The organism is Providencia huaxiensis (assembly GCF_002843235.3).
In the GTDB taxonomy this organism is placed as follows: Bacteria; Pseudomonadota; Gammaproteobacteria; order Enterobacterales; family Enterobacteriaceae; genus Providencia; species Providencia huaxiensis.
On record NZ_CP031123.2, the window covers coordinates 3402622 to 3460292 of the forward strand.

General features: G+C 42.4%; 56 protein-coding genes and 2 tRNA genes (2 of these 58 only partly in view). 18 read left to right on the forward strand and 40 right to left on the reverse strand.

Annotated features, from left to right (window positions below):
• From infB to rlmE, 10 genes are all read right to left on the reverse strand, one after another.
• Positions 1–2636, reverse strand: the 5' portion of a protein-coding gene (gene infB, locus CYG50_RS17335) for a translation initiation factor IF-2 (RefSeq protein ID WP_102138209.1). It extends 103 nt beyond the left edge of the window; only the first 2636 of its 2739 coding nucleotides appear in the window; its start codon is at positions 2634–2636; the stop codon falls past the left edge of the window.
• A 23-nt stretch (positions 2637–2659) separates the two neighbouring features.
• A complete protein-coding gene (gene nusA, locus CYG50_RS17340) occupies positions 2660–4168 on the reverse strand; it encodes a transcription termination factor NusA (RefSeq protein WP_004905898.1) in 1509 nt (502 codons plus the stop codon).
• Between the two features lie 23 nt (positions 4169–4191).
• Positions 4192–4644: a ribosome maturation factor RimP gene (gene rimP, locus CYG50_RS17345; RefSeq protein WP_036958775.1), complete on the reverse strand. Its 453-nt coding sequence runs from the start codon at positions 4642–4644 to the stop codon at positions 4192–4194.
• 252 nt (positions 4645–4896) lie between these two features.
• Positions 4897–4973: transfer RNA gene (locus tag CYG50_RS17350), tRNA-Met, on the reverse strand.
• Positions 4974–5032: 59 nt separating this feature from the next.
• Positions 5033–5122 (reverse strand) — tRNA-Leu (locus tag CYG50_RS17355).
• A 115-nt stretch (positions 5123–5237) separates the two neighbouring features.
• Entirely contained in the window at positions 5238–5582 is a 345-nt protein-coding gene (gene secG, locus CYG50_RS17360; protein WP_004905902.1) for a preprotein translocase subunit SecG, read from the reverse strand.
• Positions 5583–5802: 220 nt separating this feature from the next.
• A complete protein-coding gene (gene glmM, locus CYG50_RS17365; RefSeq protein WP_102138210.1) occupies positions 5803–7140 on the reverse strand; it encodes a phosphoglucosamine mutase in 1338 nt (445 codons plus the stop codon).
• A 4-nt stretch (positions 7141–7144) separates the two neighbouring features.
• Positions 7145–7981, reverse strand: a complete 837-nt coding sequence (folP, locus tag CYG50_RS17370) for a dihydropteroate synthase (RefSeq protein WP_102138211.1) — start codon at positions 7979–7981, stop codon at positions 7145–7147.
• A 66-nt stretch (positions 7982–8047) separates the two neighbouring features.
• Positions 8048–10054, reverse strand: a complete 2007-nt coding sequence (ftsH, locus tag CYG50_RS17375) for an ATP-dependent zinc metalloprotease FtsH (protein WP_102138212.1) — start codon at positions 10052–10054, stop codon at positions 8048–8050.
• A 57-nt stretch (positions 10055–10111) separates the two neighbouring features.
• Positions 10112–10741, reverse strand: a complete 630-nt coding sequence (gene rlmE / locus CYG50_RS17380) for a 23S rRNA (uridine(2552)-2'-O)-methyltransferase RlmE (RefSeq protein ID WP_102138213.1) — start codon at positions 10739–10741, stop codon at positions 10112–10114.
• Positions 10742–10876: 135 nt separating this feature from the next.
• Between rlmE and yhbY the strand changes: the two genes are divergently transcribed.
• Positions 10877–11170, forward strand: a complete 294-nt coding sequence (gene yhbY, locus CYG50_RS17385; RefSeq protein ID WP_004905914.1) for a ribosome assembly RNA-binding protein YhbY — start codon at positions 10877–10879, stop codon at positions 11168–11170.
• Between the two features lie 118 nt (positions 11171–11288).
• On the opposite strand, the gene greA is transcribed toward yhbY, so the two are convergent.
• Positions 11289–11765: a transcription elongation factor GreA gene (gene greA / locus CYG50_RS17390; RefSeq protein WP_004905916.1), complete on the reverse strand. Its 477-nt coding sequence runs from the start codon at positions 11763–11765 to the stop codon at positions 11289–11291.
• Between the two features lie 244 nt (positions 11766–12009).
• On the opposite strand from greA, the gene dacB reads away from it, so the two are divergent.
• A complete protein-coding gene (dacB, locus tag CYG50_RS17395) occupies positions 12010–13458 on the forward strand; it encodes a serine-type D-Ala-D-Ala carboxypeptidase (protein WP_102138214.1) in 1449 nt (482 codons plus the stop codon).
• Between the two features lie 76 nt (positions 13459–13534).
• On the opposite strand, the gene cgtA is transcribed toward dacB, so the two are convergent.
• The 3 genes from cgtA to rplU all read right to left on the reverse strand — a co-directional run bounded on the left by cgtA (position 13535) and on the right by rplU (position 15461).
• Positions 13535–14710 carry an Obg family GTPase CgtA gene (gene cgtA, locus CYG50_RS17400; protein ID WP_102138215.1) on the reverse strand — a complete coding sequence of 392 codons (1176 nt, stop codon included), beginning with the start codon at positions 14708–14710 and terminating at the stop codon, positions 13535–13537.
• Between the two features lie 165 nt (positions 14711–14875).
• Positions 14876–15133, reverse strand: coding sequence for a 50S ribosomal protein L27 (rpmA, locus tag CYG50_RS17405; RefSeq protein ID WP_004905922.1), 258 nt, complete (start codon positions 15131–15133; stop codon positions 14876–14878).
• A 19-nt stretch (positions 15134–15152) separates the two neighbouring features.
• A complete protein-coding gene (gene rplU, locus CYG50_RS17410) occupies positions 15153–15461 on the reverse strand; it encodes a 50S ribosomal protein L21 (protein WP_102138216.1) in 309 nt (102 codons plus the stop codon).
• A gap of 334 nt (positions 15462–15795) precedes the next feature.
• On the opposite strand from rplU, the gene ispB reads away from it, so the two are divergent.
• Complete coding sequence (gene ispB / locus CYG50_RS17415) at positions 15796–16767, forward strand: octaprenyl diphosphate synthase (RefSeq protein WP_102138217.1); 972 nt, start codon at positions 15796–15798, stop codon at positions 16765–16767.
• 40 nt (positions 16768–16807) lie between these two features.
• Here the strand turns inward: ispB and CYG50_RS17420 are convergent, their stop codons facing one another.
• Both CYG50_RS17420 and CYG50_RS17425 read right to left on the reverse strand, forming a co-directional pair.
• Positions 16808–17170 (reverse strand): DNA-binding protein, encoded by a 363-nt coding sequence (locus CYG50_RS17420; protein WP_102138218.1) that lies wholly within the window; start codon positions 17168–17170, stop codon positions 16808–16810.
• Positions 17171–17302: 132 nt separating this feature from the next.
• Entirely contained in the window at positions 17303–17650 is a 348-nt protein-coding gene (locus CYG50_RS17425) for a DNA-binding protein (RefSeq protein WP_102138219.1), read from the reverse strand.
• A 516-nt stretch (positions 17651–18166) separates the two neighbouring features.
• Between CYG50_RS17425 and CYG50_RS17430 the strand changes: the two genes are divergently transcribed.
• A complete protein-coding gene (locus tag CYG50_RS17430) occupies positions 18167–18439 on the forward strand; it encodes a helix-turn-helix domain-containing protein (protein WP_102138220.1) in 273 nt (90 codons plus the stop codon).
• A 138-nt stretch (positions 18440–18577) separates the two neighbouring features.
• On the opposite strand, the gene mdh is transcribed toward CYG50_RS17430, so the two are convergent.
• Positions 18578–19516: a malate dehydrogenase gene (gene mdh / locus CYG50_RS17435; RefSeq protein WP_004905937.1), complete on the reverse strand. Its 939-nt coding sequence runs from the start codon at positions 19514–19516 to the stop codon at positions 18578–18580.
• Between the two features lie 493 nt (positions 19517–20009).
• Between mdh and argR the strand changes: the two genes are divergently transcribed.
• Positions 20010–20480 (forward strand): transcriptional regulator ArgR, encoded by a 471-nt coding sequence (argR, locus tag CYG50_RS17440; protein WP_004907450.1) that lies wholly within the window; start codon positions 20010–20012, stop codon positions 20478–20480.
• 86 nt (positions 20481–20566) lie between these two features.
• Positions 20567–20989, forward strand: a complete 423-nt coding sequence (locus CYG50_RS17445) for a DUF6122 family protein (protein ID WP_102138221.1) — start codon at positions 20567–20569, stop codon at positions 20987–20989.
• 37 nt (positions 20990–21026) lie between these two features.
• Here CYG50_RS17445 and mpl read toward each other — a convergent pair whose 3' ends face one another.
• Positions 21027–22409 (reverse strand): UDP-N-acetylmuramate:L-alanyl-gamma-D-glutamyl-meso-diaminopimelate ligase, encoded by a 1383-nt coding sequence (gene mpl, locus CYG50_RS17450; RefSeq protein ID WP_102138222.1) that lies wholly within the window; start codon positions 22407–22409, stop codon positions 21027–21029.
• A gap of 163 nt (positions 22410–22572) precedes the next feature.
• On the opposite strand from mpl, the gene fbp reads away from it, so the two are divergent.
• Both fbp and ppa read left to right on the forward strand, forming a co-directional pair.
• Positions 22573–23580, forward strand: a complete 1008-nt coding sequence (gene fbp, locus CYG50_RS17455) for a class 1 fructose-bisphosphatase (protein WP_102138223.1) — start codon at positions 22573–22575, stop codon at positions 23578–23580.
• Between the two features lie 187 nt (positions 23581–23767).
• Positions 23768–24298: an inorganic diphosphatase gene (gene ppa, locus CYG50_RS17460; protein WP_102138224.1), complete on the forward strand. Its 531-nt coding sequence runs from the start codon at positions 23768–23770 to the stop codon at positions 24296–24298.
• 147 nt (positions 24299–24445) lie between these two features.
• On the opposite strand, the gene CYG50_RS17465 is transcribed toward ppa, so the two are convergent.
• From CYG50_RS17465 to tamA, 3 genes are read right to left on the reverse strand one after another with little or no spacing between them, the layout of a single operon-like run.
• Positions 24446–24793 carry a gamma-glutamylcyclotransferase family protein gene (locus tag CYG50_RS17465; RefSeq protein ID WP_102138225.1) on the reverse strand — a complete coding sequence of 116 codons (348 nt, stop codon included), beginning with the start codon at positions 24791–24793 and terminating at the stop codon, positions 24446–24448.
• Between the two features lie 3 nt (positions 24794–24796).
• The gene (gene tamB / locus CYG50_RS17470) at positions 24797–28573 is read right to left on the reverse strand and encodes an autotransporter assembly complex protein TamB (RefSeq protein WP_102138226.1); all 3777 of its coding nucleotides are present in this window, start codon (positions 28571–28573) and stop codon (positions 24797–24799) included.
• Positions 28570–30312 (reverse strand): autotransporter assembly complex protein TamA, encoded by a 1743-nt coding sequence (gene tamA / locus CYG50_RS17475; RefSeq protein WP_102138227.1) that lies wholly within the window; start codon positions 30310–30312, stop codon positions 28570–28572. The genes tamB and tamA overlap by 4 nt, the downstream gene beginning before the upstream one ends.
• 133 nt (positions 30313–30445) lie before the next feature.
• Here tamA and msrA point away from each other — a divergent pair, with 133 nt between their 5' ends.
• Positions 30446–31087 (forward strand): peptide-methionine (S)-S-oxide reductase MsrA, encoded by a 642-nt coding sequence (msrA, locus tag CYG50_RS17480; RefSeq protein WP_102138228.1) that lies wholly within the window; start codon positions 30446–30448, stop codon positions 31085–31087.
• Between the two features lie 253 nt (positions 31088–31340).
• Positions 31341–32708 (forward strand): polyamine export protein PaeA, encoded by a 1368-nt coding sequence (gene paeA / locus CYG50_RS17485; RefSeq protein WP_102138229.1) that lies wholly within the window; start codon positions 31341–31343, stop codon positions 32706–32708.
• Between the two features lie 75 nt (positions 32709–32783).
• Here paeA and CYG50_RS17490 read toward each other — a convergent pair whose 3' ends face one another.
• Positions 32784–32990: a stringent response modulator YtfK gene (locus CYG50_RS17490; RefSeq protein WP_004905964.1), complete on the reverse strand. Its 207-nt coding sequence runs from the start codon at positions 32988–32990 to the stop codon at positions 32784–32786.
• 290 nt (positions 32991–33280) lie between these two features.
• Between CYG50_RS17490 and CYG50_RS17495 the strand changes: the two genes are divergently transcribed.
• Entirely contained in the window at positions 33281–33838 is a 558-nt protein-coding gene (locus tag CYG50_RS17495) for a YtfJ family protein (protein ID WP_102138230.1), read from the forward strand.
• A gap of 204 nt (positions 33839–34042) precedes the next feature.
• Here the strand turns inward: CYG50_RS17495 and qseC are convergent, their stop codons facing one another.
• Together qseC and qseB are read right to left on the reverse strand one after the other, a co-directional pair.
• Positions 34043–35404, reverse strand: a complete 1362-nt coding sequence (qseC, locus tag CYG50_RS17500; RefSeq protein ID WP_102138267.1) for a quorum sensing histidine kinase QseC — start codon at positions 35402–35404, stop codon at positions 34043–34045.
• Positions 35404–36066 carry a quorum sensing response regulator transcription factor QseB gene (gene qseB / locus CYG50_RS17505; RefSeq protein WP_102138231.1) on the reverse strand — a complete coding sequence of 221 codons (663 nt, stop codon included), beginning with the start codon at positions 36064–36066 and terminating at the stop codon, positions 35404–35406. The genes qseC and qseB overlap by 1 nt, the downstream gene beginning before the upstream one ends.
• 177 nt (positions 36067–36243) lie before the next feature.
• Here qseB and CYG50_RS17510 point away from each other — a divergent pair, with 177 nt between their 5' ends.
• From CYG50_RS17510 to mqo, 4 genes are all read left to right on the forward strand, one after another.
• The gene (locus tag CYG50_RS17510) at positions 36244–36648 is read left to right on the forward strand and encodes a YgiW/YdeI family stress tolerance OB fold protein (protein ID WP_102138268.1); all 405 of its coding nucleotides are present in this window, start codon (positions 36244–36246) and stop codon (positions 36646–36648) included.
• Positions 36649–36763: 115 nt separating this feature from the next.
• A complete protein-coding gene (gene nudK, locus CYG50_RS17515; protein WP_102138232.1) occupies positions 36764–37354 on the forward strand; it encodes a GDP-mannose pyrophosphatase NudK in 591 nt (196 codons plus the stop codon).
• Positions 37355–37668: 314 nt separating this feature from the next.
• Positions 37669–38058: a cupin domain-containing protein gene (locus CYG50_RS17520; RefSeq protein WP_102138233.1), complete on the forward strand. Its 390-nt coding sequence runs from the start codon at positions 37669–37671 to the stop codon at positions 38056–38058.
• An 8-nt stretch (positions 38059–38066) separates the two neighbouring features.
• Positions 38067–39560, forward strand: coding sequence for a malate dehydrogenase (quinone) (mqo, locus tag CYG50_RS17525; protein ID WP_102138234.1), 1494 nt, complete (start codon positions 38067–38069; stop codon positions 39558–39560).
• 44 nt (positions 39561–39604) lie between these two features.
• On the opposite strand, the gene cysQ is transcribed toward mqo, so the two are convergent.
• Together cysQ and bamJ are read right to left on the reverse strand one after the other, a co-directional pair.
• Positions 39605–40345 carry a 3'(2'),5'-bisphosphate nucleotidase CysQ gene (cysQ, locus tag CYG50_RS17530; RefSeq protein WP_102138235.1) on the reverse strand — a complete coding sequence of 247 codons (741 nt, stop codon included), beginning with the start codon at positions 40343–40345 and terminating at the stop codon, positions 39605–39607.
• A 124-nt stretch (positions 40346–40469) separates the two neighbouring features.
• On the reverse strand, positions 40470–41090 hold the full coding sequence (bamJ, locus tag CYG50_RS17535; protein WP_102138269.1) for a BamJ family beta-barrel-assembly machinery protein: 621 nt from the start codon (positions 41088–41090) through the stop codon (positions 40470–40472).
• 218 nt (positions 41091–41308) lie between these two features.
• Between bamJ and CYG50_RS17540 the strand changes: the two genes are divergently transcribed.
• On the forward strand, positions 41309–41911 hold the full coding sequence (locus tag CYG50_RS17540; RefSeq protein ID WP_102138236.1) for a LysM-like peptidoglycan-binding domain-containing protein: 603 nt from the start codon (positions 41309–41311) through the stop codon (positions 41909–41911).
• Positions 41912–42043: 132 nt separating this feature from the next.
• Entirely contained in the window at positions 42044–42793 is a 750-nt protein-coding gene (locus tag CYG50_RS17545; protein WP_102138237.1) for a CDP-diacylglycerol diphosphatase, read from the forward strand.
• A gap of 90 nt (positions 42794–42883) precedes the next feature.
• Here the strand turns inward: CYG50_RS17545 and rplI are convergent, their stop codons facing one another.
• The 7 genes from rplI to nsrR all read right to left on the reverse strand — a co-directional run bounded on the left by rplI (position 42884) and on the right by nsrR (position 48245).
• Positions 42884–43333, reverse strand: a complete 450-nt coding sequence (gene rplI, locus CYG50_RS17550) for a 50S ribosomal protein L9 (RefSeq protein WP_102138238.1) — start codon at positions 43331–43333, stop codon at positions 42884–42886.
• 38 nt (positions 43334–43371) lie between these two features.
• Positions 43372–43599, reverse strand: coding sequence for a 30S ribosomal protein S18 (gene rpsR, locus CYG50_RS17555; protein WP_000135199.1), 228 nt, complete (start codon positions 43597–43599; stop codon positions 43372–43374).
• 4 nt (positions 43600–43603) lie between these two features.
• Positions 43604–43921 (reverse strand): primosomal replication protein N, encoded by a 318-nt coding sequence (gene priB / locus CYG50_RS17560; protein WP_102138239.1) that lies wholly within the window; start codon positions 43919–43921, stop codon positions 43604–43606.
• Positions 43922–43929: 8 nt separating this feature from the next.
• Positions 43930–44325, reverse strand: a complete 396-nt coding sequence (gene rpsF, locus CYG50_RS17565) for a 30S ribosomal protein S6 (protein WP_004905988.1) — start codon at positions 44323–44325, stop codon at positions 43930–43932.
• Between the two features lie 154 nt (positions 44326–44479).
• Entirely contained in the window at positions 44480–45229 is a 750-nt protein-coding gene (gene rlmB, locus CYG50_RS17570; RefSeq protein WP_102138240.1) for a 23S rRNA (guanosine(2251)-2'-O)-methyltransferase RlmB, read from the reverse strand.
• Between the two features lie 88 nt (positions 45230–45317).
• Positions 45318–47780, reverse strand: coding sequence for a ribonuclease R (gene rnr, locus CYG50_RS17575; protein ID WP_102138241.1), 2463 nt, complete (start codon positions 47778–47780; stop codon positions 45318–45320).
• A 42-nt stretch (positions 47781–47822) separates the two neighbouring features.
• Complete coding sequence (nsrR, locus tag CYG50_RS17580; protein WP_102138242.1) at positions 47823–48245, reverse strand: nitric oxide-sensing transcriptional repressor NsrR; 423 nt, start codon at positions 48243–48245, stop codon at positions 47823–47825.
• 501 nt (positions 48246–48746) lie between these two features.
• On the opposite strand from nsrR, the gene CYG50_RS17585 reads away from it, so the two are divergent.
• A complete protein-coding gene (locus tag CYG50_RS17585; RefSeq protein ID WP_102138243.1) occupies positions 48747–49949 on the forward strand; it encodes a mechanosensitive ion channel family protein in 1203 nt (400 codons plus the stop codon).
• Between the two features lie 103 nt (positions 49950–50052).
• Here the strand turns inward: CYG50_RS17585 and CYG50_RS17590 are convergent, their stop codons facing one another.
• From CYG50_RS17590 to mutL, 7 genes are all read right to left on the reverse strand, one after another.
• A complete protein-coding gene (locus tag CYG50_RS17590; RefSeq protein ID WP_102138244.1) occupies positions 50053–51351 on the reverse strand; it encodes an adenylosuccinate synthase in 1299 nt (432 codons plus the stop codon).
• A gap of 280 nt (positions 51352–51631) precedes the next feature.
• Positions 51632–52633 carry a protease modulator HflC gene (gene hflC / locus CYG50_RS17595; protein WP_102138245.1) on the reverse strand — a complete coding sequence of 334 codons (1002 nt, stop codon included), beginning with the start codon at positions 52631–52633 and terminating at the stop codon, positions 51632–51634.
• Positions 52634–52635: 2 nt separating this feature from the next.
• Positions 52636–53841 (reverse strand): FtsH protease activity modulator HflK, encoded by a 1206-nt coding sequence (gene hflK, locus CYG50_RS17600; RefSeq protein ID WP_102138246.1) that lies wholly within the window; start codon positions 53839–53841, stop codon positions 52636–52638.
• Positions 53842–53979: 138 nt separating this feature from the next.
• Positions 53980–55260 (reverse strand): ribosome rescue GTPase HflX, encoded by a 1281-nt coding sequence (hflX, locus tag CYG50_RS17605; protein WP_004906004.1) that lies wholly within the window; start codon positions 55258–55260, stop codon positions 53980–53982.
• A gap of 92 nt (positions 55261–55352) precedes the next feature.
• A complete protein-coding gene (gene hfq / locus CYG50_RS17610; RefSeq protein WP_102138247.1) occupies positions 55353–55646 on the reverse strand; it encodes an RNA chaperone Hfq in 294 nt (97 codons plus the stop codon).
• Between the two features lie 107 nt (positions 55647–55753).
• Positions 55754–56695, reverse strand: a complete 942-nt coding sequence (miaA, locus tag CYG50_RS17615) for a tRNA (adenosine(37)-N6)-dimethylallyltransferase MiaA (RefSeq protein WP_102138248.1) — start codon at positions 56693–56695, stop codon at positions 55754–55756.
• A protein-coding gene (gene mutL / locus CYG50_RS17620; protein ID WP_102138249.1) for a DNA mismatch repair endonuclease MutL crosses the window boundary here: on the reverse strand, positions 56688–57671 show its 3' end. It continues 1005 nt past the right edge of the window; 984 of the gene's 1989 nt are visible here — the last part of the coding sequence; its start codon lies off the right edge, out of view; the stop codon is at positions 56688–56690. Before mutL ends, miaA begins: the two co-directional genes overlap by 8 nt.

The following is a 57671-nucleotide window of genomic DNA, read 5'->3' on the forward strand; positions in this document are numbered from 1 at the left end:
CCGTTACGAACTTCGCTGACGTCATCTTTAAAGCGACGCAGTGATTCTAACTCACCTTCATAGATAACGACGTTATCACGCAGGACACGGATTGGGTTGTTACGTTTAATGGTACCTTCAGTAACCATACAACCAGCAACAGCGCCGAATTTCGGTGATTTAAACACATCACGAACTTCTGCAAGACCAATAATTTGCTGCTTGTATTCAGGCGCTAACATACCGCTCATCGCTTGTTTGATTTCATCAATTAAGCTATAGATAACAGAGTAGTAGCGTAAGTCAACGCTTTCACTTTCAATCACACGACGCGCAGAAGCATCTGCACGTACGTTGAAGCCTAAAATGATAGCATTCGATGCCGCTGCTAATGTTGCGTCAGTTTCAGTGATACCACCAACACCAGAACCGATGATTTTAATTTTAACTTCATCAGTCGACAGCTTCATTAGAGAGTCAGTAATCGCTTCACAAGTACCTTGAACATCGGTTTTCAGAACGATATTCAGCTCAGAAACTTTACCTTCTTCCATGTTAGCAAACATGTTTTCCAGTTTAGATTTCTGCTGACGAGCGAGTTTAACATCACGGAATTTACCTTGACGATACAGGGCAACTTCACGTGCTTTTTTCTCGTCACGTACAACTGTCGCTTCATCACCTGCAGAAGGTACGCTAGACAGACCTAAAATCTCGACTGGCATTGAAGGACCTGCAGACTGAACATCTTTACCTAATTCGTTACGCATTGCACGAATACGGCCATATTCGAAACCACACAGGACGATGTCGCCTTTGTTCAGTGTACCTTCTTGAACTAAGATTGTTGCAACTGGGCCACGACCTTTGTCCAGATAAGATTCAACGACCACACCACTCGCCATACCGGTATAAACAGCTTTAAGTTCTAATACTTCAGCTTGTAGCAACAGCGCATCAAGTAAATCGTCAATACCTGTACCCACTTTCGCAGATACACCGATAAATTGAGTGTCACCGCCCCACTCTTCAGAAATAACACCGTACTGAGACAGTTCATTTCTTACACGGTCAATGTCAGCTTCTGGCTTATCAATTTTGTTCACTGCAACTACGATTGGCACACCCGCCGCTTTTGCGTGCTGGATAGCTTCGATTGTTTGTGGCATTACACCATCGTCCGCAGCAACAACCAGTACAACGATATCTGTTGCCTGAGCACCACGAGCACGCATAGAAGTAAACGCGGCGTGACCTGGGGTATCTAAGAAGGTAATCATACCTTTGTCAGTTTGGACGTGGTATGCACCAATGTGCTGAGTAATACCACCCGCTTCGCCTGACGCCACTTTCGTTGAACGAATGTAGTCAAGTAAAGAAGTTTTACCGTGGTCAACGTGACCCATGATAGTAACAACTGGTGCACGTGGCTCTTGCATTGCAGAGCCTGTGTCACGGTCATTCATTACTGACTCTTCTAATTCGTTTTCACGACGCAGAATAACTTTGTGGCCCATTTCTTCTGCAACTAACTGTGCAGTTTCTTGGTCAATCACTTGGTTGATAGTCGCCATTGCGCCCATCTTCATCATCGTTTTGATGACTTGAGAACCTTTTACTGCCATTTTATTAGCAAGTTCACCAACAGTGATCGTTTCGCCAATCACAACATCACGGTTAACCGCAGCTGCTGGCTTAGTAAAGCTTTGTTGTAAAGAACTACCTTTACGTTGTTTACCTTTACTGCGACCTGAACGGCCTGCGGCTCGTTCTTCTTCGCGATCTGCTTTTTCAGAAAGTTTATTACCTTTCTTTTGGCGAGGTGCTTTTGCAGTACGATTACGTGAACGACGGCCTTCTTCTTTCTCATCACTTTCATCTTCAGCCGCACGAGCGTGCGTCGAAGTTGTCGTGTGATAATCGCTGTCTTCTTCAGTTTTCGTTTCAGCAGTCCACTTTTCACCGTTTTCTTCTGCCATTTTGCGAGCTTCTTCAGCTACACGGCGTGCTTCTGCTTCAACTTTGCGCTGAGTTTCTTCTTCAGCTTTACGTTTTAGCTCCGCAGCTTCAGCTTCACGGCGTTGTTTGTCGGCATTACTTTCTACAGCTTTGCCTGTCTTTTGTTGATTTTCGCTTGGTTTCACTTTTTCTCTTTCCGCTGCTTCGCGCGTAGCTTTATCTGCTGCTTCACGTTTTGCTTTCTCTTGGGCTTCACGTTTTGCCTTTTCTTCCGCTTCACGTTTAGCGGCTTCTTCTGCTAATCGTTTTGCTTCTGCTTGACGTTGTGCCAGTTCTTCAGCTTCGCGCTGTGCCTGCTCTTCCGCTTCACGCTGCGCCTGCTCTTCCGCTTTTGCTTCTTCAGCATCACGGTTCACATAAGTGCGTTTTTTGCGGACTTCGACATTTACCGATTTGCTTTTGCCACCGGTGACGGGGACACTCAGCGTACTACGAGTTTTGCGCTGTAGTGTCATTTTGCTTGGCTGACCCGTTGCCCCGCCTTGTTCACGGTTTAAATGGCTCAGTAAAGCTTCTTTTTCTGACTGGCTAACAGAGTCATTCTCACCTTTTTTGATCCCTGCTTCAGCAAATTGCTGTACCAGGCGATCAACTGTGGTTTGAATTTCCGTTGCCAATGTTTTTACAGTTTCTGTCATGCCGTTCCTTCCTGCTACAGTGTTTACGCATCGTTACCGAACCAGCAAATATTACGTGCGGCCATGATGAGCGTACCTGCTTTCTCATCATCCAGACCTTCAATATCAATCAGGTCGTCGATGCCCTGCTCAGCAAGATCTTCCAGTGTACAGATTCCACGAGTAGCCAAATTATAGGCAAGAGTACGATCCATACCTTCAAGATTCAATAAATCTTCTGCTGGCTGATTATCACCTAGGCTCTCTTTTTGAGCCAATTCTATTGTGGTGAGGGCCGCTTTCGCTCTTTCACGTAGAACTTCAACAGTCTCTTCGTCAAGACCATCAATTTCCAGAAGTTCATTAATAGGCACGTAAGCCAGTTCTTCTAACGTCGAGAAGCCTTCTTCAACAAGTGCAGTGGCAAACTCTTCATCAATATCAAGATGCTTGGTGAATGTATCAATAGAAGCATGTGCTTCTGCCTGATGTTTTGCATTGAGCTCTTCTGCGGTCATGACATTTAATTCCCATTTGTCATCACCACGGTGTTTTTTCAGTAATTGAGCTGCCAGACGCACGTTTTGACCGTTACGCCCAATGGCTTGTGCCAAATTACTACTTTCTACGGCAACATCCATCGTACATTTGTCTTCATCGACGACAATAGATGCAACATCAGCCGGAGCCATAGCATTAATAACGAACTGAGCTGGGTTATCATCCCATAACACAATATCAATTCTTTCGCCGCCTAGTTCACTAGAAACGGCTTGAACACGTGCACCACGCATACCAACACAAGCACCAACTGGGTCGATACGCTTGTCATTAGTTTTAACTGCGATTTTTGCACGAGAACCTGGATCACGGGCAGCGGCTTTGATTTCAATAATTTCTTCGCCGATTTCTGGCACTTCAATGCGGAATAATTCAATCAACATTTCAGGGCGAGAACGCGTAACAAAAAGCTGTGCGCCGCGTGCTTCAGGACGAACATCATACAGGACTCCGCGGATACGGTCACCTGGACGGAAATTTTCACGTGGCAACATATCTTCACGCAGAATAACGGCTTCAGCGTTATTGCCTAAATCTAACGTGATATTTTCACGATTAACTTTTTTTACCTGAGCAGTGATGATTTCACCTTGTTGCTCACGGAATTGGTCAACAACCATCGCACGTTCTGCTTCACGAACTTTCTGTACGATAACTTGTTTAGCTGTTTGAGTGGTAATACGGTCAAATACAACAGACTCGATTTGGTCTTCGACGTACTCTCCAAGCTGCAGCGCTGGATCTTCGTATTGAGCCGCTTCCAACGTAATTTCACGTGTTGGCATTGTGACTTCTTCCACAATTAACCAACGACGGAACGTGTCGAAATCACCTGATTTACGGTCAATTTCCACACGGACATCAATTTCTTGCTCGTATTTCTTTTTAGTCGCCGTCGCTAATGCAGTTTCCAGAGCCTCGAAGATTTTTTCACGAGGGAGGGATTTTTCGTTAGAAACCGCTTCTACAACAGCCAGAATTTCTTTATTCATCCTAGTTGCCTCATTGAACTTTATTAAAAGTGGGGTACCAAGTTAGCTTTCTGGATGTTGCCGAGGGCGAACACCTCATCCTTACCATCTACAGTAACCGTAATCATTTCACCGTCTATGGCCTTAATAATTCCTTGCCACTTACGGCGGTTCTGCATTGCTATACGCAAAGTCAATGCCACCTCTTCCCCCATAAAACGCTCGTAATGCGCAATGGTGAATAATGGACGCTCAAGCCCTGGTGACGATATTTCCAGGTTATAAATGACAGAAATTGGATCTTCAACGTCCAATACTGCACTGACCTGATGGCTGACATCAGCACAATCATCAACAGTGATGCCTTCTTCACTATCAATGAAGACACGCAGTGTTGATGTACGGCCACGGACAAACTCTAAGCCTACAAATTCAAAGCCTAGCGCCTCCACAGGTGCTGAGATCATCTCTGTTAATTTCTGTTCTAATGTGGACAAGCCCACCCCCAGACATAAAAAAAGGGCTATAAAAGCCCAGTTAATTCGATTGTCAAATAACAAAAAACCCCGAAATTCGGGGCTTTATGCAACTGGACCCTGTAGTGCACGGGTTCACCATATTCTTATTATACCTGTAAAATCTAGAGAAATCGATGAGAAATTTTGAGAGCTGTTAGATAACTGCACTTGATTACTACACCGGATAACTACTATAGACTGCGATACTGACAAGGTATGTTGAATAAGAAATGGTTGCGGGAGCCGGATTTGAACCGACGACCTTCGGGTTATGAGCCCGACGAGCTACCAAGCTGCTCCATCCCGCGTTCGAAAACGTGTCATATTCTACACGGATAACCTGTAAATCACAAGCTATCTAAAATAATGGTGCCGAGGACGGGACTTGAACCCGTACGCCCGTTTTGTAGGCACTACCACCTCAAGGTAGCGTGTATACCAATTTCACCACCTCGGCACTGAGGCGAGGTTATCAATACTTAATCAATAACCTCAAATTTTAACTTCTCACTCATCGCTGAGCTTACTACTTAATGATGGCATTAGTTGCCTTCATTCGGAATCTTTCACACTTAACGAGGGATATCGCTCGTTGGTGTAGCTGGTGCTGCCGGAACGTCTGTTGGTTGCTCGACTTTAGTAGGTTCACTAATGTTTTCCCACTTACTACCACTACCAGTTCCGTACTTGTTGGCAGTCATATTGCCAAGTATTAAACTGATGATGAAAAACACAGCAGCCAAGATCCCAGTCATACGGGTCATGAAGTTACCTGAACCCGATGAACCAAACAGTGTTGCAGAAGCGCCCGCACCGAATGAAGCTCCCATGTCAGCACCTTTACCTTGCTGTAACATGATCAGACCAATAAGCCCGATAGCCGCTAGCAAGAATATAATTAAAAGAGCTACATACATTTGAGTTACCTATTCAGTTGCGGTGCATAGCGTAATGCTATGACCTTTATCACTGCACACCTACTCATTTCGACCGCGAAGAAACACTCTTACGGGATTGAGCAGGTGCGAATACTAACCAAAGCTGAGCAGACAAGCAAGTCTATTTTGACTCCATTTGATTATTTGCAGAAAAAAACAACAAATCATCAAAATATTGCTCAGCTTCACCAATAACAACTTAGCCAGCTGCTTTTACGGCATCAGCAATGCGGTTTGCCATTGCAGTCACATCAGCTTCGTTTTCACCTTCAACCATGACACGGATTAACGGTTCTGTTCCTGATTTTCTCAGTAACACACGGCCTTTTCCTGATAATTGTTTTTCAACTTCTTCGTTCGCAGCAACTACCGCATCACTCTGTAGTGGATCGTGTTGGCCTTTGAAACGAACATTAACTAGCACTTGAGGCAATAATTTCATACCACTACATAAGTCGTGTAGGCTCATGTGGTTACGTACCATTGCACTTAATACTTGCAAGCCCGCTACAATCCCGTCACCAGTAGTCGTTTTATCTAATAAAATCACGTGACCTGAGTTTTCAGCCCCCATGCGCCAGCCTTTTTCCTGTAATTTTTCGAGCACATAACGGTCGCCCACTTTTGCACGCTCAAAAGGGATCCCTAGCTGTTTTAGGGCGATTTCTAACCCCATATTACTCATCAAGGTTCCGATAACGCCACCTTTAAGCTGACCTTGGCGTAGCGCTTCGCGAGCAATAATAAAGAGAATTTGGTCACCATCAACTTTTTCACCGAGGTGGTCGACCATAATAATACGGTCACCGTCACCATCAAATGCTAAACCGACGTGGGCTTTTTCTTCTAATACTTTTTGTTGTAGCTGACGAACATCCGTTGCACCACATTCTTCATTGATGTTGATCCCGTTCGGATCGCAACCAATAGTGATGACTTCAGCCCCTAATTCACGAAACACATTTGGTGCGATGTGATAAGTAGCCCCGTTAGCACAGTCAATGACGATTTTTAAGCTAGACAGGCTTTGTTCGCTTGGGAACGTTCCTTTACAGAACTCAATATAGCGGCCTGCAGCATCGACTATGCGGTTTGCACGACCTAACTCTGCTGACTCAACGCAGGTAATCGGCTTTTCCATTTCAGCTTCAATGGCTTCTTCTACTTCATCAGGCAGCTTAGTTCCATCAATTGAGAAGAATTTGATCCCATTATCATAATAAGGGTTATGAGATGCGGAAATCACAATCCCCGCTTCTGCACGGAAAGTGCGTGTTAAATAAGCGACTGCAGGGGTTGGCATTGGGCCTGTGAAAGATGCAGATAGACCTGCAGCTGCTAAGCCTGCTTCTAAAGAGGATTCCAACATATAGCCAGAAATACGCGTATCTTTACCAATAATAATTTTACGTGAGCCATGACGTGCAAGGACCTTCCCTGCCGCCCAACCTAATTTTAAAACAAAATCAGGGGTAATTGGGCTATCGCCCACTTTGCCACGAATACCATCAGTACCAAAATATTTACGGTCGCTCATACGCTTATTTTTCCTTTTCTGACAGAGTCATCTGTACCACTTGCATCGCTTGCACGGTTTCTTTGACATCATGAACTCGAATGATGTGTGCCCCTTGCATCGCAGCAATCACTGCACAAGTTAGGCTGCCTGCGAGGCGTTCTTGTGGTGGAACATTCAATAATTGTCCAATCATAGATTTACGTGACATCCCTGCCAATAGCGGTAGTCCGAAATTATGAAATTGTTCTAAGTTTGCCAATAACTGGTAATTATGCGACAAGTTTTTGCCAAAGCCAAAGCCTGGATCAAGGATAATTTGCTGTCTATCAATCCCGGCCGTCACGCATCGGGTGATTTCAGCGTTAAGATAGTCTTTTACTTCACGCACCACGTTTTCATAATTCGGTGCTTCTTGCATCGTTCTTGGCTGACCTTGCATATGCATAATACACACGGGTAAACCTGTTTTCGCAGCGACTTCTAATGCATCCGGCTCATGAAGCGAGCGAATATCATTGATGATATGCATACCTGCATTTGCGGCTTCTGCCATGACTTGTGCTTTAGATGTATCGACTGAAACCCACACATCAAAACGTTGCGCTATCGCTTCAACCACAGGGATAACTCTATCAAGTTCCTCATTCACAGAGACTTCGGCAGCGCCAGGACGGGTTGATTCACCTCCAATATCAATGATAGCCGCACCGTGTTGAACCATTTTGGCCACATGTTCAAGCGCATCCTGATAACGATTATGAGTGCCACCATCTGAAAATGAATCAGGAGTAACATTCAAAATCCCCATCACCTTAGGTGTTGATAAGTCAAGGACACTGCCTCTCGCTTTGATCTGCATTGTTATTTTTCCTTAACGAAAAAAACCCCAGCGAACTGGGGTCTTCGTATTTTATTTCACGACCGCTTATTGTGGCTTGCTGTCGTTATTGTCTGATGGGTTTGATTCATCAGCATTATTACTATTATCTGTATGACTATTATCTGTCTTACTTGGTTCTTCAGTACTGTTTTTCGGTTCTTCAGATTGAGGTTTTTCAGCTGCGTTTGCTGCACCTTTACCAAATGTACCTGTCACATTACTGACTTTTTTATCTTCATCCCAACCTGCAGGCTCACGAACTGGACGACGATTCATTAAATCATCAATCATTGGCATATCGATAGTTTCATATTTCAGCAATGCATCTTTCGTTGCATGCAGAATATCGATATTGTCTTCCAGTGTTTTGTAAGCCAGTTGGTAGCAATGGTCTAAAATTTTCTTAATTTCTTCATCAACAATACGTGCTGTTTCATCAGAAATTCCAGAACCATTACCTGAAGAACGACCTAAGAACGCAGGGCCTTCTTCTTTCGAGTATTGCATTGGACCTAAACGGTCTGAGAAGCCCCATTGCGTTACCATGTTACGTGCAGTATTGGTTGCGAACTGAATATCGGAAGAAGCCCCTGTAGTGACTTTTTCACGACCATAAATCAACTCTTCCGCAATACGACCCGCATAAGCTGTCGCAATCATACCTTCGAGTTTCAAGCGGCTACGGCTAACTTCATCACCTTCAGGTAAGAAGAATGCCACACCCAGCGCTTGGCCACGTGGAACAATTGTAACCTTGTGAACAGGGTCATGCTCTGGCATTAAATGACCAATAATCATATGACCACCTTCATGGTAAGCCGTTGATTCTTTTTGCTCTTCGGTCATCATCAGAGAACGACGCTCTGCACCCATCCAAATTTTGTCACGCGCTTTTTCGAATTCCACCATGGAAACGACACGCATATTTGCACGTGCTGCAAATAATGCGGCTTCGTTAACCAAGTTTGCCAATTCAGCACCCGAGAAACCCGGAGTTGCACGTGCAAGAATGAAAGTATCCACGCTTGGGTCGATAGGTACACGACGCATATGCACTTTCAGAATTTGTTCACGGCCACGAACGTCTGGTAAGCCAACGACTACCTGACGGTCAAAGCGACCTGGACGTAATAAGGCAGGGTCAAGTACGTCAGCACGGTTAGTTGCTGCGATAACAATGATACCCTCGTTACCTTCGAAACCGTCCATCTCAACCAGCATTTGGTTCAGTGTTTGTTCACGCTCATCGTGACCACCACCAAGACCTGCACCACGTTGACGACCTACCGCATCGATCTCATCAATAAAGATGATACAAGGCGCTGCTTTTTTCGCTTGTTCGAACATGTCACGAACACGAGAAGCACCCACGCCCACAAACATTTCCACAAAGTCAGAACCGGAAATGGTGAAGAATGGCACTTTTGCCTCACCAGCGATAGCTTTTGCCAGTAATGTTTTACCTGTTCCTGGAGGCCCTACCATCAGGACGCCTTTTGGAATTTTACCGCCAAGTTTTTGGAAACGAGCAGGTTCACGCAGAAACTCTACGATTTCGCCCACTTCTTCTTTGGCTTCATCACACCCAGCAACGTCTGCAAATGTTGTTTTGATCTGATCTTCTGTCAGCATGCGGGCTTTACTTTTGCCAAATGACATTGCCCCCTTGCCGCCACCGCCTTGCATCTGGCGCATGAAGAAAATCCAGACACCAATCAACAGAAGCATTGGGAACCAGGAAATAAAAATAGATGTCAGTAAGCTTGGTTCTTCTGGTGGTTCACCAACAACCGTCACATGCTTATTCAGCATAGTGTCTAACAGCTTCTCATCCTGCATAGGAAGATAAGTTGTATAGCGGCTATTATCAGCCTTTCTGACGTTCAGTTCACGACCGGTGATACGAACTTCACGTACCTGATCCTGGGCTAACTCATTGATAAACGTTGAATAATCAACTCTGCGACTATTCGAATCGCTTGGGCCAAAACTCTGGAACAAGGACATCAGAACAACTGCGATGACTAACCAGAGAATCAGGTTTTTCGCCATGTCACTCAAGGGATTAACCTCATATTACAACTGTGTTAACAAATAACGCTCAGGGTACTATAGTTTTAGCCCTGTCGCTACAATGTATACTTCACGCGATCGTGCCCGCGAAGATTCAGGTTTACGAACTTTTACTTTCGTAAACAGGGAGCGGATATCCCTAAGGTAATCGTCAAAGCCTTCTCCCTGAAACACTTTAACAATGAAACTTCCCCCAGGTGCCAATACAGAACGGCACATATCCAATGCTAATTCAACTAGATACATAGAGCGAGGAATATCAACCGCTGGTGTCCCACTCATATTTGGCGCCATGTCAGACATGACCACCTGTACTTTTTTGTCGCCAACGCGTTCTAACAAAGCGGCGAGAACGGCTTCGTCGCGAAAATCCCCTTGCAGGAAATCAACACCAACGATTGGGTCCATCGGCAATAAGTCACAAGCAATAACCCGCCCATTATGACCTATTTGGCTAACAACGTATTGCGACCAACCACCAGGGGCTGCTCCTAAATCAACAACGGTCATACCTGGTTTAAAAATTTTATCACCTTGCTGGATTTCCTCCAGCTTAAACCATGCACGTGAGCGCAGCCCTTTTTTTTGTGCTTGCTGAACATATTTATCACTAAAATGCTCTTGCAACCAGCGACTTGAGCTTGCCGAACGTTTTTTATTGGCCATTGTGCTTTCCAACTATACTAAAAGAACTTCACCTAACTTGCTGCTTCTTTACCATCAAAAAGATATAATTGATGGTGATAGATATCAGATGGCGGTAGAATAAGCCATTTTCAATACTAACCAAGCAAAAAATCAATGAATCTTAATAAAAAACAAATTCAGCACCTAAAAAGTCTCGCTCACCATTTAAACCCTGTTGTTATGATCGGCAACAATGGTTTAACCGAAGGTGTTTTAGCTGAGATTGAACTCTCATTAGCGCATCATGAGCTTATCAAAGTCAAGATCGCAGGCGAAGACCGTGATACTAAAAATTTGATCGCTGATGCGATTGTTCGCGAAACTGGTGCAGTAAATGTACAAATCATCGGTAAAATTCTTGTTATCTACCGTCCTTCGGCAGACCGCAAAATCATTTTACCTAAATAATCCCTCATCATTTATATAAAAATGCCATTGAAAGCATGTTTTATATGGTGAAAAAGGCCGCCTGCGGCCTTTTTCTTTAAATCAGGGAAATAATATAACCAATTCAGGCAAATAGGAATCAGATATACTCAACTTTAAGAATTTCGAACTCGACATCGCCACCTGGGGTTTTAATCGAGACCGCATCATCAACTTCTTTACCCACTAAGCCACGTGCTATCGGTGAGTTCACAGAAATCAGATTGATCTTAATATCGGCTTCGTCATCACCAACAATACGATACGTTAGCTCTTCGTCAGTATCAACATTCAATACTGTTACTGTTGCGCCAAAGATAACGCGACCGTTATTAACCATTTTAGTGACATCGATCACTTGAGCGTGAGAAAGTTTACCTTCAATTTCTTGAATACGGCCCTCACAGAAACCTTGTTGCTCACGTGCTGCATGATATTCTGCATTTTCTTTTAAGTCACCGTGCTCACGCGCTTCTGCAATAGATGCAATAATTTCTGGGCGACGGACAGATTTAAGGAATTCAAGCTCTTCTCTTAGCTTATCCGCACCAAGTACCGTCATCGGGATCTGTTTCATTAATAAATACCTCGGTTCAATCCTATCTAAAAACAAGTATCTTCCTGATTTTGTAACAACAGTACACCGAACACCTACGTAAAACGAGGGTGTTCTAGTAAAAAAACGCAATCAGACTTATGTACTCATTTATCTTATCATAATGTACGCTATTTTAACTGAGACTTAATAACGGGTCACCGTTTACTTTCTTAGGCATTACACTTTAGTATGTATTATATGTCCACCCTAATGCGTGAAATATATGTCATTATTAACTTTAACCAGAAAATGGATAATCTCTTTAGGAATAACCTTAGCCAGTGCGCAAGCTCTAGCTATTCCTATTGATGAGTACAAACAATATTTACCTGATGGCACTAACCTTGCTCTGGTCGCGCAAAAAGTGGGAAGTAGCACCCCATTAATTGATTATAATGCGCAGCAAATGGCATTACCTGCAAGTACGCAAAAGGTTGTGACCGCTCTTGCCGCCCTGTTACAACTGGGGCCAGACTACCGTTTTGTCACCAATTTTGAAACTGATGCAAAACTTAGCAACAACACATTGACTGGCGATTTAGTGATCCGTTTCAGTGGTGACCCAACACTAACCCGCCAACAAATTCGTAATATGGCTAATGCATTAAAGCAGCTTGGGATCCATAAAGTTGATGGCGATCTGGTTGTTGATATTTCTGCTTTTACTAGCCATGACAAAGCACCAGGTTGGGTTTGGAATGACATGACCCAATGTTTTAGTGCGCCGCCTGCTGCTGCTATTATTGACCGTAACTGTTTTTCAGTTTCTCTTTACCCCGCTGAAAAAGCAGGAGATTATGCATTCATTAAGGCGGCTAGTTTTTACCCTGTCAATATGTTCAGCGAAGTCAAAACACTAGCTAAAGGCTCCCCAGAAGCACGCTATTGCGAGCTTGATGTCGTTCCTGGTGAACTGAACCGCTACACCCTAACAGGTTGCTTAACTCAACGCAGTGAGCCCTTGCCACTTGCCTTTGCGGTGCAAAATGGAGCGAGTTACTCAGGGGCGATTGTCAAAAATGAGTTAACCACCGCGGGTATTGAGCTTACTGGCCATGTGAAAAAACGTACATTTCCAGCACCTCAATCACAGGTGTTAGTCAAAACTGAATCTAAACCACTGCATGACTTGCTCAAAGTGATGCTAAAAAAATCCGATAATATGATAGCGGATACTGTTTTTCGTACTATTGGTCGGGAATATTATGGTGTTCCAGGGACTTGGCGTTCAGGATCCGATGCGGTAAGACAAGTGCTGAAGCAAAAAGCAGGGATCGACCTTGGCAATACCGTAATGGTTGATGGATCTGGTTTGTCCCGCCATAACTTGATCACCCCAGCAACGATGATGGAAGTTTTGCAGTTTATCGCAAAAAATGATCAACAACTCGATTTTATTTCTATGCTTCCACTTGCCGGCCATGATGGCACTTTGCGTTACCGTGGTGGTTTTGATGAGGCTGGTGTAAATGGTAAAGTTTCCGCCAAAACGGGAGCACTACAAGGGGTCTATAACCTCGCTGGTTTTATCACAACCGCCAGTGGCCAACGTGTGGCTTTTGTGCAATTTATCTCTGCTTATGCGGTACCACAAAACCAGCAGCGTACTCGTCGAGTACCATTAGTACGATTTGAAAGCCGTCTGTATAAAGATCTGTATCAGAAAAACTGATCATACGCGGTTTAGACATACGTGGGTTTAGAAATGTAAAAGGCGCTTTCGCGCCTTTTTACATTTTTAAGATAAACTATTTTTGATAAATGATTTCGACACCTTCGTCGTCATCTTCATCCCAATCGTCATCCCAGTCATCATCAAAATCTTCAGTACCTGAAAGTTGTTCTTTGTGGTAGTCATCCCACATGAATTCAACTTTCTCAGGTTGCTGTGTATCTTCAGTCGTTGCCATATCACGTGGTTGAGTATTCATAAATTCCATGATATCCCAACACAGTGCTTTCACACCTTCGTGGTTAACTGCGGAAATCATATAGAATTTATCTTCCCAGCCCATTGCTTTGGCAATTTCTGCTGCGCGCTGTGCTGATCCCTCTTCACCTAAGATATCAATCTTATTGAAGACTAACCAACGTGGTTTTGCTGCCAGTTTTTCACTGTATTTTTCTAACTCACCAATGATGATCTTCGCATTTTCGACAGGATCAGACTCATCAATAGGGCAAATATCAACCAAGTGAAGTAAGACACGACAGCGCTCTAAGTGTTTCAGGAATTGGATCCCAAGACCTGCGCCTTCAGCCGCACCTTCGATCAACCCGGGTATATCCGCAACCACAAAGCTTTGTTCGTTATCCATACGCACCACACCCAAGCTTGGGACTAAAGTGGTAAAGGGATAATCTGCAACTTTTGGTTTGGCGGCTGATACTGAACGAATAAATGTTGATTTACCCGCATTTGGCATACCAAGCATGCCCACATCCGCTAACAGCATCAACTCTAACAGTATTTCGCGAGTTTCCCCTTTTGTCCCCATTGTACGTTGACGTGGAGCACGATTTACTGAAGATTTAAAACGGGTATTTCCAAGCCCATGGAAACCGCCTTTAGCGACCATATGACGTTGTTCGTGGCGCGTCATATCACAAAGTACTTCGTTAGTCCCTAAATCGCGTACACGCGTTCCTACGGGCACTTTAACTGTGATATCTTGACCACGTTTACCTGTACATTCACGGCTTTGGCCATTCTGGCCGCGCTCTGCACGAAAGGATTTTTCAAAACGGTAATCGATTAACGTGTTGAGGTTTTCGTCTGCTTGTAAGTAAACGTCCCCACCATCGCCACCGTCACCACCGTCCGGTCCCCCTTTAGGGATGTATTTTTCACGGCGGAAGCTGACACAACCATTGCCACCATCTCCTGCCACGACCAATATTTTGGCTTCATCTACAAATTTCATAATTCTCTCTCCGCTTCTGAGCCGCATAACGCTGGATGGCTGTTCTACTCAGAGATGGTGCATCTTTAATTCGTGTGTAGTTCATTAAAGATCAAATATCTGAATATAAAAAGCCCCGCAAAAGGTTTTTGCAGGGCTTTAATTCTGAATTAAAGGTCAGAAAACTTATTCAGCTTCGATGCTGATAAATTTACGATTGTTTGGACCTTTAACTTCAAATTTAACTTTACCGTCCGCTAATGCGAACAGAGTGTGGTCACGGCCACAACCTACGTTGTTACCTGCGTGGAACTTAGTACCACGTTGACGAACGATGATGCTACCTGCTAATACAGCTTCACCACCAAAACGTTTAACACCTAAACGTTTTGCTTCTGAGTCACGACCGTTACGAGTCGAACCACCAGCCTTTTTGTGTGCCATTAATCTGCTCTCCTAAATCTTAAGCGATGACAGTGATCTTAACATCAGTGAACCACTGACGATGACCCTGTTGTTTACGGCTATGTTTACGACGACGGAACTTGACGATTTTAACTTTTTCGCCACGACCGTGTGCAACCACTTCCGCTTTCACTTTAACGCCTTCAACGATAGGAGCACCGATTTGGATCTCATCGCCATTAGCAACCATCAGAACTTGATCAAATTCAACAGTTTCACCTGTTGCGATGTCCAGCTTTTCTAGGCGGACAGTTTGACCTTCGCTAACTCGGTGTTGTTTACCACCACTTTGGAAAACCGCGTACATATTAACTCCGCTTTCCGCGCACCCGTTAAATATTTCAATTCCAGAGTACGCTATAAAATATTCACAATAGGGCGCGAATTCTACGCAAAAAAGCATCAGAACACAAGCCAATAATGCGGTTAGATGACAAAAAATACGACTTTTTTCTCAATAACCGTTTTTGAGCATTGATTTAGCGCCTATTCACTCAATTGTTACTTATTTAAACATTTTTTGCATCACACCTGATAATCTTATAATTAATAATGTTATGCTAGAAAGATAACTGTTCTATCGGTCTCCCATTTTTTTATTTCGGGAATGAACCAAAAACTAATAATATGAATAAATTACAATGAATTTAGAATCTATTATTGAACTGACAACTGAGGATATGTCAGCGGTAAACGAAGCCATCCTCAGTCAATTGAATTCAGATGTTGCACTAATTAACCAGCTTGGTTATTACATCGTCAGTGGTGGCGGTAAAAGGATCCGGCCGATGATCGCAGTGCTTGCAGGTCGATCTTTAGGCTACTCGGGTCATAAACATACCCAAGTTGCAGCGTTGATCGAGTTCATTCATACCGCAACGCTGCTACATGATGACGTCGTTGATGAGTCCGATATGCGTCGTGGAAAACAAACTGCAAATGCTGTTTTTGGTAATGCAGCGAGTGTCCTCGTGGGTGATTTTATTTACACTCGATCATTCCAGATGATGACGGATCTCGATTCAATGCGGGTGCTAAAACTGATGTCTGAAGCGACGAATGTGATCGCTGAAGGGGAAGTTTTACAGCTGATGAACTGCAATGATCCCAATATTACTGAAGAAAACTACATGCAAGTGATCTACAGTAAAACCGCACGTCTTTTTGAAGCGGCCGCTCACGCATCTGCTATTTTAGCTAATGCAACACCGGCACAAGAAAAAGCGCTACAAGATTATGGTCGCTATATTGGTACAGCTTTTCAGTTAATTGACGATCTTCTCGATTATGATGCAGACAACGCTCAATTAGGAAAAAATACGGGTGATGATTTAGATGAAGGTAAACCTACACTTCCCCTACTTCACGCAATGCAAAATGGTAATGAAGAAGAATCCGCGTTGATCCGCCAAGCGATTGAGCAAGGCAATGGGCGCCATCTGTTAGATACGGTTCTGGCAACCATGAAACGCTGTGGTTCCCTTGAATATACCTATGCAAGAGCCCAAGAAGAAGCACAAAAAGCGATTGATGCCTTGAATGTAATTGAAGATTCAATTTATAAAGATGCATTGATCGGCTTAGCTTATATCGCAATTCAACGCCACTCTTAGTCACTAGAAAAGACAAAGCAGATCAAGAAAAGGGGAAACGTTATTTTTCCCCTTTGTCTTCTTCATCGATTTGAGCAAGCAGTGACGACAAACCGTAACGCAGGATATATTTCACTATTTTATTGCGCTCAGACTCTGTCAGTTGGTAATACGCTTCCGACCAAATTTGCAATGCATCTGTTCTTTGGCTTTGGTAAGTTACCGAAGGCTCATGCAGGCTAAGTTGCCCTTGGATTTCCCCCGGTAAGCTTTCAAAATAATACTCAACAGCTTTACCCTGTACCCCTCTTTTACGGCGGTTTTTCCAGCCTTCTCGTCTTGCCATTAGGTTAATTCCCTGAGGAGATGTCGGGAGTCCTTCTAACCCAGCTAATTCTTTGGCAGTGAACCACAATTTTTTCATTTTTCACTTCACACTTGTATTATGAAACCTGCTTTTGCAGCTTTACTAAAATGTCATCTGTTAAAAATTTTTTTTAATTCAATATAATATTATTTTTATATATTAATTATTTACATCTTAAGTAATTGTAAATTAATTATTATTAATTAAATTAATTAGCGCTAGTGCCCCTTCGCGCATAATAAATGTCAGGATAATGTCTCGTTCATCATTGGAAAGCTGGTTATAAGCTTCCTGCCAAATAAAGGCATTATCATTTCGTTTTACTTGATAAAGTGGTGAAGTTTCGTTAGCAAACTGGCTTTCAAAAATATCGATAGGTAAAGAACTTATATGGTATTCCAAGGCTTTGCCTTGAATACCTCGTCTTTTGCGACTTACCCAGTTTTCACGCCTTGCCATGGCATTAATGCCTTGAGTTGTCATGGGAAGCCCTTGTAACCCAACCAACTCTTTTGCCGTAAGCCATTCCTTGTACATGCTGACCCTCCTAGTCATGATGACAATTCGATTTCCAGTTGTTGAAAACTATCTCTATTTTCTCAAAACTTCATTAATCTATTCGTTTTATTTATACCTATAAATAATAATATACAAATCATATTTGTTATTAGAATTCTAATTTCTTTTAATAACAGACAATTAAATAATTTACTCGCTAATAATTTAACTAATTTTATTAACTAATCTAGATATATTATGAGTACAAGTAAAAAGTAGCATTAAATATGTCATTCCTCTCCCTAACTAGAAAGAGTTAGTTTTAATAACAAAGCTTTATCCTAATTCACAGTTCTTCATTCTGACTTTCTATTTAATTTCATAAAAACCACGGCAGTTTCATAAAATGAATTTTTAAGAAAAAATCAGAAATTATTTTGGGAAATTTCTGTTATTTTATTTCCAATAACTAAACGGATGTACTGACTGTACCATAATTTTCTGTTACTCGTACCACTAACTCTACATGATTCTAAGTGAAAAAAGGACTAAAAAATGATTTTACGGAAATCGGACTGGCACCCTGCAGATATCATTGCTGCTTTACGTAAACGTGGGACAACCCTTGCCGCAATTTCACGCGAGGCAGGGCTAAGCTCTTCAACGTTAGCAAATGCGCTATCACGCCCTTGGCCTAAAGGGGAATGGATCATTGCAAATTTCTTAGCCATTCACCCAGCTGAAATTTGGCCAAGTCGTTATTACGACCCAATTACAGGGGATTTATTAGAAAGAAAAGTCAGAGAAAAGGCACCAGTGGAAGATTAAAAATTGTATGGGATATAGATATAAGGCTGTGAATAATCAATGTATTCACGGCCTTATCTTTTGATGGCAACCCAATAAAAAAGGTTGAGCTCTAAACGAAACTCAACCCTTTACAATTAGGAAAAGTGTTAACTGGCATTAGCCATTAATAAATTTTTCACCTAATTCGATATCTGCTTTTAATACATCTAGCATGTCTTTCAGTGCTTTCTCTTCAAATGCACTTAATTTACCGATTGGTAAATGTTTTTCGATACCGTTTTTGCCTAAAACAACGGGTTGTGCAAAGAAGCGAGCATGCTCACCATCACCTTCGGTGTAAACACATTCAACCACATTGCTTTCGCCTTGCAGACCACGAATTAAAGATAAACCTAAACGTGCAGCTGCTTGGCCCATAGATAAAGTTGCAGACCCGCCACCCGCTTTCGCTTCAACGACTTCTGTACCTGCATTTTGAATACGCTTAGTTAACGCTGCAACTTCTTCGTCAGTGAAGCTAACACCTTCAATTTGAGATAACAGTGGCAGGATAGTCACACCAGAGTGGCCACCAATCACAGGCACTTCGAGGTCATTAACATTTTTGCCTTTTAGTTCAGCAACAAATGTATTAGAACGGATGATATCTAATGTCGTCACACCGAATAAACGGTTTTTATCGTAAACGCCTGCTTTTTTCAGGACTTCAGCAGCGATAGCAACAGTGGTATTCACTGGGTTAGTGATGATACCAATCAATGCTTTAGGGCAAGTTTCAGCAATTTGTTGGATCAGATTACGGACGATACCCGCATTGATGTTAAATAAGTCAGAACGGTCCATACCTGGTTTACGTGCAACACCCGCAGAAATAAGGACAATGTCAGCACCTTTTAATGCAGGTTTTGCATCTTCGCCAGCAAAGCCTGTCACTTTAACATCAGTAGGGATATGGCTTAAGTCAGCAGCAACACCTGGAGTGACTGGTGCGATGTCGTAGAGGGAGAGTTCTGAACCTGCTGGGAGCTGGTTTTTGAGAAGAAGGGCGAGAGCCTGACCGATACCACCTGCTGCACCTAGGACTGCAACTTTCATTCTGAAACTCCTTAATTTGTACTTTAAAAAGATATCACTTTATTTGTTATACACTTAACACATTACGTATAAAAAACAATTTGTTAACAGATAGAGAGAGAGTTTAACGCAAGAGAACTTGTTTATTAATTGCCAGTATTCTAAACAAATTCCTTATCTGTTAATGAGATAACGGGCACTTTTTTAACAAATAGTTTTTCTGGGTATTGCATTTCGCACAATAAGTTGTTTTCTGTGTATATTTTTCAATCAAAAACATTTTTATTAACAATAAATTTACAACGAATATCTGAAAAATTCATTGCTCTATTATGCTAATTTTTCATTTTCACAATTTACGATAAATTGATACTTCTAACTACCAACCTAAAACGAAATTGCTTAACTTTAAGTTATTCGCTGGTTATAAACTCATCATAACGCAATTTTGTTGCATAAAAATGCACTTTTACGGATAATACAGCTTAATTCAATGCAAAAGAATGGGTTGATTATGCGCACTCCGTCTAAACAAGAAGACTTGGTTAAGGCTTTTAAAGCCCTACTTAAAGAAGAAAAATTTAGCTCGCAAGCTGAAATTGTCACGGCTTTGCAAGAAGAAGGCTTCGAAAATATTAACCAATCAAAAATTTCCAGAATGCTAACCAAATTTGGTGCTGTTCGCACCCGTAATGCAAAAATGGAAATGGTATATTGCCTACCGACAGAGCCTGGTGTCCCTACCGCCACCAGCCCACTCAAAAACTTAGTTTTGGATATAGACTACAACCCTTCTGTTGTCGTGATCAGAACGAGTCCAGGTGCTGCACAGCTTATTGCACGTTTATTAGATTCATTAGGTAAAGCAGAAGGAATTTTAGGTAGTATTGCTGGTGATGATACTATCTTCTCAACACCAGCCAACAATTTCACCACAAAAGAGTTGTATGAAGCGATTTTAGCGTTATTTGAACAAGAGCTTTAATCTATTGATATACATTAGAATAAGAGGGAAATTCGATTTCCCTCTTATTGTTTTTGTCTGTTTCTATTCGATTTTGAGACATCATTTTGTTATTTGATATTTTCCGCAACTTCATACACTACGGCTTTCACTTTCTGATGCCAATTGCCTTTGGTTACCTATTTTGGCGAAAAAATTGGAAACTCGCTGCCCTGATCATGATAGCCACGATGGCTATCGATTTAGATCATCTGCTAGCTGACCCTATTTTTGACCCAGAACGCTGTGGTATTGGGTTCCACCCACTTCATTCCTTTTGGGCTGCGGTTGTTTATGTGGTGTTACTATTCATGCCATCATGGAAACTCAAAGCGATTGCGGTTGGCTGCTTGTTCCACCTTTTCACAGATTCGCTAGATTGCTATATGGGAAGTTTAAAAAAAGAGATGAATAGCCCAATAACATTAAGTCTCGTCATAGAACAGTGCCCATTGAGTATGCCAAACATAAAAAAAACCCAGCAATCATAAGGATCACTGGGGTTATCAAATAGCTAGCTAAGAGAATTTAATCATCTTGCTCTGTTTCTGCTTTCGCCTTCAAAGCTGCGAGCAATTTGCCATGAATGCCGCTAAAACCACCATTGCTCATCACCAAAATATGGTCACCCGGTTGTGCGGTTTCAATAATCATATTGGTGAATGCCTCAATATCTGCACTCCAACGGGCGGGTTGAACACATTTTTCAGCAATATCCGTCACCATCCAAGGGATATTGGCCGGTTGGAACAGAAACACTTCATCTGCACGGCCTAGCGCAGGCGCAATATCATTTTTATTGACTCCCATTTTCATGGTATTCGAACGAGGCTCGAGCACTGCAAGAATACGTGAAGTTCCGCCAACTTTGCTGCGAAGTGCTTCTAACGTTGCCAAAATAGCCGTTGGGTGATGTGCGAAGTCATCGTAAACACTAACGCCATTTTCAACACCACGTAACTCAAGGCGACGGCGTGCATTGATAAAGCCATTCAAGGCAAGGCAAGCTTCTTTTACTGGGACTCCTACATGGTGAGCCGCAGCAATCGCCATCAATGCATTTTGGATATTGTGGTTACCCACTTGTGACCAAGCGACTTCACCCACTTTTTCTTGTTGGTAGTACACGGCAAAGTGGCTGCCATCGTGGCTTAGCTTCTCTGCTTGCCATCCACCATGCTCCCCCCCCACCAGCTCTTGTTCACTCCAGCAGCCCATTCCAATCACTTGTTTTAAATGATTATCGTTGTCTGGTGTGAAAATTTTGCCACTCGCTGGCACAATGCGTACAAGGTGATGGAACTGTTTTTGAATCGCTTCGAGGTTTTCAAAGATATCCGCATGGTCGAATTCAAGGTTGTTCAATACCAAGGTTTTCGGGCTGTAATGAACAAATTTAGAACGTTTATCGAAAAATGCACAGTCATATTCATCCGCCTCGATAACAAAAAACGGACTTTCGCCAATCTTAGCGGAGACATCAAAGTTACCCGGAACACCACCGATAAGAAAACCGGGCTTGTAACCACACTCTTCTAAGATCCACGCAAGCATCCCCGCGGTAGTCGTTTTACCATGGGTTCCCGCCACGGCCAGTACCCAACGTTCGGGTAACACATGGTCATGAAGCCACTGCGGGCCAGATGTATACGGCAAACCTCTTTCTAACACAGCTTCGACACAAGGGTTACCGCGCGTCATTGCATTACCGATCACTACCATATCCGGTATTGGGTCAAGCTGAGCCGGATCAAACCCCTGAATGAGTTCAATCCCTTGATTTTCAAGTAATGTGCTCATCGGTGGATACACATTGTCATCCGAACCCGTCACTTTATGCCCTAAAGAACGAGCCAATATTGCTAAGCTTCCCATAAAGGTACCGCATATACCTAAAATATGTATGTGCATTCTTTTTCATCCAATTAGCATGAGGTTGGTCACTATTCTACCCATCAAAAACAGGTTTATAAATGCATTAACCTATTAATCTTTTTTTTATTTAGTTAAACTCTCCCCGCGCGAGGGTAAATGCCCCGCAAAACCTCTGTCAATTTTATTCAGGACCTTCGTCATGAAAACATTAGGCGAATTCATCGTCGAAAAGCAACAAGATTTTCCTCATGCAACAGGTGAGCTGACTTCTTTATTATCAGCTATCAAACTGGGCGCTAAAATTATCCATCGTGATATTAATAAAGCTGGACTTGTCGATATTCTTGGCACTAACGGTGTTTCGAATATTCAAGGTGAAGTTCAGATGAAGCTTGACCTGTATGCTAACGAAAAACTGAAAGCGGCTTTAAAAGCACGCGGAGAAGTCGCCGGTATCGCCTCTGAAGAAGAAGACGAAATTGTCATTTTCGAAGGAGACCGTGCAGAAAACGCAAAATATGTTGTTTTAATGGACCCACTTGATGGTTCTTCGAACATCGATGTAAACGTTTCCGTTGGAACAATTTTCTCAATCTATCATCGTATCACGCCAATTGGCCAACCGGTTACAGAAGCTGATTTCCTGCAACCAGGTAACCGCCAAGTGGCTGCGGGCTACGTGGTTTATGGTTCATCAACGATGTTAGTTTACACCACGGGTGTTGGTGTACACGCGTTTACTTACGACCCATCATTGGGCGTTTTCTGCTTATCTCATGAAAAAGTGATGTTCCCATCAGAAGGGAAAATGTACTCCATCAACGAAGGAAACTATATCAGGTTCCCGATGGGCGTTAAAAAGTACATTAAATATTGCCAAGAAGAAGATAAAGCAACAAATCGCCCGTATACCACTCGTTATATCGGTTCTTTGGTTGCAGATTTCCATCGTAACTTGCTCAAAGGGGGAATTTATATTTACCCGAGTACAGCAAGCCATCCAAATGGAAAATTGCGCCTTCTGTACGAATGCAACCCAATTGCATTTTTAGCAGAACAAGCCGGTGGTAAAGCTAGCGATGGGGCTAATCGCATCTTAGATATTATTCCTAGCGAATTACACCAACGTGCACCGTTTTTTGTCGGAACGGAGTCGATGGTAGAGAAAGCCGAATCATTTATGCGTGAATTCCCTGACTCGGAATAACCCAATTTATTAATTATAAGGCGGGGTTTCCCGCCTTTTTTGTTCCTTTTTTTCACCAACTAGTGAGTTTTGCCCCCTTTTACGGCTATAATGTCCCCCACGCTATCTACTCTATTATTTGATTTGCCTAAAAGCGGCAACAAATTAAAATGAGTAAATTCATTATTCACACAAAGGATACATTTAAATGGGCCTGAACAATGTACCGGCAGGTAAAGATCTGCCAGAAGATATCTATGTTATCATCGAAATCCCAGCGAACGCAGATCCTATCAAATATGAAGTTGATAAAGACTCTGGTGCGCTGTTTGTAGACCGTTTCATGTCAACAGCGATGTTCTATCCATGCAACTATGGTTACATCAACAACACCCTGTCTTTAGATGGCGACCCAGTTGACGTATTAGTTCCAACTCCATACCCATTACAACCAGGCTCAGTCATCCGTTGCCGCCCTGTTGGCGTCCTGAAAATGACTGACGAGTCTGGTGAAGATGCAAAATTAGTTGCTGTTCCGCACACTAAATTAAGCAAAGAATACGATCACATCAAAGATGTGAACGACCTGCCAGAATTACTGCGTGCTCAAATTACTCATTTCTTTGAACATTACAAAGATTTAGAAAAAGGTAAATGGGTTAAAGTTGATGGTTGGGAAGATGCAGCATCTGCAAAAGCAGAGATCATCGAATCTTTCGAACGCGCTGCAAAAAAATAATCTCCCTTTAAGGGCATAATGAAAGCGCTGGTTAATATCAGCGCTTTTTTATGGGCTCTAACATGTTGATTAGGCCATAAAGTAAAAACGCCAGCTATCATTGCTGGCGTTTTATATTTTTACAACTCGATAGCGACTATTAAATCGTTATACTTCTTCATCACGTTTCAGCCAGTCGCCACTTTTTATTTGACGTAGACCATCAACCGAATGTTTATACAGATAAATCCAAGCGTTGCCATACGGCGTTGGGATAAGCTCTCGTACATAGTCTTGAGAATTTTTCTTTAGCTCATCTAATTCAGTCAAAATTGACGGGTTGATTCGATAAACTTCGCACTCTATCACCCCATCCCCTTTGACAACCGCTGGATAATATCCAAGATCATACAGTTCATAGCCTTCTAGCTTATGCTCACCGAGTAGCTGAGCATAAGTCATCCAATGATGATTTCCTTGCTTTTGTCTTAAGCTACCATAAACAATTACACGCATAATCTAAAACTCAAATTGGTAAAGGAGATCCAATGCCTGATTAACACCAGACACAGCTTCTAAATACAGTTTTGGCATCAACCGATAACGTAAGGTTAACGTCGCCAATGAGTCAAAGATACCAACTCCATACTTCACTTGTAAATCATTAGTGATCTTACCACTTACAACGACTTGAGAACCATCCCCCACACCTTGGGTATCGACGGCTAAATCAGAGACTCCAAATGTCTCACCAATTTTACCCACGAGTTGCCCACTTTGTGCTACACCTAAGCCGATTAACATAGATGTCATTTGTGAACTATTTGCGTCCCCACTATCTAAGCCCTCTCCTCTTAATAAGTAAGAAAGCGCTTCTTGTTGTGTTTTCGCAGGTTCAGAGAATATTTCTACTTTCGGTTTATCCGCAAGGCCTGTGACCTTCACCCCTGCAATCACGTTATCCGCTGTGTTGTCTGGGTTACGTATCGCTTCTAAGTTTAAGAATGGTTGGTCTGCAGGGCCTGAGAACTGAATTTGGCCTTTACGTACAATCAAATCTTGCCCATAAGCACGGAAACGACCTGCTGGAATATCCACTTGGCCATTAATGTGTAAGCCATGGATATTCTGAACTACTTTCAATAAACCGGTCAGACGTGCTTTTAAGCCAAATGCGTCTAATTGCACATCGTTGCCAATTTTAATATCCAAATTGGTCTGAATAGGAATGGATGGCGCTTTTTCCTCAATTGGCTGTAAATTGCTATCTAACATCACCACATCCGAAGATGGGCTTACCGCTGACTCAGGGAGTTCTTGGACCGTGATCCGTGCCCACGGGATATTGACCGTCCCCTTTAACGTTAATACCGAAGGCGACGCATCAAAAACAATATCTGGTTGAACATCAATTTGGATCATCGGCGGTAAAGAAACACGAAGGTTATTACCTCGCGCCATGACTTTTGCACGCCATGCATCAATATTGCGCCAGTCTGCATCACCATCAATGTTCAGATAGCCCTCTGGCGTGTTTATCTGGCCATTCATTACTGAGCTCGTGCCGTTGAAATTAACACCTAAATGACCACTTTTGATATCAAACGGGATCATTGCAGATTTCACTTCTAAACTCGAAAGCGCTAAATTCCCATTTAATAATGGGTTATTGGCTGACCCGCCTAAACGTAGATTTCCACTTAAACGGCCATTCGCCACTTCCTTCTGGCCTAGTAACGGCTTGATTAAATCTAATGTCACCGAATTAATTTCAACATTACCCGACAACAAGCGACGTTTTTCAATATCAGACACTTGGATGTTACCGCGCATCTGTCCGTTATTAGCTAACCCAAATAACCAGCTAAGATCTGCCTTACCATTTTTCAACCCAGCACTTAACGTTAAGGTATCAAAAGCAATCGGTAAACGGGTTCCATCCACAAACTGAACTGCTTTGATATCATTTCCTCGCAAGTCCAGCTTCACTTGTGGCATGCTGCCATCCGCTTGCCAAATGGCATTGGCTTTACCCGTAAATACGCCACTGACTCGAGTATCTTGTGGCATAAAGGGTTTGATCATGGCGAGATCAAAACGTTCTAATACGATATCTGCGCTACCACTTTTACCCGCTTTAATCGGTTTTGGTACACACAAACGGGCGTTCGGGTTAACCCAACAATGCCGTCCAATGGTCACTTCTTGGGTTTGGTTGGCATAATCGAGTGACATTGCTTGGTTTAAGCGCCATTCACCCACCACCGTATCAAATAAGGTGTTAGATAAATTCCCTTTCCACACTTCAGTCTGCCGGTCAAAACTGCCTGCTAATGCTAATTGACCAGAAACCGGCTCACCTTTCATATTCAATTTTAACGTATGCTGTTTTTCACTGCCTTTCGCATCTAAAGTTAGGTTATTGACGACAAGGTCGCCTTGTTTTAATTGACGCAGAACAACGGATAGATCCCCTTTAATTTGCTCGCCTGTTGCCACATTTCCTTTGATAACAACATTCTCGATAGCAAGGTCGTCCTGCCACTTCACACCGCGTGCGGTGAGGTCAACAAGCGCTTCTGGCGTCTCTAAATTACCCCGTAATTTCACATCACCGGCAATCACACCACCTAAGCCAGGTAGCAAACCATTGAGTGCGGGGGCATTAATTTTGGCATCAAGGTTCCATTTATCAGCAAGGGAGCCTTTTACGTCGACATTATTTTTACCCAGTGCCAAATTGAAGTTTGGAATATCCCATTGGCCTGCTGCGTTACCTTTGGCTTTTCCGCGTGCTTTCAAGAGATTATTTTTGACATTACCATCCAAAATAATTTCAGGGATATCTAACTGCCAGCTACCACCGTATAAACTTCCGCGAGTGGCAATCTTGCCATCCACTTTAGCAGGCCATTCAGGGTACTGTTTGGCAGTATTAATCCCCGACAAGGTCAATACCGCATTCCAACTAATCGCCTTACTCCAGTCCGCAACACCTGTAATATCCGCATTACCCTGTAAAGCAGCTAAACGTAAACGAGTTAAATTAATTTGCTCTTCATTACCTTTCGCATCTAATATCAAGGTCGAAGGGGGCAAATCCTGCCCAGTGATAGCTGAGCGTACAGACATGTCATAAGCCGATGGCCGGCCATTTAAACGCAACCGTGTTCCATCGAGTTGGTATTGCGCTTCCCCCACGAACGGCCACGTTAGCTTATCACTTTCTAATGTAAGCAAAATAGGCAGGTCTGCTTGTGACAAATCTGTTTCTGCATCTAATTTCGCATTAATTGGCCCGTGTAAGTTCAATGCCAATTTTAGCTCATCAACCAAACCGCCTTTTAAGGAGAGGTCTATTTTTTGCCCGTCTAAATCCTCTAAACGGCTTTCACCCACGACCGACAATGAGACTGGCCATTTATCTTGCAATGTTGCTGTGCCAGATAACGCAACATTCCCTTGCGGTGCATCGACTTTTAACTGTTTAACTAAAACTTGTTGCCCTTCATTCGAAAGACTCAAGTGTAATTGGTTAATTTTAAGTTCAGTCGCTCCCGTTAATTGAAAATTCGAAGCATTAATGCCATCAACATTTAAATCAACAGGTAAAATAACCTCTGGTAATTCAGCGAGTAACGGCTTAGAAAATAGCGCTTTTAATTCGTCCGCTAATGATTTTTGGTCATTTATCGGAGTTGGTTCTGGTTGTTTCTCTTCAACGGCTGCATCTGATTTGGTTTCAGGTAAATTAATGGCCAAATCAATGATATCGGTTGGAATGATAGTGATCGCTTTCCCTTCCCACGTGACCCCTGTGGTAAATTTGGCTAAATCGATGTCCATGCCATCCACATTAACGTGCGTTGAAACCAAAGCCAATTGATTCAAACGAATGGTTAAAGGTGCCTTGAGTTCAGTCAAAGGTTCAGATGGTGGCGTTTCTTCTGAAGGGGGAAACTGTGAGGTATCAACATTGACAGTGACATTTTCCGTACCTAAGTTGTCGACACATAGCTCACGGCTTGTTAAACAACCTAGACGTACGGCTAAATTTAGTTTTCCTGCATTAACATCAACACCTGGCATTTGATATTTAACGCCACTTAACGTTAAGTTACTAATATCCCCGTCAATTTTATCAATGGTTAATTCAGGAACAAAGCGTGTCGCCGTATTTAATGCAAAGTGAAGACCAGACTGTGTTCCAATCACCCAACTGAGTGCAGCAATAATCAAAACAAGAATTAATAAAATGGAAAGACTTGTCCATTTTAGCCACTTCAACCACCTCATAACTCAGTCCCCAAGCCGATATAAAACTGTATTTTGTTGTTATCTGGATCACCGATAGGTTTTGCTAAGTCTAATTTTATTGGCCCAACCGGTGAGACCCAGCGGATACCGACTCCCGCACCCGTTTTAAAATCACTATTTTTAAAGTTATCAACGGCTTCACCACTATCAATAAAGGTTGCTCCCCACCAATTCCCTGTAAAGTTATATTGGTATTCTACAGAGCCTACGGCCAATTTTGATGCCCCTGTCAGCTTACCTTTACTATTTTCTGGCGAGATCTTTTGGTAACCATACCCACGCACACTGCCGTCACCCCCTGCAAAGAAACGCAAGTCCGGTGGAACTTTGTCGAAGTCGTTCGTTTCAATCCAACCGATATTTCCACGAACAACAAAGCGATGACCTTCCCACGGCGTTCTGATCCATACGTTTTTAGCTTGCAGTACCGCAAAATCGATGTCTGAACCCCAAATTTTATTTGAGTAATCAATAGAGTAACGTTGGCTATCTCCCCATGTTGGCATCACACCGCCGCGTTGGCGAATACGGCTCACATAGGCCCCGGGATATAACAACATCGTCGTATTCGTCACGTTGGCTTGGGTAAAGTTACTCAGCATCCAACGCATGTTTACGCCATATTGCCAACCGGATGAATAATCCCAATTACGAGACACATTCAAGGTTGTTGTATTCGCTTGGGTATCATTTAAATCTGTACGTTTAAAGCCCCCTTGAACCGCATAATATTGCTCAAGCGGGTTAGCTTTTAGTGGAATTTTATAGCTCGCATCAATTAATTGTTCTGGTTGTGACAAACTAATACTGGACGTTAAACTTTGCCCACGGGAGTTGATCCACGGCTTATTCCATGTGGCTTTAACGCGAGGGCCCACATCTGTTGCATACCCCCCACCGAGCTCAATAAAATTTTTGGCTCTAGGGGTCATTACCGCTTCCATCGGTAACTCATAGGAGTTTTCTTTTCGAGCACTCACGATGCGTGGCGTCACAATCGCAGAAGTGAACCAACCTGTTTCTGCTAACCGACGATTAAATTCAGCAAGTTGTTCTGATGTGTAGTATTCCCCTTTTTTGAAAGGAGCAAGGTTGTTCAGGTAATCTTCACGAATTTGTGAACCTGAATAAGAAATAGCACCAAACCGATAGCGTTCACCACTGTTAAAATCAAAATCCCAATAAGCCGCATGGTGATCAAGAGAAATACCCAGTTGGCTTTTCTCCATCATCGCATCAAAATAACCTTTACGAACGGCTAAACTGCTAAAGCGCCCTTTAAATTCTTCGTATTCGCCATCATTTTGGATAGTATCAAGCTTTGGCGTATATTGTTTGAGCATCTTTTCATAGTCTGGATCCGTTTTTGCTCCACCTTGTAACTCAACATTCACCCCTTTTAATAAAATAGGTTCTCCAGGAGTGACCTTGGCGGTTAAAACGGAACGAGCAGGCGGGGTTTTTTCTTCATAGCTAAATTCAACCGTGGGTTGGTAGTAACCTAAAGGCTTTAAACCTTCTTTAATTGCTTTCTCAACACGGGCTCGAAAACGACCATTTGGCACAACCTCATCTTGCGATATATTAGACAGCTGTACGCGAACGTTTTGATTAAGTTGTCCTTCAAGGCCTTCAATATTAAGACGAAGATTAGCTGCGTGTACCACTGGCACTGCCGCAGTTAGGCAGAGAAAACAAATTAGAGGGTATTTCGACACGCCTACTCCTAAGGTGATTGTTCGATTGACTAAATACTTCATATCAATTTATTTTGAGTAAAATTCGCCATAGACACAAGTTTTTATCCCTATTTTTAGATTATTTGTGTGGTCAATACATATAGGAATCATTATGCCTTTTAATAAATTTCACTCTGCAAGTATTGCACAACCTCTGCCCGGCAGAGCAACTGCTATGACTTACTCACCATATCATGCGCTTAACCATCATTCGATTGAGATTATTCCTAAGAATATGGAAATTGCTTATTTTGCCATGGGCTGTTTTTGGGGAGTTGAACGACTATTTTGGCAGCAAGCTGGGGTTTATTCAACTTCTGCTGGCTATTGTGGTGGTGTGACCCCTAACCCAACCTACGAAGAGGTTTGCTCAGGACGCACTGGCCACGCAGAAGCGGTTCGTGTTGTTTTTGACCCACAAATTATCAGTTACTCTCAACTATTGACATTATTTTGGGAAAACCATGACCCTGCACAAGGCATGCGCCAAGGGAATGACATGGGAAGCCAATATCGCTCCGCCATTTATACTGTGTCAGATGAGCAAGACCAGCAAGCAATGGAAACACTGCAAGCTTACCAAAATGCAATGAAAGCGCAGCATGACTCTCGTGCAATCACGACCGAAATAGCGCCTTTAGACACGTTTTATTTCGCAGAAGATTACCACCAGCAGTACTTATACAAAAACCCGAATGGATATTGTGGATTAGGAGGGATTGGTATCTGTTTACCGCCTTCGTCAAACAAATAAATCAATAACTTAATACAGTGAGTTCATCTTCCCAACCATTCAAGTTGCTTTCCAATATGACTTAAAGCAGCTTGAATGACGATGAATATCTAGGCAGATAAATCACCTCAGTGCTATACTCATGCAACATATCAACAATTTGCGCATATTGCGCAACATATATTTGCATACTCAATATATTTAAATACGCGAGACTATGCCTTCAGAGATTTTTGAATTTTATGGGTTCTTCCTTTGATTGGCTGGATAACTTATGCTCAACAGTTTATTAATTGTTCTATTATTATGTGCAATCAGCGCATTCTTTTCTTTGTCAGAAATTTCTCTGGCAGCTTCCCGCCGTATTAAACTTAAGCTCATGGCCGATGAAGGCAACATTAACGCGGCTCGCGTGCTTAAATTACAAGAAATGCCGGGAATGTTTTTTACCGTCGTTCAAATTGGTTTAAATGCCGTTGCTATCCTTGCAGGTATTGTGGGGGAATCGGCTTTCTCCCCGGCTCTGTACGATATCTTTATTCAGTTTTTATCCCCTAGCTGGGCTCAACAAGTTTCATCAATCCTGTCATTCACCATTGTGACAAGTTTGTTTATTTTAGTGGCTGATTTAACACCAAAACGTATCGGTATGGTAAAACCTGAAGCCATTGCTATTCGTATCGTGAATCCGATGCGCTTCTGTTTAGTGATACTGGGTCCATTAGTCTGGTTTTTTAATGGCCTTGCGAACCTGTTTTTTAAATTATTCAAATTACCTACGTCACGTAATGAAGACATTACTTCTGATGATATCTTTGCGGTGGTTGAAGCAGGGGCGGTTGCGGGTGTGTTACGTAAACAAGAACATGAATTAATTGAGAATGTCTTCGAGCTAGAATCACGTACTGTGCCATCAGCGATGACTCCGCGTGAAAGTATCATTTATTTTGACAAAGACGAGTCAGAAGAAAGCATCAAACATAAAATTTCAACTCAGCCACATTCTAAGTTCTTGGTCTGTGCAGGGGATATTGACCATGTTATCGGTTATGTTGATTCAAAAGAATTACTTAACCGTGTACTCAATGGGCAAAGTTTAAGCTTAAAAGAAGGCGCTCACATTAGAAATATGCTAATGATCCCTGACACCCTATCACTATCAGATACCTTAGAAGCCTTTAAAGCAAATGCGGTCGATTTTGCTGTTATTCTCAACGAATATGCATTGGTCATGGGTATCATTACCATCAATGATGTAATGATCACTTTAATGGGTGATTTAATTGGCCCAGGGCAAGAAGAGCAAATCGTGGTCCGTGATGAGAATTCTTGGTTAGTTGAAGGCGGAACGCCAATCGAAGATGTGATGCGCATTTTGGATATTGATGATTTCCCTGACTTTAGCAACTATGAAACCATCGCAGGGTTTATGATGTACCGGTTAAGAAGAATGCCAAAGCGCACAGATTATGTGAAATATGCGGGCTATAAATTTGAAGTCGTCGATATCGATAATTACAAAATAGACCAACTACTCGTAACTCGCCTTACTACGGTGCCATCACCAGTGGTTGTACAGCCCGGAAAAAATACTATTGAAACGGCTGACGCAAAACAACAAACAAAAGGTACTGAACATTAGTGCTTGATAGCGAAGCCGTTTCTTTCAATGCGCCACCCGTGTGGCGCGTTGTTAACCAAAACCTTCTTGATTAACCTACCCCAGTTCTGCCTGCAATAATGAAACCTGTTTATTGACCTCACTCATCACATTGTAATGGCGCTTATCACTGATTTTAGGTGGTAGAATTTTCCCATAATTAAACTCAAATGCCCCAAAATCCTTAATATAGAGCCTGCCACGGAATAGCGTTTTGACGTAAAGAGCAATCTTCGATGGGTTATAACGGTTAAAAATTTTCATTAGAACTTTGCCTCCCCTTTGTTCTTACGATATTCAATAACTCATACCGTTCAATAATCATAGACCAGAAATTTTCACTTTGGTTCTAAAATTGCAGTTTTATTCAATTTACTGACATAACATGACACTGTAAATTAACTGTTAAAACCCCATAAACTTTGCTTTTATTCTAAATTTTAAAAAAATGTTAAATTACCCCTTGTAACTCATCCGATGAGCTATGCTATAAATAGTAGTCATCCAACAAACCACTAGGCTCACATGGCAAAATCATCAATCAAGGAGCTTTTATGATAAGAAATTATTTACTTTTAATATGCTTGCTTGGGGTATCAGCAGTAGCTTCTGCAGCAAATATTCAATTAAACCAATCTGTTCCTGCTATTTCCGTCACCGATAAAGGTGAGCTTGTGATGAATAATGAAGGGAAGTTGGATTATCAACCGTGGAAAAGCCAACAACTCGTTGGAAAGGTGCGTACTATCCAGCACATTGCAGGCCGCTCTTCAGCAAAAGAGCTCAATGCCCCCTTAGTTGAAGCTATCAAGCAAGCCAAATTCCCTCATAATACCTATCAGACAACGACAATCATTAATACCGATGATGCAATTTTTGGTACTGGTGTCTTTGTTAAAAATAGCGTTGAAGATAGCAAAAAAGAGTTTCCTTACTCACAATTTATTGTTGATAGTGAGGGGACAGTAAAGAACGCATGGGGCTTGAAACCAGAAAGCTCGGCAATCATCGTATTGGATAATCAAGGGAAAGTGTTGTTCTTCAAAGATGGTGAATTAAATACCCAAGAAATTCAAAAAGTCATTAGTTTGTTAGTGTCATCGCTAAACTAATAAGGGCAAACTTTTACTACTATCAAACTTTTACTACTATGTAGTGCGCGTATATGTAGTGTGCGTAATTTCGCACACTACACCTACAATTCAGCCTATCGCCCTTGAGCCCAAAATAGTGAGTTATGCTAAAATGCCCTTACATTAAATATGCATAATTATGATTATTATTTTAATAAACAATCATGACTAATGTGCTCATTATCACGTTTTAGTTTCATTCCAATAGACCTTGGCACAAAAACCACCATTAGCGCCATGAGTAAAAATCACCTGCAAATGATGTAATTGTGCAACTCGCTTAACAATGGAGAGCCCTAAGCCACTCCCTGTCTTCTCTTGCCCCGGAGGACGATAAAAACGCTCACCTAGCCGCTGTAAAACCTCAGGTGTCACACCATCACCATCATCTTGAATTTCAAGGTGATCAGCATACAAAATAATCTCCACTCGCCCAGCTTTTTTCCCATAACGTATAGCATTATTGAGTAAATTTCTCAGTAACGCATTGAGTAGTAATGGTTGGCCTTGAAAATCAGGGGGGCTAGCAACTCGAGTGTTTATTAGGGTTGTTTGCTGCTCTTGCGCTTCAGGTTCCACATCTTTTATCGCCGATTCAATTAATGCAGGCCAAGATACAACTGTAATATCATCAAGTTGAGTGGATGATTCTAACCGAGACAACATCAGTAGTTGGTCAACAAGCCTTGTCGCCCTATCAATACCTTCCGATAAATTCGCTACTGCATGGTTACGGATATCGGCATTATTCCCCGCAATTTGTACCACTTCTGCCTGCACCCTTAATGCTGCAAGTGGACTACGTAGTTCATGAGCCGCATCGGAGGTAAATTGTCGTTCACGGGCAAACATTTCATTAATACGACCAAACAACACATTCATGGAGTCAATAATAGGTCTGACTTCACTGGGAATACGCGCCACTTGCACTGGAGTTAGTTCATCGGGTTTTCGGTGATACAACTGCTTTGCTACGTCCTTCAATGGGCGTAAAGCGCGTGTCAGTAGCCATAAAAATAGTAATAACATGATTGGCAAAGCAATCAACCAAGGCATAAATTGTGCCACCATAATATCGGTTGCCATTTCTTGCCGGTATTCCCACTCCTGCCCTACCGCGATAACGTATTGACCATCTTGAGATTTTAGCCATACAAAACGCCAAGGGTCGTCACTTCCTTGGATCATCCCATCCGTAAAACCTTCTCGTTTAAATCGATAGACAATATCTCTACCGTTATCACCGTCGTTTAAAACCATTTTGCCATCGGGTGTAAAGATAGCAAATGCCAGTGCATCGTCATCCTGATGGCCACGGTTCTTTCGTAATAATTTTTTGGTTTTAGTCAGTGAAGGCCGGCTCAATTCAAAGTCGGATGGTAAAACTGATAACCGTTTAGCAAACGCCATTTGCTGGGTATCAAACAGTTCATTAATCGTTTTATAGCTTTGATACCATGCTAGCGAACTTGCGATCCCCCATGTCAGCAACGCTAACAGGAGCAGCATTAACGTGAGTTTCAGCCTAAGACTAAATGTCTTCATCATTTATCATCACCTAATCGATAGCCTACACCATGAATAGTTCGAATAAATTTATTACCTAATTTGCGTCGTAAATGGTGGATATGTACCTCAACCGAGTTACTAGAAACCTCTTCATCCCAGTTATATAATTTTTCTTCAATTAAAGGACGAGAAAAAACTTTATTTGGGTTATGCATAAATAAAGAGAGTAAGGCAAACTCTTTCCCCTTTAGTTGTACAGGCTCACCTTGCTGTGTCACCGTCATTGCAACCGGATCCATTTCGACATCACCATGTGTGAGTTTAGAAGACAGTTGCCCACTTCGGCGGCGGATCAACGCTTGCAAACGCGCCATGACTTCCATTAAAGCGAAAGGTTTACACAGATAATCATCAGCCCCTTGTTGAAGCCCTTGAACACGTTGATCTAATGCATCACGCGCCGTCAAAATCAAGACAGGCTCATCGCGTCCTTCTTTGCGCCAATGTTTTAAAATATCCATGCCATCAATATTAGGTAACGAAAGATCGAGTACAACGGCATCATAAGGTGCATCAAATAAAGCCAGCTGTCCTTGTTTACCATCCATAAACCAGTCCACCGTAAACCCTAGTTGCGTTAAACCTACTTTTAAACCATCACCAATTAGCCTGTCATCTTCAATTAAAAGAATTCGCATAATATCCCTCACATCAGAATATTATTATATTTATCCCATCAGCCTTAAGATGACTAGCTATTATTAATAAAATTAAAAATATAATTCGTTAGTTAAGTTTCTTAAGATCTTGTTAAGATTTACTTGGTTTAATACCCTCCATACAAACAAATTCATGTCCATTTGGAGATATTGATGATGAAAAAATTACCTGTAATCGCTTTAGTCGCTGCACTCGCAAGTGCACCTGTTTTCGCTGCAAATGGTGGTTTTGACGGCCCAGGCGCAGTCACAAATACAACAACTCAAACCTCTCAAGCGGGTGGTTTCATCGGCCCAAATAGTGGGGAAATGACAGTTGCGAAAGCGCTTGATATGTCAGATGACAGCTGGGTTATTTTACGTGGGAATATCGTCAAACAACTCGACCATAAACATTATGAATTCACCGATGGTACTGGCACTATTAATTTAGAAATCAGCGAAAAGCGTTGGAACGGTGTAAATGTAACACCAAAAGATAAAGTTGAAATTCGCGGTAAAATTGATAAAGACTGGAATTCAAGAGAAGTCGAAGTTAAGCAAATCCAAATTATTAAATAATTCACAACGTTTACAACGGGACCTACTTTAAAGTAGGTCCCATCTAAATCCTATTTCATACAAAAATTAACAGTGCTAAATTAACAAAATCATTTTTGTTTACTAAGGCTGCTTAATGACTGTAAAACGCCCTAAAATACGTAATATTCAAGAGAAACTACTTTCAGATAATTGGTATATTTTAAAAAAATATACTTATGAGTTACAGCGTCGAGATGGTAGTTGGCAACAACAAGAGCGCGAAGTCTACGATAGAGGCAATGGCGCCGTTATTTTGTTATATAACAAAATAAAGAATAGCATTATTTTAATTCGTCAATTTCGCATGCCAGTCTATGTGAATGGCTATTCTGATTTTCTGATTGAAGCCGCTGCTGGCTTACTCGAAAACGCCTCTCCCGAAGCTCGAATTATTGCTGAAGCAGAAGAAGAAACGGGTTTTAAAGTCGATAAAATTCAGAAAGTCTTTGAAGCCTTTATGAGCCCTGGCTCAGTCACCGAAAAACTCCACTTTTACATCGCTGAATACAGTGATAATCATCGTCAAAATGCAGGCGGTGGGCTGAAAGAAGAAGGGGAAGATATTGAAGTATTAGAGTGGCCTTTCCCTAAAGCCATTGATGCGATAAAAACGGGAGAAATTGTTGATGGCAAAACCATCATGTTGATCCAATACCTTGCCCTAAACGCTATTCTAAAAAGCTAATCCAACTCTTATAGCTCATAATGATAAAATAAAATCAGAATGAGCTTTCCTATTTTTTATCAATCATTAAACGAACGATGAAAATAAAAACAATCGTAAAAAGATAATCAACTTTTATTATTTTGTTCTTTAATTAAAAAATAAAACCATAATTCCAATATAAAACATATTTCGCTTTGACCTATTCACTAAAAAACCTTAAATTTAAATAATATTAATTTTATTTATCATCATTTTAAGAGTCTTATTTTTGCATCCAATGAATATCAAATAATTGTTATATATTACAGTCAGTGATTAAGGAGCTAAATAAAATGATACGCTGCGTTCGTATGTGGACAGGAGAAGATGGAAATTCTCTATTTGAAGAAGGCACTCTTGAGCTTAATAATATAGCAGGAGGCGATAGCCAAACCCCTACCATTGCAGTCAATGAGCTTACCTTTCGTGAAACAGTTTCTGGCGGCTCTTTTGATTGGCATCAAGACCCCGTCCCTCGTTATGTCATTACTCTTTCAGGCACTTTAGAATTCGAAACCAAAGATGGTTCGAAATTTATCATCAACCCAGGTGATATTTTACTTGCGCAAGATAATACGGGAACTGGCCATAAATGGCGGCTTATTGGTGATGAGCCTTGGCGTCGTGCTTATGTTGTCTACCAAGAAGGCACCGACCTTTGCTTCACTCCAACACAAAAATAGAGGCCATCATGAATAAACCGATTGCTGAGAATGTCGATATTGCCCTCATTGGCGCAGGGATCATGAGTGCAACACTTGGTACATTTCTCAAAGAACTTGAGCCGTCACTGACGATCGCCGTTTTTGAAAGGCTAAACGACTGTGCTCAAGAAAGTTCCCACCCGTGGAATAATGCGGGAACAGGGCATGCTGCTAACTGTGAAATGAACTACACGCCACCAAATCCAGATGGTACGGTGGATATCAGTAAAGCGCTTGAAGTTAATACCGAATTCGATCTCTCTCGTCAGCTCTGGTCTTACCTAGTCACTAAAGGAAAAATTAAAGATCCACGTGACTTTATTCACCCATGCCCACACATGAGCTTTGTTTGGGGTGAAGACAATGTAAAATTCTTAAAACAGCGCTACCAGCAGATGTCTGCTCACCACTGTTACCACAACATGGAATACAGTGATGATCCAAAACAGATCAACGAATGGGCACCACTGATCATGGAAGGCCGTGACCCGAAAGAAGCGATTGCGGTTACCCGTGTTAATACTGGTGCTGATGTCGATTACGGCGCACTAACGCATTTATTAATCGCGCAATTAAGCGAACAGTCCGGCTTTTCAATCCATTATAAGCATGAAGTCATTGATGTTAAAAAAACCACCGATGGCAGATGGAATATTGAAGTTAAAAACCTTGTGACCCATGAAAAAACGATCACTTCCGCGAAGTTTGTGTTCGTGGGTGCAGGCGGTCGAGCGATCGAGTTACTACAAAAATCGGGGATCCCTGAAGGAAAAGGGTATGGTGGGTTCCCTGTCAGTGGGATCTGGCTGCGTTGCGATAACGAAGAAATTGCCTCTCGCCACCATGCAAAAGTTTACGGTAAAGCCGACAAAGGCTCTCCACCAATGTCTGTTCCACACTTAGACACGCGCATTATTGGGGGTAAACGCTCTCTCTTATTCGGGCCTTATGCCGGTTTTTCGAGTAAATTCCTTAAACACGGCTCTTATTTAGACCTGTTTGAATCGGTGAAATTGAATAACCTTGAGCCAATGCTTGCGGTGGCGAAAGATAACTGGTCACTCGCAGAATACTTAGTAGGCCAAGTGCTGCAAACTTCTGCTCACCAATTCGCCATGTTGCAACAATTCTACCCAGAAGCACAGCATGAAGATTGGAAAGAGGTGGTTGCAGGGCAACGAGTACAAATTATTAAACCTGACCATGATAAAAAAGGGGTTTTAGAGTTTGGTACAGAACTGATTACCAGTGCAGATAAATCATTTACGGTATTGATGGGAGCATCTCCGGGGGCATCGACAGCGGCATTTATTGCACTAAATGTATTAAAAACCTGTTTTGATGAGCAACTCAAGGCCGATGGCTGGGAAACACGCTTAAAAGATATCATTCCAACCTATGGAATTGATTTAAAAACAGATGCAAAAGCCTGTTTAGATATTCGTACTGCGACAGCTAAAGTTCTAAAACTAGATAATTAGTGACTAATTAGGTTGGGAAATAACTTCCCAACCTTTATTGAGGTTTAGAATAAAATCACCCGAAAGCCAGGGTTCAAAAAAGACTCCCTAGGCGTGTAATCAAGCGTTTTTCCATTCCAATCAACAACTTTTGCCCCTGCAGCAATCGCAATCGCATGCCCAGCCGCAGTGTCCCAAATATTTGTAGGCCCAAAACGTGGATAAAGCTGCGCTTTTCCTTCTGCGACTAAACAAAACTTGAGTGAAGAACCAATTTCTACTGTCGTGTGTTCTCCCATTTGTTTTAAATAATCCATTAATTCATTATCTTGATGGGAACGGCTAATAACAATAACCGGTGGTTTAGCATCATTTACATGAATAAGTTGCTTATGACCACCTTCTTCCTTCCATGCCTGATTGCCTTCAGCGTAATACAACAACCCTTTGGCCGGGGCATATACCACCCCCATTGTTGGTACACCATTCTCGATAAGGGCAATATTAACCGTAAAATCCCCATTACGATTAATAAATTCTTTCGTTCCATCCAATGGGTCAATCAACCAATAACGTTGCCAATTCTGCCTAATTGGCCATTCTGGCGGGTCTTCTTCGGACAATTGGGGGATATCAGGGGCAATACGAGCAAGACCCGCTGTGATCACATTGTGGGCGGCAATATCGGCCTCGGTAACAGGCGAATTATCACTTTTGTGTTCAACCTGTAAAGGTTCTTGCGCATTATATGTTTCCATAACTGCATAACCCGCTTCTTGAGCTAGTTCGCAAATTTGCTGTAGCATGTTATTCACCTCTCTGATGACCCTTTACAGCAAGAGTAGCAATTGTGTGAAATTAACGCCATAAAAAAAGCCCCAAAGTCCAAAGACAATGAGGCTTTTTAGCTGTGAACTGAACTAACAGAAATTATAAAATTTCAAGTAATTCAACTTCAAATACTAATGTGCTGAATGGTGGGATTGATGCGCCAGCACCACGCTCACCATAAGCTAATTGATGAGGAATATACAATTCCCATTTAGAGCCAACAGGCATCAGGGTCAATGCTTCAATCCAACCCGGGATAACACCGCTTACAGGAAACTCTGCTGGCTGCCCACGTTGTACTGAGCTATCAAACACAGAGCCATCAATTAAACGGCCTGTATAGTGAACGCGTACGCGGTCTGAACGAGATGGGATAGCGCCATCACCTTGGTTAACGACTGAAAATTGTAAACCAGACTCAGTCGTTGAAACACCATCACGCTTTTGGTTTTCATCTAGGAATTTTTGGCCTTCTTCCGCTAATGCTGCCTGACGCTCAACACGAACGGCATCTGCACGCTCATGAATTTCACGCAGTGCTTTATGCAATGTTTCAACAGGCACTGATGGCATATTGCCTTCTAAAGCGTCAACGAGGCCGGCTAAAATTGCATTTGGCACTAAACCTTCTAGCCCTGACTCTAATAATTGCTGCCCAACTTGTAGACCTATGCCATAACTCGCTTGAGCTTCTACCGAATCGAAATTTTGGTTTGCCATGAAAACACCCATATGATTTTGAGAAAAACCAAGAATAGCAGCCCCATCCTTATGGGTAAACCCAAACAATGAATCTAAAGAATAAAACTGATTGATTCCCGACAAATTTATTCAGTGTTCTCTGAAAAATTCAGCCCAACGCTAAAAATGTCTAAAAAGGGTGCTAGTATGCGTATAAATACAGTCTAATTTACTCATTGCCTCATCAAGGAGGAGTGATGCTTAAACTTTCAAAATTTCATCGCTATGGCATTGCACTGCTCGCCCTAATTGTTGTGGTCGCTTTCTTTTGGCCTGCTAGCGATAAGTCCCCTAGCGATATTGTCCAAAACCAGCCTATTGTCATTCCTCCACCCCCAGCTCCTGAGGTCATGCCTGAACCTACGATTACACCACCAATACCTGAGCCAGTACCGGCACCTGAAGGTAATTCCCCACTTTTACCTACTGAGCCTGAAATTATCCCAGAGCCTATTGAGCCTGAGCCCAATGAGCCGCCTTCAACGGTGACTTCACCAGAGAACACGCCAGAGCCCAAAACTCCCCGCCCTTCAGCTAATGAATGGCAAAGCTACCAAGTACAAAAAGGGAAAACGCTTGCACAACTGTTCCGCGATAATAACTTACAAGCCAATGACGCTTTTATTATGGCTCGCGTTGAAGGTGCCGAAAAACCACTGAGTAATTTGCGCCAAGGGCAAAAAATTCGTCTAAAAGCGAATAAAAAAGGTGAAATTCAATTATTAGAAACAACTGCATCTGATGGGAAAACATATAGTTTCGTGCGATTAAGTGATGGCAGTTACTATCGGACTCCGTAGTACTTTTAGGGTAGCTTGTGTCAGAGCTACCCTAAAATTTTGTCTGGAACATCGCTATATGTATTGATTTTTACCTAGCAATAAATAACAAATATTGTCTTTCACTATAATGCTAGGTAACTGAAAATTATTATGCTAATAAAAAAATGGATTAACGCTTTTTTAGGTACTGTTTTACTATTACTTACCGCTATTATTGGTTATGTTTTATGGATTAAACTCAATTCAAATGCACTTTGGAACATTGTAAATGAGCAGTGTATTCCATTGCAGCAATCTGCCCTATCTTGTCTAAAAATCGATAGTGATCAACAGTATGTGCTGTTCAAAGATAAAAAAGGGCCATTGCATAACTTAGTCATTCCTACCGATAAAATCACAGGTATTGAATCCGCACGGTTACTTGAGCGAAATACACCAGACTATTTTGCTATCGCCTGGCAAGAAAGAGAAAGTGTGTCGTCACAAGCGAAAATCTCAATTTCTGATGATTTGCTCGCTGTTGCAGTGAATTCCCAATATGGCCGCTCCCAAGACCAACTGCATATTCATATCGCATGTTTGAAACCTGAAGTTAGTCAACAACTTAATCAAGTTTCATCGGAGATCACAACCGACTGGGCTAAGTTATCAACTGAACTTGTCGGCCATCACTATTTAGCCCAAAAACTCCAAAAAGCCCCTGCCAAATTCGATAATGCATTTAATCAACTCAATGAATACGTTGTAAAACATCATGATGAAATGGGCAATTATGGCCTAGCGATGGTGCAGCTGAAAGACGGTTCAAAGGTGTTGCTCGCAAACCGTTTTAGTATATGGGATTTGAATTTAGGTTCAGCGGGGGAATTACTCGACTACCAATGCTTGGCAAATCAATAAACTAAATACCAGAAAGCAAAAAACACCGGACTTAGCCGGTGTTTTTTATTGCACCACGGATCGCTCAGTGGTGCATACCATCATTATTGATTACTCAGCAACGATGATAACGTTCAGCTCTGCGAAAACATCGCTGTGTAACTGGAAGTGAACTTCGTGGTCACCAGTAGTACGCAGAACGCCGTTTGGCAGGCGAACTTCGCTTTTCGCAACTTGAACGCCAGCCGCAGTGATTGCGTCAGCGATGTCACGAGTACCGATTGAACCGAACAGTTTACCTTCGTCACCAGCTTTAGAAGCTAAAGTTACAGAACCCAGAGCAGTAACAGCTGCTGCACGAGCCTGTGCTGCTGCCAGAACGTCAGCTAATTTAGCTTCCAGTTCAGCGCGGCGTGCTTCGAAGAATTCGATGTTTTTCTTAGTCGCAGGAACAGCTTTGCCCTGTGGAACTAAGAAGTTACGAGCATAGCCCGATTTAACGTTAACCTGATCACCCAGGCTACCTAGGTTAGCTACTTTATCAAGCAGAATAACTTGCATTACCTTATCCTCTATTAGTCGTTAATGGACTGTACCAATTACTGATGACGATCAGTATATGGTAACAGAGACAGGTAGCGAGCGCGCTTGATAGCACGAGCGAGCTGACGCTGATATTTTGCACGAGTACCAGTGATACGGCTTGGTACAATTTTACCACTTTCAGTGATGTAGTTTTTCAGCGTTGCGATATCTTTATAGTCGATCTCTTGAACGCCTTCCGCTGTGAAACGGCAGAACTTGCGACGACGGAAATAACGTGCCATATGGCTAGTCTCCAGAATCTATCAAATCAATCTGCTCGGCATGGAGGACTATCTTGCTGATCCCATTGCGCCCTTGATGGGTACTAATGAAACCGCTTACTGTAATCCAACTGCCGACCGTTATACTGTGAGTATGAGCTTGTAAGGTTTGTCCGCTGGCGATAATGGGCATTCTGCACCATGCTTGCCTTGACAACCCCGCTTCCTGTTGTTGTGAACGATGTTCTAAAACAAACTGGCAGTGAGGAATGCCTGACGGACTCACTTTTCGAATCAATGCTTTACAGACTGTGCCTGTCAGCACCAAACGATTAGTGGTCACCTGCGCAATTACTCTTCAGAATCCCCAGTTTCTTCTACTTCTTCATCCTGATATTCATCAGACATGTCACGGCCACGACGTTCGTCTTTAGCTTTGACCATTGGAGAAGCTTCTGTTACTGCGTGTTTTAAGCGCATAACCATGCTGCGGATAACGGCATCGTTGAAGCGGAAGTTAGTTTCCAGCTCATCAATCGCTTCCTGCGGTGCTTCTACGTTCAGAAGAACATAGTGTGCTTTGTGCAGTTTATTGATTGGGTAAGCCAGTTGACGGCGGCCCCAGTCTTCCAGACGGTGAATCTGACCTTGTGCGTTAGTGATAACAGCACTGTAACGCTCGATCATGCCCGGAACCTGTTCGCTTTGGTCAGGATGGACCATAAAAACGATTTCGTAATGACGCATTAGTAGTTGCTCCTTACGGATTATTAGCCTCCTGTCTGGGTTAACCGCGGCCCGCGGAGGCAAGGAACTTATTGAGTGCGGCTAAAAAATTGACGCGTAACTATACCCATCCCTGAGATAAAACTCAAGAGATGGATGTCGTTTATACTAAATATTATTTTTCTGCAGAAACGGGTAAGCGTTGACGCACCGCTTCAAATAAACAAACCCCTGTCGCCACTGACACATTCAATGATGACACCGAGCCTGCCATAGGAATACTGATTAACTCATCACAGTGTTCACGCGTTAAACGGCGCATGCCTTCGCCTTCAGCCCCCATCACTAGCGCTATCGGGCCCGTTAGTTTGCTTTGATATAGGTTATGGTCAGCTTCACCTGCCGTTCCCACAATCCATACATTATATTCTTGTAGCAAACGCAATGTCCTTGCCAGATTCGTCACACGAATAAGAGGAACATTTTCTGCCGCGCCACAAGCCACTTTTTTCGCGGTTGCATTGAGCTGAGCAGATTTATCTTTAGGAACAATCACAGCATGAACACCTGCCGCATCAGCACTACGTAAGCACGCACCTAAGTTATGTGGGTCTGTCACACCGTCCAATACCAATAAAAATGGCGATGGTGTACTTTCCAATAAATCAGGCAAGTCGCCTTCTTGATACTGTTTACCAGGTAGTACTTTCGCAATAATACCTTGGTGAACTGCGCCTTCGGTCTGGCTATCCATCCATTGGCGGTTCGCCACTTGAACGACAACCCCTAGTGCTTCAATTTCGTGCACCAGCGGCATTAAGCGGCGATCTTCACGACCTTTCAAAATATAGACTTCTTTAATGCGTTGCGGTGAACGCTCAAGTAAGGCTTTCACTGCGTGAATGCCATAAATCATTTCGCTCATAAATTTCTTATTTATTAATATAAATAGTAAAGTGGCGTATTAACGCCACTTTGGTTAATAACTATAGTTAATAACTACAGCAAAAACATTATCCCTCTTGTTTTTGGGATTTTTTTGCAACACGTTTAGCTTTTAATTTTGCTGTAATTTTTCGCGTTTTATCAGAAGGCTTTTTGCCTTTTCCTTTCGCCTCTGGTTTAGCCTCGGCTTTTTTTCCTTTTTTCTCGGAACGACGAAATGCAGAATCAGGCTCAAAGTTTTTATCTTTGCTCGCATCCGCTTTTCGACGAGCTGGACGTGCCGCATTTTTCACTTCTTGCTTCATTTTGTCCCGAGCGGTTTTGCCTGGATTTTTCGCTTTACGGGTGGTTGAAATTAATGCGAAATCAATGGTGCGCTCATCCATATGCACCGCTTCAACGCGAATTTCAACTTCATCACCAAGGCGATAAGTCGTACCTGATGATTCACCAATTAAACGCTGACCAACTGCATCGTAACGGTAATAGTCATTATCTAACGTTGAAATATGCACTAAACCATCAATAAATAAATCATTAAGGCGCACAAAGAAGCCAAAACCAGTCACACTGGTAATTAAACCTGTGAAGGTTTGGCCAACTTGGTCTTGCATAAAATCACATTTCAGCCAGTCCGCCACATCACGCGTCGCTTCATCAGCACGGCGTTCAGTCATTGAACAGTGCTCACCCAGCTGTAACATGCTGTCCATGTCTGAATGCCAACCACCGGTTTCTGTCCAGCGCTTATCTGAATGGCCATGCTCTTTAGCCAACAAATATTTTATTCCACGGTGTAACGTCAGGTCAGGGTAACGACGAATTGGCGATGTAAAGTGGGCATATGATTTCAAACCTAAACCAAAGTGACCGCGGTTTTCAGGATCATAAATCGCTTGTTTCATTGAACGTAAAATCATGGTTTGCAGTAATTCATGATCAGGGCGTTCAGCCACTTCATTCATGACTTGCGCATAATCTTTTGGTTCTGGCTTCATTCCGCCCGGCAGAGTCAACCCTAATTCGCTGAAAACAGAGCGTAAATTCATCACGCTTTCTTCTTTAGGGCGGTCATGCACACGGTACAACGCAGGCTCTTCATTTTTCTCAACAAACCGAGCGGCTGCAATGTTAGCTAAAATCATGCATTCTTCAATCAATTTATGTGCATCATTTCGCTCTACAGGTTCGATACTTTCAATACGGCGTTCTGCGTTAAAAATGAATTTCGCTTCTTCAGATTCGAAGGAAATTGCACCGCGCTCAATACGTGCTGCATCAAGTGCTTTATATAGTTGATGCAAGTGCTCAATATGCGGCACTAACGCTTTATAGTGCTCACGCAGTTCTTCATCCCCTTCCAAGATTTTCCATACTTTTGTATAGGTTAACCTTGCATGAGAGCTCATAACCGCTTCATAGAACTTGTACGAAGAAAGCTTACCGGATGCTGACACCGTCATTTCACACACCATACACAGGCGGTCAACACCTGGGTTAAGTGAGCACAGGCCGTTCGATAGGACTTCCGGTAGCATAGGAACGACTTGAGATGGGAAATATACCGAGTTACCACGGCTACGGGCTTCTGTATCCAGAGCCGTTTGCTGGCGAACATAATAGCTTACATCCGCAATTGCCACCCATAAGCGCCAACCCCCGCCTTTTTTCGGTGCACAGTATACTGCATCATCAAAGTCGCGAGCATCTTCACCGTCAATGGTGACTAACGGTAAGTCGCGTAAATCCACGCGCCCTTTTTTCGCAGACTCAGGGACGTGTTCGCTCAGGTCAGCGACTTGTTTTTCAACTTGTGGTGGCCATGAGTGTGGAATTTCATGAGTACGTAAAGCGATTTCTACCGCCATACCTGTTCCCATGGTTTCGCCTAATACTTCAATGATATTCCCCACCGCTTGCGAGCGACGTTGTGGACGAGTGACTAATTCAACCACCACCACATTACCCATGCGAGCGCCAAGAACACGATCTTTCGGTATCAAAATATCAAAACTTAAACGGCTATCATCCGGTACGACAAAGCCCATACCCGATTCGATAAAATAACGGCCAACAATTTGGTTATTACGTGGTTCTAACACACGAACAACCCGAACCTCTGTGCGTCCCTTACGATCTTGTCCGTAAGGTTGCGCAAGAATAACGTCGCCATGCAGGGCGCGTTTCATTTCGTCTTGAGATAAATAGTAATCTTCTTTTTTACCATCAACGCGCAGGAAGCCGTAACCATCACGGTGACCAATGACTTTTCCTTTTAATAAGTCTAAACGCTCCGGTAATGCATAGCACTTACGACGAGTGAAAACCAATTGACCATCACGTTCCATGGCTCTTAACCGACGACGCAACGCCTCTAATTCATCTTCTGTCGATAAATTCAATAATTGTGCGATTTCTTCGCGATTGGCTGGTGCAGTACGCTTCGAGATAAGGTCAAGAATATATTCTCGACTTGGAATTGGGGACTCGTATTTTTCTGCTTCTCTTTCCTGAAAAGGATCTTGTGACATCGTTACCTCCGTTGTCATCAGAATTCATAACTACCGCGAATGCTAATTAAGCAGTAGTTGATAGAGCGGGCTGTTGTCTTTCACCATGTCCGCCAGCGTGTATTGATCAAGTTCTTGTAAAAACTGCTGTATTGCTTGGTGTAGCACACCTTTTAAACGACACGCAGGTGTAATGTGGCAAAATTCACCACTACAATTAACAAGGGTCAGGGGTTCTAGTGATCTAACGACATCCCCTATACGAATAGATTCTGCTGGTTGGCCAAGTGTGATCCCGCCATTTTTGCCTCGAGTGGCTTTAATATAACCTAAGTGACTGAGCTGATTAATAATTTTAACCATATGGTTACGAGAGACACCATAAACTTCAGTGACTTCTGTGATACTGGTCATTTTCCCTTCAGGGAGAGATGCCAAATAGATCAACGCACGTAATCCATAGTCTGTAAAACTTGTTAGCTGCACAATCACCTCAAAATTTTTTGGCTAAGCCAATAGCTATCTCGTCATGTATGTCTTATTAATCTCAAATTATAGACAAATTACTTTCTATCTTTTTGTCTTAGGCCAATATTTAGGTACAAGATAATGAAATTTACTGAGACTAATTTCGCCTCAGTTTGACATCGCAAGATAGCATTTTATTAGCGTTTAGCTTATCTACTCTACAAAGAAAAAACAGTTTTATCATGGAATAACTGGATGACCTGTTACCTTTATAGGGTATTTATTGCTCAATCTTTCTGCTATACATTTACAACAAATAACATCAAAGAACAATCGAACACATAATAGCACATATTTTTTGGCGACTCGTGTTTCTTGAGCTTACTCCACTTTATCTATACTGTTTAAAAGGGTTTACAGAGAAATCACCACTGACTTATCACTTTTAACATCAAATTTTTTTATTTGATTCGCTATACAATAAAGAGCCAGTATCATAAAGAGGTGACTTAGGAGAATATGGAACAAATCATTGAAATATATAATGATATATCAGAAAACACTTTCTTAATGGCCTCTTTTTTAGTCGTCATATTGCTATTAACATGGTTTGTCGGAAAAGTCATTTTTTTACGGGTTGCGAGAAGGTTATTACCATTATTCACTAATTTAAGTGACGATGAGTTAATTGATGGTATCGCTCGGAAAATTGCATCGATCGTCGCGGTAACGCTTGTACTTTATATTAACCAGATGCTGCCTTCCCTTTCTGATGAAGTAAACATTACATTTAAAACTATCTGCTGGGCGCTGATTATTATTAATGTTGCCGCATTAGTTAACGATGGCTTAGATGTGTTTATTATCCGTCAGTCAAAAAAAATATTACATCGTAATAATTCGATAAAAGGCTATATCGAAATAGCGAAAATTATTGTTTGGATAATTTCCTTTATCTTGATCATTGCGTTGATGACCGAACAGTCCCCGATTATTATTATTTCCAGCTTCGGTGCTATCGCTGCGGTATTAATGTTTGTATTTCAGCACACACTATTATCGTTTGTGGCCAATATATTAGTATCAAACGGAAAGGTGTTAAAACTGTATGATTGGATTGAGCTACCAAGCAGTAATATCAGTGGCGAAGTTATCGATATCGCGCTACATACTATTACCGTTCGAAACTGGGATAACACCATTTCACGCATTCCTACCAAAGATTTTTTAACTGAAAAATATACCAACTGGCAGCCCATGTTTTCCTCTGGAGGCCGTCGCATCAAACGTAGCTTTTATATTGATCAATCGTCAATTTCCTTTGCAACAGAAGATCTCTTCAACGAATTAAAAAATACCCCTCCCTTGCGCCAAAGCATAGAAAGTATGTTAGAAGCACGAGGTGAAATTGGGGATGTAAATGAATGGATGATAAATAATGGCGTCACTAACCTACAGCTATTTAGAAAATACATTCTAAATTGGATAAAGCTGCGCGGCGATGTCAGAACAGATATGTATTTGGTCATACGAACAATGCCGCCAACACCAAATGGTTTGCCTGTTGAAATCTATTGTTTTACACGCTCAACCACTTGGGTTGATTATGAAGAGGTTCAATCCGAAATTTTTGAGTATGTTAATGCATCTGCTAACTACTTTAAGCTACGTATTTATCAACACCCAGCTGGGAGTGATCTCGCTAATTTAAAATATCAGTAGTAGATAACAAAAAACACCGAACAAGTCGGTGTTTTTTTTCATCTAATTAAAAGTACTTGCTAATACATGCTATGAGCAAGCCAGTACCTAATCAGCCATTAGACTATGCGTCAAACGGGTCACGTAGAACCATAGTTTCTGAACGATCTGGGCCCGTTGAAATAATATCAACTGGAATACCCGTTAGTTCTTCAACGCGTTTGATGTAATCCAGAGCTGCCTGTGGCAGTAATTCTCTTTGTTTCACACCAAAAGTCGTTTCTTTCCAACCTGGCATTGATTCATAAACTGGCTCTAAACCATCCCACTCATCTGCAGCTAAAGGTGTTGTTTCAAGCACTTTGCCATCTGGACGACGGTAGCCTACGCAAATTTTAACTTCTTCTAAACCGTCTAAAACATCCAGTTTAGTCATACAGAAGCCCGACAGTGAGTTGATTTGCACTGCGCGATTAATCGCAACGATGTCTAACCAACCAGTACGGCGTTTACGACCCGTAGTTGCACCAAATTCTTGGCCTTTTTCACGCAGGAATTCACCCACTTCGTCAAACAGCTCAGTAGGGAATGGGCCCGCACCAACACGAGTTGAGTAAGCTTTAATGATACCCAATACGTAGTTAACATAGCGAGGACCTAAGCCAGAACCAGTTGCCACGCCGCCAGCTGTCGTATTTGAAGAGGTTACATAAGGATACGTACCGTGGTCGATATCTAATAATGTCCCTTGTGCGCCTTCAAACATCACGAATTCATTCTTCTGATTTGCTTTATAGAGCAGATCAGAAACATCAATTACCATGCCAGTCAGAATATCAGCCACAGCCATGATATCATCTAACGTTTTTTGGTAATCTACAGCAGGTTCTTTATAGTAATGAACAAGTTGGAAGTTATGGTATTCAACGATTTCTTTTAATTTTTCTGCGAACGTTGCTTTATCGAATAAATCACCAACACGCAAACCACGACGAGCAACTTTATCTTCATAAGCAGGACCAATACCACGACCTGTTGTTCCAATCGCTTTGGAACCACGTGCTTTTTCACGCGCATTATCTAATGCGATATGATAAGGCAGGATCAGTGGGCATGCTTCAGAAAGACGTAAACGTTCCCGAACAGGAACACCGCGGTCTTCCAATTCTTTCATCTCTTTCATTAATGCGTCAGGCGATAAAACGACGCCATTAGCAATAATACTGATGACATTTTCACGAAGAATACCGGATGGAATTAAGTGGAGAACGGTTTTTTCACCGTTTACAACAAGAGTATGGCCAGCATTATGGCCGCCCTGATAGCGAACTACGTATTTAGCACGCTCTGTCAGCAAGTCAACGATCTTGCCCTTCCCTTCGTCACCCCATTGGGTGCCCAGTACGACAACGTTCTTACCCATTTTGAAATACACTCGGTTGCTTAAAAATGAATTCTACCATCAAAAATGAACTGTTCCAGTGATATTTTGGCAATACAAAAATTTTTTTCTGGAAAGCAAGTAAAATGGTATTTTTTATTTCTGCCGTAAACTCAAAATGAATGCCATCAGTTGAGCAGTTCAAATTTTCCCTGAAAAATCCTATACTTAAAACGACAGGCGAAAAAAAGCCCACCGAAGCGGGCTTTTCTTTAATAGATTAACAGTTATTTTGCTAGGTTGCACGCAACTTAGCTTGTTATTAATCTGTCGCGCGAAGCTTAGTTGGTGCCTTCATAAAGCGGAAGAAATCAGTGTCTGGGCTTAATACCATCACGTCTTCACCACTCTTGAAGCTTTGCTCATAGGCACGCAAGCTACGAATGAACGCATAGAACTCGGGATCTTGGTTGAATGCATCAGCAAACAGTTTCGTTGCCATCGCATCACCTTCACCTCGGTAAGTCAGTGCGGTACGCTCTGCTTCAGCCAACGTTTCTGTTACTGTTTTATCAGCCACAGCACGGATCTTAGTTGCTTCTTCTTGGCCTTGCGAACGATGCTGACGCGCGACTGCTTCACGCTCTGCACGCATACGCGCATAGATAGCTTCAGAAACTTCGTTTGGCAGTTCGATACGTTTAATACGTACGTCGACAACCTCGATACCTAACGCTGCCATACTGTTTGCATTCACAACCAGTGGCTTCAGGTTCGTTTCTTCTTCAACACGTTTTGCCGCATCCGCAATCGCTGCATCCGCTTCTTTGGTTGCGTCGTCAATTGCAGTACCTTTGTTCAAGGCATCACGCACATCAACAGTTAAACGGCCACGTGAGTCGGTGATGATGTCTTTAACGCTTAAACGACCAAACTCAGAACGTAAACGGTCACTAAATTTACGTTTTAACAGGGTTTCCGCTTGGAATGGGTTACCACCGCCAGTTGCTACATAGTAGCGACTGAAATCAGTAACGCGCCATTTCAGGTAGGAGTCCACCATTAAGTCTTTGTTTTCGCTTGTCAGATAACGGTCAGCTTGAATTTCAAGAGTCTGAATACGTGCATCTAACATTTTCACAGTTTCAATAAATGGAACTTTGAAATGCAGGCCTGGCTCATAAATGATCGGTTTATTTTCAGAATCACGTAGAACCTTACCGAAACGCAATACGATACCGCGGTCAGTTTGAGGAACAATAAAGATAGATGCGTATGCAACTGCCAAGATGGCAATAACGATAACAATTAGCGATTTACGCATGATTATTGTCTCCCTACTCTAACAGCATCACCACGAACAGCGTTGTTTGGCTGCGCTGGTGTTGCAGCAGATGATGACGAATTGTTGCTTGGCGTCGCCATTCTTGCTGACGGATTAGCTTTTGACGTTGAAGCTGCATCTGAATTTGTACCGCGCATGATTTGGTCAAGCGGCAGCACTAACATGCTGTTGCTCTTATCATTCGCAATCACTTTACGTGTATTACTTAACACACGTTCCATCGTGTCGATATACAGACGCTCACGGGTGATCTCTGGTGCAGCACGATATTCAGGTAACATTTTCGCAAAGCTTGCGACCTCACCCTCTGCTTTGAAGACCACACTCGCTTTATAGGCTTCGGCTTCTTCAATCAAGCGTTGTGCGTTACCTTTTGCCAGTGGAAGAACTTCATTTCGATAAGCGTGCGCTTCACGAATAGTTTTTTGTTCTTCTTCCCTTGCTGAGATTACGTCATCAAACGCTGCTTTAACATCTTCAGGTGGACGCGCTGCTTGGAAGTTGACGTCAAGCAGTGTGATCCCCATTTTGTATGGTGCAATTGTTGCTTCGAGCTCTTTCTGTGTAACATCACGGATAAAAGCACGATTCGTAGTCAATACTTGCTCCATAGCAGATTGACCAATTACACCACGCACAGCGCTATCTAGCGCCTGACGCAGACTATTGTCTGGGTTTGTGACACTAAATAAATATTGTGCAGGGTCAGTAACACGATACTGAACGTTCATTTCAACGCGGATCACGTTTTCATCGGACGTTAACATCATGCCATTTGTTGCTTGCTCACGAACAGTTTCCACGTTGACAGGAACAACCCTATCAATGAAGGTTGGTTTCCAGTTCAAACCTGGCCCAACAACACCACTGTATTCACCAAAACGTAATACTACGCCACGGTCACTTTCTTTGATGGTGTAGAAGCCTGAACCTGCCCATACAACAACGATAGCAGCAAGAGCTAACATACCTAAACGACCGCTGATTTGTGATGGCTGTTTATTATCGCCATCACCACCGCCGCCTTTATTTCCACCAAGCTTGCTGCCTAGTTTACGAAAGAGATCGTCGAGATCATAAGCCCCACGTTTTCGACCACCTTTGTTCCCGCCAGAGTTGCCGCCTTTATTGCCGCTTCCCCACGGATCGCGGTCTTGTCCGTCATTACCGGGCTGATTCCACGCCATGTTTTAGCTCCATTCTTTATGATTGATTTTCAGGGCTAAGAGCGATAGGGCTCTTAATATCAATTCCATTGCCTAACTATATTATTAACGACCAAAGCATATTATTAACGGCCAAAGCATTATTAATAACCAAAGCAACTAAATAACGTAGTCAGGTAATTGCTGCTCTTGTTTGCACAGACGCCGCCAATCCACCATTGGCATACGCACCTCAAGGCCAATTGAGCCGTCTTCTTCCTGCCATTCACGTTCGATTGACTGAAGTTGATAGAAACGGCTACGTAAACGGCCTTCATTCGGTGGTAAACGCAATTCAACATGTGCGATTTCACCTGAAAGACGTTCCGTCAATGCCTGTAGCAACAATGGGATACCATCACCCGTTTGCGCTGAAACCCAGACACGAACCGGCTTGTTATCCTCATCTCTGTCAATACGCGGGACAAAATCCTCCAGCATATCGACTTTGTTCATCACTAAAAGTGTTGGTATTTCATCCGCTTCGATCTCTTCTAACACGCTTTCAACTGCATGAATATTCTCATCCAAGCGATTATCAGCTGCATCGATAACGTGTAGCAACAACGTTGCTTCGCGTGTTTCTTGCAGGGTTGCTTTAAAAGCTGCAACCAAATCATGAGGTAAATGGCGGATAAAACCCACAGTATCTGCAAGCACTACAACACCCACATCTTCGACATCAATACGACGAAGTGTTGGGTCAAGTGTTGCAAATAACTGGTCAGCAGCATAAACATCAGCGGCCGTCATGCGGTTAAACAAGCTTGACTTACCAGCATTGGTATAACCGACAAGCGAAATAGTCGGGATATCGGCCTTACTTCTCGCTTGACGCCCTTGTTCACGCTGTTTTTCCACCCGACTAAGACGAGATAAGATTTGTTTAATTTTATCTCTTAATAGCCGGCGGTCGGTTTCAAGTTGAGTTTCACCGGGACCTCGTAAGCCAATCCCGCCTTTTTGTCGCTCTAGGTGCGTCCATCCCCTCACTAAGCGAGTCGATAAATGCCTTAACTGAGCTAATTCAACTTGGAGCTTACCTTCGTGTGTACGTGCGCGTTGAGCAAAAATATCTAAAATCACCCCTGTACGGTCAACCACCTTACATTGGCAAATCCTTTCGAGATTACGTTCTTGAGCAGGGCTTAGAGTATGATTAAACAACACCACATCTGCACCACTTTCCTCAACAGCTTGGGCAATTTCTTCTGCTTTACCTTCCCCAACAAAAAACTTTGGATGAGGAGCTTTACGACTGCCCGTGACTATTTGTACTGGTTTCACGCCAGCAGATGTCACAAGTGACTCAAATTCCGCTAGATTATCAACGTCTTTCTCTTGAGAAAAAAAGACATGGACCAATACAGCTAGTTCACCGCCTTCATACCTATCAAACAAGGTGTAACCTCTTAGGCTAAACAATAATTGCAAAGGAAAAACACAGGTACAGTCTCCCTACCCATGCTTTCCTTGTCTTTTAGCGTACAAACTTACTCAGTTACTTCGCCATCTTGCGCTGCTGGGTTACCTGACTGGTAATTACCATTACCTGTGCTACCAGTAGTACCGCTATGATGAGAAACAGGGCGAGCAGGGACAACAGTCGAGATAGCATGCTTATAAACCATCTGGCTAACTGTGTTTTTTAATAAAATAACAAATTGGTCAAAAGACTCAATTTGCCCCTGCAATTTGATGCCATTAACGAGATAAATAGAGACCGGAACCCTTTCACGACGTAATGCGTTCAGGAACGGATCTTGCAAAGATTGCCCCTTAGCCATTCTATGTTTTCCTTATTTTGTTGTTTTTAAAAGAGAATCTTTTAGATTCCAAAAAGTAACTACTCAAAAATTGCGCTTAACGTTCTAATTGTACACAAACATCAGTCCTATGCACGCATAACCTGCATAACGGTGCTAAGCGCTTGCTGAGGTTGTTCACTATCTAACCAATGAACATTTTCCCAGCTTCTTAACCAGGTAATTTGACGTTTTGCCAATTGGCGAGTTGCACAAATTCCCCGATAAATCATATCATCATGGCTAATTTCACCATCTAAATATGACCACATTTGCCGATACCCCACACAACGAATTGAAGGGAGATCGACATGTAAATCATTTCGTTGATGCAATTTGCGAACTTCTTCTTCAAAGCCCGCCTCTATCATCAGATGAAAACGTTGTTCTATGCGCTCATGTAAAATTTTACGATCTTGTGGCGCAATAGCAAACTGAAACACATTATAAGGCAATTCTTCCCCAGCTGTTTGTGTCATTTCAGTCAAAGTTTGTCCCGAAATGAGATATACCTCTAAAGCACGGGATAATCTTTGTGGATCATTAGGGTGGATCCTTGCCGCAGCAACTGGGTCAACCTCAGTAAGACGGCGATGAATTTCCCCCCACCCTTGTTCTTTAGCAATGTGTTCAATTTCAGCACGCACTGTTGGGTCAGCTGAAGGAAGTGGTGAAAGTCCTTCTAACAAGGCTTTAAAATACAACATTGTGCCGCCAACTAATAATGGAATTTTACCTTGTGAGGTAATTTCGGCCATGGCTTTTAATGCGTCACGGCGAAAATCGGCAGCACTGTATGGTAGAGACGGATCGAGAATATCAATCAGACGATGGGGAGCTTGGCTGAGTTCTTCTGCTGTTGGTTTTGCTGTGCCGATATTCATCTCTCGGTAAATTAATGCCGAATCGACACTAATAATTTCCACAGGCAAATGCTTGCGAAGTTCTATCGCCAAAGCGGTTTTACCTGAGGCAGTTGGACCCATTAGGAATATTGCGTCAGGTTTTTTCTGAGTTGCTAAATCACTCATTTGTTAGTGTAGCTACCACGGATTGTAAATTAATTAATTGTAATAATGTTGGTGGAGGGTTTTTCACCCACTGCGGGCATACCCGCTCAACATCTGCCAACAACTGAATAGCCTGTGCTAAACTCCAACTTTCTTCTGTTTTAACCTGTGAAACTGCTTTAGCAAGCCATTGTGCAATCTCTTCGTCAGTGACGCTTTCTTTTCCCGATAAAAAATCGAGTAGCTCAGAAAAAAGTTGTGATAAATTTTGTGTTCTTAATGGTAACGATACCGTATGAATTGTTACTTTTCCATGTAATATCGTGGCTTCGATACCAAATATTGTCAATTGTTCCTTGTACCGCTGTAAAACCTCTATTTCCTCATTTTTAAGTGACACTTTTAGAGGTATTAATAATGGTTGGGGCTTCAATGCTCCACCATCCGGTGATAATTGTGACAATTTCAATAAATAGTTAGCTTCCGTTAAGGATAACAGGATTAGCCCTAACGAAGACTCAATTAATGCAAAGTTTTTTGCGTAAATTGTCAATACTTTGCCAAAAAGGTAGTTATCCGCATTTTTTGCTACAGGTTGTGACGATATTTGCGGTGAGTTTATCGGTTTACGTTCAGGAAAAAGCGGTTTTTTATCTTCAGGCGCAACAGGAATAGACATTAGGCTCTGATACAGTTCACCGGCTTTTTTGTCATAAGTTGAACCAAATGTTTTTGCTTGCGCATTTTCTGAAAAACCTGACGTTGATTTCGGTGAAGAAAAGGCGTGATTTACCGCACTATCCTTTAAGTAACTTGCCTTTAAGTGACTATCCTGTCTATCAGGTGTTTTAGACTCTTGAACGGTGTTTTCGATTCGCGTATGGTTTTCTGTCTTAAATTGCTTAGGGGCCACGCTAGGAGGAGAAGAAAAATAGTTTTCCCCCGCAGAAGACCGATTTTCCAGTTCTGTATTCACCGGCTCGATACCCGGGAGCTC

Coding starts and splice junctions, on each gene's coding strand:
- CYG50_RS17520 (WP_102138233.1), top strand. CDS start 37,669: ATGATACGCTGCGTTCGTATGTGGACAGGAGAAGATGGAAATTCTCTA.
- mqo (WP_102138234.1), top strand. CDS start 38,067: ATGAATAAACCGATTGCTGAGAATGTCGATATTGCCCTCATTGGCGCA.
- rpsR (WP_000135199.1), bottom strand. CDS start 43,599: ATGGCACGTTATTTCCGTCGTCGCAAGTTCTGCCGTTTCACAGCGGAA.
- hflK (WP_102138246.1), bottom strand. CDS start 53,841: ATGGCGTGGAATCAGCCCGGTAATGACGGACAAGACCGCGATCCGTGG.
- qseB (WP_102138231.1), bottom strand. CDS start 36,066: ATGCGAATTCTTTTAATTGAAGATGACAGGCTAATTGGTGATGGTTTA.
- CYG50_RS17430 (WP_102138220.1), top strand. CDS start 18,167: ATGATTTTACGGAAATCGGACTGGCACCCTGCAGATATCATTGCTGCT.
- CYG50_RS17545 (WP_102138237.1), top strand. CDS start 42,044: ATGCTAATAAAAAAATGGATTAACGCTTTTTTAGGTACTGTTTTACTA.
- ppa (WP_102138224.1), top strand. CDS start 23,768: ATGGGCCTGAACAATGTACCGGCAGGTAAAGATCTGCCAGAAGATATC.
- rplU (WP_102138216.1), bottom strand. CDS start 15,461: ATGTACGCGGTTTTCCAAAGTGGTGGTAAACAACACCGAGTTAGCGAA.
- folP (WP_102138211.1), bottom strand. CDS start 7,981: ATGCAGATCAAAGCGAGAGGCAGTGTCCTTGACTTATCAACACCTAAG.
- mpl (WP_102138222.1), bottom strand. CDS start 22,409: ATGCACATACATATTTTAGGTATATGCGGTACCTTTATGGGAAGCTTA.
- CYG50_RS17465 (WP_102138225.1), bottom strand. CDS start 24,793: ATGCGTGTAATTGTTTATGGTAGCTTAAGACAAAAGCAAGGAAATCAT.
- glmM (WP_102138210.1), bottom strand. CDS start 7,140: ATGAGCGACCGTAAATATTTTGGTACTGATGGTATTCGTGGCAAAGTG.
- msrA (WP_102138228.1), top strand. CDS start 30,446: ATGCCTTTTAATAAATTTCACTCTGCAAGTATTGCACAACCTCTGCCC.
- rpsF (WP_004905988.1), bottom strand. CDS start 44,325: ATGCGTCATTACGAAATCGTTTTTATGGTCCATCCTGACCAAAGCGAA.
- CYG50_RS17425 (WP_102138219.1), bottom strand. CDS start 17,650: ATGTACAAGGAATGGCTTACGGCAAAAGAGTTGGTTGGGTTACAAGGG.
- rlmB (WP_102138240.1), bottom strand. CDS start 45,229: ATGAGCGAAATGATTTATGGCATTCACGCAGTGAAAGCCTTACTTGAG.
- CYG50_RS17510 (WP_102138268.1), top strand. CDS start 36,244: ATGAAAAAATTACCTGTAATCGCTTTAGTCGCTGCACTCGCAAGTGCA.
- CYG50_RS17585 (WP_102138243.1), top strand. CDS start 48,747: ATGGAACAAATCATTGAAATATATAATGATATATCAGAAAACACTTTC.
- rpmA (WP_004905922.1), bottom strand. CDS start 15,133: ATGGCACACAAAAAGGCTGGTGGTTCGACTCGTAACGGTCGTGACTCA.
- paeA (WP_102138229.1), top strand. CDS start 31,341: ATGCTCAACAGTTTATTAATTGTTCTATTATTATGTGCAATCAGCGCA.
- CYG50_RS17495 (WP_102138230.1), top strand. CDS start 33,281: ATGATAAGAAATTATTTACTTTTAATATGCTTGCTTGGGGTATCAGCA.
- argR (WP_004907450.1), top strand. CDS start 20,010: ATGCGCACTCCGTCTAAACAAGAAGACTTGGTTAAGGCTTTTAAAGCC.
- cgtA (WP_102138215.1), bottom strand. CDS start 14,710: ATGAAATTTGTAGATGAAGCCAAAATATTGGTCGTGGCAGGAGATGGT.
- nudK (WP_102138232.1), top strand. CDS start 36,764: ATGACTGTAAAACGCCCTAAAATACGTAATATTCAAGAGAAACTACTT.
- rnr (WP_102138241.1), bottom strand. CDS start 47,780: ATGTCACAAGATCCTTTTCAGGAAAGAGAAGCAGAAAAATACGAGTCC.
- mdh (WP_004905937.1), bottom strand. CDS start 19,516: ATGAAAGTTGCAGTCCTAGGTGCAGCAGGTGGTATCGGTCAGGCTCTC.
- secG (WP_004905902.1), bottom strand. CDS start 5,582: ATGTATGTAGCTCTTTTAATTATATTCTTGCTAGCGGCTATCGGGCTT.
- yhbY (WP_004905914.1), top strand. CDS start 10,877: ATGAATCTTAATAAAAAACAAATTCAGCACCTAAAAAGTCTCGCTCAC.
- dacB (WP_102138214.1), top strand. CDS start 12,010: ATGTCATTATTAACTTTAACCAGAAAATGGATAATCTCTTTAGGAATA.
- greA (WP_004905916.1), bottom strand. CDS start 11,765: ATGAAACAGATCCCGATGACGGTACTTGGTGCGGATAAGCTAAGAGAA.
- ftsH (WP_102138212.1), bottom strand. CDS start 10,054: ATGGCGAAAAACCTGATTCTCTGGTTAGTCATCGCAGTTGTTCTGATG.
- CYG50_RS17590 (WP_102138244.1), bottom strand. CDS start 51,351: ATGGGTAAGAACGTTGTCGTACTGGGCACCCAATGGGGTGACGAAGGG.
- rlmE (WP_102138213.1), bottom strand. CDS start 10,741: ATGGCCAATAAAAAACGTTCGGCAAGCTCAAGTCGCTGGTTGCAAGAG.
- bamJ (WP_102138269.1), bottom strand. CDS start 41,090: ATGGCAAACCAAAATTTCGATTCGGTAGAAGCTCAAGCGAGTTATGGC.
- cysQ (WP_102138235.1), bottom strand. CDS start 40,345: ATGCTACAGCAAATTTGCGAACTAGCTCAAGAAGCGGGTTATGCAGTT.
- rplI (WP_102138238.1), bottom strand. CDS start 43,333: ATGCAAGTTATTCTGCTTGATAAAGTAGCTAACCTAGGTAGCCTGGGT.
- tamB (WP_102138226.1), bottom strand. CDS start 28,573: ATGAGGTGGTTGAAGTGGCTAAAATGGACAAGTCTTTCCATTTTATTA.
- ispB (WP_102138217.1), top strand. CDS start 15,796: ATGAATTTAGAATCTATTATTGAACTGACAACTGAGGATATGTCAGCG.
- CYG50_RS17420 (WP_102138218.1), bottom strand. CDS start 17,170: ATGAAAAAATTGTGGTTCACTGCCAAAGAATTAGCTGGGTTAGAAGGA.
- hflC (WP_102138245.1), bottom strand. CDS start 52,633: ATGCGTAAATCGCTAATTGTTATCGTTATTGCCATCTTGGCAGTTGCA.
- hfq (WP_102138247.1), bottom strand. CDS start 55,646: ATGGCTAAGGGGCAATCTTTGCAAGATCCGTTCCTGAACGCATTACGT.
- fbp (WP_102138223.1), top strand. CDS start 22,573: ATGAAAACATTAGGCGAATTCATCGTCGAAAAGCAACAAGATTTTCCT.
- miaA (WP_102138248.1), bottom strand. CDS start 56,695: ATGAGTGATTTAGCAACTCAGAAAAAACCTGACGCAATATTCCTAATG.
- nusA (WP_004905898.1), bottom strand. CDS start 4,168: ATGAATAAAGAAATTCTGGCTGTTGTAGAAGCGGTTTCTAACGAAAAA.
- CYG50_RS17540 (WP_102138236.1), top strand. CDS start 41,309: ATGCTTAAACTTTCAAAATTTCATCGCTATGGCATTGCACTGCTCGCC.
- qseC (WP_102138267.1), bottom strand. CDS start 35,404: ATGAAGACATTTAGTCTTAGGCTGAAACTCACGTTAATGCTGCTCCTG.
- CYG50_RS17490 (WP_004905964.1), bottom strand. CDS start 32,990: ATGAAAATTTTTAACCGTTATAACCCATCGAAGATTGCTCTTTACGTC.